Source organism: uncultured Campylobacter sp. (assembly GCF_937959485.1).
In the GTDB taxonomy this organism is placed as follows: Bacteria; Campylobacterota; Campylobacteria; order Campylobacterales; family Campylobacteraceae; genus Campylobacter_B.
In genome coordinates, this window is record NZ_CALGPY010000013.1 from 1 (window position 1) to 52,544 (window position 52,544).

Below are 52,544 nucleotides of genomic sequence, written 5' to 3' on the forward strand. Positions count from 1 at the left end.
CGATAAAGGGGGCCGAGCCTATAGTAAGCGGTACGATCGCCGCGGTAGTGCCGATACTCGTTCCAACAAGAAGCTTCGTAATTTGGCGATACGAAATTTCAGATTAAAATCTCTCTAGCATTCGAACTTGAAATTTTAAGAAGCCAAACAATTTAAAATTTAAATTTCTTAAATTTAATGTTATAAAATTTTAGCCTTTGCGGTTACGGATTTTATTTTGAGTTCGTAAATTTTCGTGCGCTTTAATGATGCTTTGGAGGCGAATTCTACGCGCGACATGTAGTTTGGGGTGTATTTTTCGCAAAGTATCCGCAAGGCGTAAATTTTACGCTCGTCATCTAACACTTCGTTTGCTTCGCAAACGGCGATCGCGCTGCGGTACTCCGTCGTATAAACTCTAGAGCCTAAAGCGGCAGCATCGTTTGCGATAGATCGGTATTCTTCGTCGCTTGGGGTAGGAACGCGGTTGTAGCTAACAAAAACCGCCGTTACCGCGCGTCCGTTTTGAAAGAGTTTCGCCTTTGTGCCGGCAGACGCGCCGTGGATATAAATAACGTCTGCATCGCGCACCGGCGAGATAGGCACGCTAAAAATTTCGCCGCTCTCGTCGATGCAGCTAAGCGTAGCGTATTCGCTCTCGTCGATGATTTTTAACGCCTCATCTTCGCTTAGCTGCCTATCTCGTCTGCGCATTTAGTCCATCTGGTTGCGTAGGAATGCGGGCTCGTCGAGCTCGTCGTAGGTTTCGTCTCCGTTAAAATCGCCGCTACTTACCTTTTGTCTAGAAAAGATAGAATTTCGACCCATGCTCTCTAAAAGCGCCTTCCTGCGATCCGCTACGTTATCGCTGGCGACCTGCTTTTTTTCCTCGATACTCCTTTCAAAGCCAGTGGCGATGAGAGTAACTTCGACGCGGTTATTTTCCATCTTAGGATCGGTGGTGGTACCCCAAGTAACGTCGGCATCCTTATCCACGGTATCTTCGATGATATTCATCGCGGATTCAATCTCAAGCAAGGAGCAATCAGGCGACATCTTAAAATGCACTAACACGCCCATAGCGCCGTGGATGGAGGTATTGTCCAAAAGCGGAGATTGGATCGCGCTTTTTAGCGCCTCTTCTGCCGCGCCATCACCTTCGCTAACGCCGATACCCATAAGCGCCAAACCGCGGTGCGTCATTACCTTTTTGACGTCGGCATAATCGACGTTGATATCGCTATCGCCTGATTCTAAGATCACGGAGATCATACCGTTTACGGCTTGAAATAGGACATTATCTACGATCTTAAAGGCATCTTTTAGGCCGGTTTTTTTATCGATGATCTTCAATAAATTTTGATTTGGGATAACGATTATGGAATCACACTCTTTTTTAAGTTCTTCAAGACCCTCTTGTGCCAGTCGCATGCGCTTTTTACCCTCAAAACCGAAAGGGGTGGTAACGACGCCGATGGTTAGCGCTTTTTTCTCTTTCGCAGCTTTAGCGACGATAGGTGCAGCGCCGGTGCCGGTACCGCCGCCTAGACCGGAGCCCACAAAAACGATGTCGGAGTAGTCCAAGCGGTCCTTAAGATCGTCGTAGTTCTCCTCTGCAGCCATCTTGGCAAGCGCTGGATCCATACCGCAGCCAAGGCCTTTAGTGGTGTTTTCGCCTAGTAAAATTCTAGTATTTGCGATCGATTTTTCTAACGCCTGCGCGTCGGTGTTAGCCACCATAAGCTCAACGTCGGTTTTGGTAAATCCTTCGCGGATCATATGATTTATCATGTTGCATCCGCCGCCACCGACGCCGATAACCTTCATCTTGGCACCGTAGATGCCCTTTCTTTCTTCCATGCTGTATCCTTTCACGAGTATCTCCTTAGCTTAAAATTTAAAACCAATTTTTCATAGACGACCAAATTTTACTGAAAAAATTCTGTCCGTCTTTTTTGGGAAGTTGGATATTTAGATCCTCCTTCTTAGCCGCACCGCTATCCGCTCTGACGCCCTCTTTTTCTATCGCCTTGCTGACCTCTTTTTCATAATATTCGTTCACATTTCGTTTCGGAGCCTTGTTTATAACTTCGTCTTTGTAGCGGAGTTTGCCGTTAGAGTCCATCTCGTAAGGGGTGAATTCGCCGAAACCATACATGCAAAGTCCTAGTGCGCAAGAATTTGAAATATCATCAGCGATCTCGTGCAAGCCGCCCACGCTTTTTGCTCTTGCAACCCTAACGGAAGTGTTATCAAAAACTATCGCTGCTAAATCGCGCACGTCATCCAGCTTCGCCATGCCGCCGGTAATAACTATACCTGCGCCTATGCGGTCTTTATAGCCGCTTCTTTCGATCTTATCGGCTATCATATCGAAGGTCTCTTTAACGCGAGCGAGTATGACTTGAGAGATGATCTCAAGGCTTATTATGTGGTTTTCTGACTCGCTATCTCCTAAAACAGGCAATTCAACTTCGCTATTGCCTTGATTAATTAGATCGTTATAGGTAATTTTAATGTTTTCCGCATACGGAAGCGGCGTGTGCAGAGCACGCGATAGATCGTTAGTAACGTTATTGGAGCCGAACATCACAACATCGTTATAACGTAAGGAATTTCCCAGATGGATGACTATATCGCATGTAGCACCGCCCATGTCAATCAGTACGACACCTAGCTCTTTTTCATCCTTGCTAAGCGTAGATATGGATGATGCGTAGCCTGAAAGGACGATGTTATCTACCTTTACTCCCGCCATCTCAACGGATTTTTTCAAATTTTTAATAGAGCTTTCCGGCGCGATGACGATATGTGTAGATACTTCTAGACGCGTGCCACTCATACCGAGCGGATCTTCAATATGCTCCTGCTCATCAACTCTGAAATCATACGGAAGCACATGCAAGATTACGCTATCGCTAGGCACATTTGCTTGCGCTTCGGCAACCTGCATAGCGCGCTTGATTTCATCCAGTCCAATCTCATTTTCCATAGTTATGACACCGCGAGATTTAACGCTTTTGGCGTATGAGCCCGAGATAGATATAATGGCTTTATCGTAGCTTCTGCCAGCTCCTTTTACAGCCGCTTTTACCGCCTGCTTTATTGAGCCCGCGGCTTGTTCTATGTTTGTTATGACGCCCTTTTTGATACCTAAAGTATCGGCTCCGCCAACGCCTAAGACCGTAAAAATGCCATCATTTTTAGCGATTATCGCGCGAATTTTAGTTGAGCCTATATCTAGACCTAAAATATACTCACTCACTGTCTTTACCTTTAAAATATCTTTCGGTTTTATAGCGCTTTTCTAGCATTTTGGTTAGATCGTCTTGCAGATTGGAATTTAATAACGCAGTTATCCTATCGGTGACGATCGCTTTTTCTTTATCTATCTCTTCGCTGCTGCCTAGGCTCTGCTGTAAAATTTTATACACTACGGCTTTATTATCAAACATCACTATCCCTTCTTTGGCAGGCTTATTAAACATATCGATAAGAAATTTATAAAATTCGTCATCGCTCAGCTTGGTATTATTTTTACTATTAAGAGATAGCGTGCCGAAATCTTCGCCTTTAAAATTTTTAAGCGCATCTTGAGCTCTTTTTTCAAGTAGCTCTTTGCGTTTCTTCGTTTCAAATTCTTTAGAAGCCAAAGACTTAGCCTCTTCAAAGCTCATCTGCCTAGGCTGCTCTACGCCGTTCAGTTTAGCAATCAGATATCCGCCTTTGTACTCGAAAGGCTTTATGACATCTCCTGGCTTTGCCACCTCAATCTCAGATATTGGAAAATTGCTAGCCGTAGCAACTATGGTTTCATTAGTATCGATTTTGCCTTTTTTAATATCTGGAAAATCTTTTTTTGCGATTTTTTTAGCCTGATCCATTCGGTAATCTTTTAAGACATTAGGTTTGGCTTCTGCAAAATCCAATAGTTTATCATCCAGGCTTCTATACTCGCCTCTGTGTTCTTCATAAAATTTACTTAGTTCGGTCTCATTCACATCGGTATTGCTAGGCGCCACAAAATATGCTCCTAGAGTATATTTTTTCTCGGTCATAAAGTGCGATTTCTCGCCTTCCCAAAATTTCTTTAGCTCGTCGTCATTAAAAGTGACGTTAGCGTCTGCGTAGATGATCTCTGCAGAAACCTTATCCTGCATCAGCTGCGATGCTGCAAATGCTTCTACGATCTTAGGGCTAGGTGTTATTTTTAGCGCTTTGCCGAGTTTTTCTAAAGTTAGGACCTTTTGTAGATTGCGCTCAAATTCTTTTTTAGTAAGTCCAGAATTTTTTACTACGTTGTTGTAAAGTTCCTTACTAAATGCGCCATTTTCTTGGAAATTCGGCGAGTTCAGTACAAATTCCGCCACATCTTTATCACTAGCCTGAATGCCTAAATCTTTAGCAAAATTTAGAAAATACGCTTCGCCGATTAGCTGATCTACTGCGATCTGATCTAGATGCATATTTTTGGCTTGTTCTTGAGTAAATTGCCCATCGCTCATAGCGTTTAATCTATTGTATAACTCGGTTGATTTTATCTTATATTCTTGATTCGTTATTGAAATCTGCCCTACTCTAGCGATTGAGCCTGCGCGGTTAACGTTCATATCATATGCGCCCCAGCTGACGAAGCCTGCGCCTATGAAAGCTATCGCGCTTATCCAAATCGTCGGTATAAGTGACTTCTTATGCTTTTGCATCCATTCTATCATCTAAATCCTTAAATAGCTAACTAAAGAAATTTTTTGTTAGTAATTATACAGATAAAACCTTATGTAAGGCTGAAAAATAGGCATTTTTGGCGAATTATAACGCGTTAGTAAATGATTTGGTATACATTAATCTTAGCTTAGCAAAAGTAGCTTCGAACTCATTTCTAAAATCGCTATTTTTTTCGCCATTTGCTGCGCGCTCCTTGCATGGGCAAAAACCCCATAGCCGCGAATCACCATTATATCGCTATTTTCATTTATCATATAGTTACAAATTTCATACGGCGCACGCTCGTGCCAGTCGTCGTAGTTCTTAGGATCGTAAATTTCAATGCGCTTAAATTTGCTCACCCCAAAGTAATCTCGCGGCAAAATAAAATCATGCTCCAGCGTATATGCGACGAGATATGGTGGTGTCGCGTAGGTTACGAATTTCGCCTCTTTTATATTTTTGTAAATATTTATATGTATATCGCTATCGATGCTAGCATCCTGCCAGCGGTAGTCTTTTTTTGAAAACAGCGTTATAAAATCATCTCTATCCAGGCTATCGAAAATCGCGTCTTTTTTGTTGATCAAAAATTGATTTTCTTTAATTTTTGCTGAAATCGAGCCGTGAAAGATCCCAAAAAGCCTATCTCTAAACATCGAAAGCGAAATTTTGCGTAAAATTTCATAATAATACTCGTCCATCTCTCGCCTTTGTAAAAAATTTCGCTATTATATAGAATTAGAAATTTCAAAAGGATAAATTCAGGTGCAAGCTCCACATATTCCGGTACTTTTTTCGCAAACGATCGCCGCATTTTCGCAGCTTGAGGACGGCTACGTTATCGACTGCACGCTAGGCTACGGAGGGCACAGCGAAGGCATTTTAACCGCTAATCCGCGTCTTAAGCTTATCGCTTGCGACAGAGATGCCGAAGCGATAGAATTTTCGCGCGAGCGGCTCAGTAAATTTAAAGGTCGCATAGAAATTCACAAAGCAAAATTTAGCGAAATTTTAGAAATTCTGCCCGAGCAAAAGCTCCGCGCAGTTCGCGGAATCCTAGCCGACATTGGCGTTTCATCTCTTCAGCTGGATAAAAACTGCCGCGGCTTTTCCACTAAAAGCGACGCGCTAGATATGCGAATGGATGAGAGCGCAGCTCTAGATGCGGCGTATGTCGTAAACCGCTACTCACAAGCGGATCTGGCGCACATTTTCCGCGAATACGGTGAGCTAACAAACGCTAACGCAATCGCTGCTAAAATAGCTACTGCACGGACTAACGCACCACTAACAAGCGCTAAAGCTTTGGCAAATTTAATCGGAACAAAGCCCGTTAAAGGGCGCAGCATCAGCACGGCTACGCTAGCATTTCAGGCGATCCGCATCGAGGTAAACGACGAGCTTGGCGAACTAAAGCGCCTGCTCGCGCTCATTGAGCAAAAATCGCGCGATTCAATTCTAACTAATGCAACTGTCGCTATAATCTCATTTCATTCGCTTGAAGACCGCATAGTAAAGGAGCGATTTAGGGCGTGGGAGCGCGATTGCGTCTGCCCTAGAGAGTTTATGCGCTGCGAATGCGGCGGCGGGCATTCGTTAGGTAAAATCCTAACCAAAAGCCCTATAATAGCAGACGCGCAAGAGCTTGCAAAAAACTCGCGAGCAGCGAGCGCGAAGCTAAGAATTTTTCGACTGAAATAACCGTCTTTGATTGCTATGAATTTTAAATTTTGACGAAATTTTGTAAAATTTACAGATTTGCAGGCATTAAATTTTAAAATTTTACGGAATTTTGAAATCCAGCTTTCAAAGATTGGCTTTAGAATTTATGATATTTTCAGCGTTATTTCGAACGCGCAATGTCTAAATCATAAAATTTAACGTTGAATTTTACGCTATATTTAACGTATAATTTTATGATATTTAGTTGCTGCATATTTTAAAAACTAAGTGGGAGCATAGATACAGAATAGAGTGAGAGTTAAAATTTGGCGCCTAAAACAAGTGGCGTAATGCCAAATCTAGTCCTTTACTTTAACGAAATTTAGCAAGCGAGCCGTTGATTTCATCGCCATTTTAGATGATAGGGCTTATCTTGCAAGTGATATCCTTCGTTTAGCGTTTTAAGGCACATCGAAGACGCAGTAAAATTTTAAGCGGTTTTTCAGACGATTTGACAAAATTTTATAAATAGTCAATCTCGGTAAAGTGAGCTCGATTTTTACCCACCAAAGCGAATTTTCCCAAGCAGGCGGTGCAAAAACGAGCAAAATTAACGCGATGCTTCTTTTGAAGCTTCTGCTGCTATACAGTATCGTGCAAAGAGCCAGATAAATAAACGCAATAGCCCGCTAAAGTAAAATTTTGCTTTTGCTGGCCAAGATAGAATTTGGCGAGTTAAGATAAAATTCCATTTACCGAGGTAAAATTGCAAAGAAAAATTTTGCTCGTAGCTTTGCTTTTAAATTTTACCTTAACGGCTATTTGCTGAGCGCACGCTAGCTGCTGGCTTCGAGCCGAATTTTATCTTGACGCAGGCGCTTTGGCAGCAAGTAAAGATAAGATCGTGGTTTTAAATTTATGGAGATTTTAAATGAACAAATATGAATATTTTGCCGACGACGATGACGGGCATGACTTCGCAGGGACATCCGATCTAGCGGGCATAGAGCTCGCAAAAAGACGAGCTATGGAGGATCTGACGGATGAGGAGCTAGAGGATAAGCTTGCCGCGGATCTCGCCGTAAAACGAAACTATGCGGGCGCAGCAGGAGGTTACGACGATTTTGCTGGCTTGGAATTCGAAAATTCAGGCTTTACAAGCATCCAAAACCATCTAAATTCCGAAAGCGGCGGAACAAAATTTAATAAAAGCAGCAAAGTAAAATTAAAAGGACGTGGCGGCGACGCAAATCTTTCAGCCGCTCGTGGCAGCGATAATTCCAGCGGAGCGAGCTACGGGGGTTTTGCAGGTGCCAATTTTGTCGGCAAGGCGGATTACGCGGCGTTTGCAGATGCAAGCTTTGCAAGCACGCAAAATCAAAATTACGCGGATCTGGGCGCGCAGGATTATTCAAGCCTTGCTGCAGGGCGCAGCTATGGCAGTTTTGCTGGCGCACAAGACGAGCTACTACGCAACTACGATGCCGAGAAAAAAAAGGAGAAAAATCTCACGCTTTATCAGCTTTTAGTCGTTTATCTGCTGATCGGATTTGCGTTTTTGCTGACGGTGCCAGCGATTTACATCCGCAACGAAATTTATTACATCAGCCGCGACATCGCCGCGCTTCGTACCAAGCACGAAGTTTTGCTTGAGGAAAATCGTGCGCTTAACAACGATATCGAATATCTGCGCTACAAAAATGAAATTTTAGATCCGCAAAGCGTGCAAGAAAATGGGCGCTGATGGGATTTTGCTCGCGGCGTTTGCGTTTTTTGCTGCGCTAGTGCTTGCCCTGCTGATCGCGCTCGTACTGCAAAACCGCCGCATAAGCGATGCAAACTCCGCGCTTAGCGAGCTTTTAAGCGAAAGACTCACAGCTCAAAGTGCGAGAGCGAGCGCCGAGCTTTTCAAGCTAAATCAAAGCCTAAACGACGGCTTTAACGATAAGCTCTATTATCTTAATAGATCCCTGGGCGAGGGGTTGCAGCGCCAAAATAGCGCGCTTAGCGAGAATTTAAGCTCGTTAGATCACGGCTTTAAGGACATAGCAGAAAATCTAGCGCGAATGAGCGAGCAAAATAAAACTTCACTTCAGGTGCGTGACGAAATCGTAAGGCTAAACTCGATTTTAGGTAATGTCAAACTACGCGGCAACTTCGGCGAGTACAGATTAGAGAGAATTTTATCGATGATTTATGGGCAAAACGCCTCGTTTTACGAGCTGCAAAAGCATCTACCAAACGGCAGAATCGCAGACTGCGCGCTGCATATCGCAAAAGAAAAAATTCTCTGCATCGATTCAAAATTTCCACTTCAAAGCTATGAAAAAATTATCGCCGCCTCCGCCTTAAACGACGCCGCAGCGCTTGCTAGTGCGGATAAGCAGCTAGCCGCAGATATGAAAAAACACGCCGCAGATATCGCGGGAAAATACATCATACCGCCTCTTAGCACGGAGTTTGCGGTGCTATTTGTACCCAGTGAGGCGGTTTTTGTATATGTCTGCGAGAAGCTGCCACAGGTGCTTGAATACTGCGCGCAAATCGGCATTTTTGCGGCATCACCCACGACGCTGTTGGCGCTTTTAGGCACGATCCGTACCTTCGTAAAAGACGAGGCGCTCGCGCAAAATATCAAATCGGTAAAAGATGAAATTTACGCGCTAAAATCGGACTTTGAGGCGCATGCTAAGTGTGCGACGGCGCTTCAAACATACGCGGATAAGCTCGCCGCGCAAGCGGAACTTTTAAACAAAAATGCAAAATCTCTAAAAGCCCGTTTCGAGCGTTTTAGCGAGCTATGAGGCGAGCAAACCGTCGTGCACAATGCGGCTTGGAGTACTTTAGCAAGCTTGTAATGAGGCAGAATTTCACAGGCGGGTGAGCGGTATTTAAATTAAATTTGCACCTCGCCTATTTTGCAAATAAAATTCCCATTTGGGGTAGATAGAATTTAAAACTCGGCTTAATAGATTTGTTACGCGAGCAAGCAGAATTCGAAGGCTGTCTGACGCGCATAAAATTTGATCGGCTAAATTTCATGGACGCACGAGCAAATTCAATCCGCTTAAGCATTAAACGCACGCCCTCGTCACGATGCAGCAAGATCAATCACTACGCTTTCCGCCCAAGGAATTCAGCGCTGCTATACCGAAACAAAATTTGACGCCATATTATTGCGTACGTAATTTGCAGTTGCAGGCAAAATTCTACATTTCAGAGGCGGAATCCATGATTCATGAGCGAAATTTCGTATTTTGGCGAAACTTTAAAAAGCGGCTTACAGGCACTATGAATTTCAAACAGCAGCGCTGCGAGCGGGATTATCCGTTTAGCGCTGAGAAATTTATGGGCGTTGCGCGGATATAATTTCAGATTTTGACAAAATTTCAAAAGCGATCTGCAAGCACGCAAAATTAATCTGCAATCCCAAAAGCTCGTAAATTTGCATTTTACGGCGACACAAAAACCTCGCGCATTAAAGCGTATCCAAGATAAATATCGCGCTTGCTTTGGGCGGTTTGGTGCGAGCGTAAAGCAAAAATCGCGGTTACTTGCGAGCTCAAACCTTCGCTACGTATAAACAAGCCAAATAAAATTCTACGCCGAATATTTTTTGTCGCCGTTCGTAAAATTTCAGCGCAATTTAGCTCGCGAAATTTTATCAGCCGCAGCAAGTGGCGTAAATTTTAATTTAACTCGCGAAATTTTAAAGTCGTAGCATTCTGAGCGGCTAAATTATCGACAAAGGCCTTAAACTCTGCCTCTCATAAAGCTTTGCTTTTGCATTGCAGGCTTGCACGGCTTTCTAAAATTATCGCCAGGCAGCTTATTTTGTGTATTCGGTGTTTATTCGAAGTAAAATTTCAAAAACGGACGCGAATCTCAAAACATACGTCGTATTTAAAAAACAGAAAGATTAGACGCGCAATCTTACGCGGCGGCAAGATGAAATTTTAAGTTTGACGCGGCGCCAAAACACACAAAATTTTCTTGCGAAATCGTAAAATTCTAAAATTTCTCGACAAAAATCAGAGCCATAGCACTGCAAATCCGCCAAATACTTTCGCGCTAAAAATCCAAAATCCCGCTGCTATGGTCTCAAAAAACCGCACATCTTAAAACTCCGCGAGTAAACTGAAATTACCAAGCGCCTTAAAACCGCATGCGCAAGCAAAAAAATCGCACTGCACCTTAAAGCTACCCTAACGATCTCGTTTTACCGCCTTTATATGCCGCAAAAATCGCGCAATAGGTCGAAACTGAGCGAGATAGGATTTTAAAGGCTTGATTTTGCGATTGGTCCAAGCGCCTAGGCGCCGATCAAATCTATGCGACGGAATTTTGAGGCTACAAGGCTTTAGTGGACGCATAAACAGGCACAGCAACCAACTCCATTTGACGGAATTTTTGGTGCGACTTTACGCCGATCCGATTAATAAATCGTTCGTCGTCCGATTCGCAGCTAAATTTTGGGATATTGCTTTGCCACTTTAAGTCACTAATTCAAATCCACGCGGCGGAATTTTTGAGCGCGACTTTGGGAGTTCGCGCCGATCCAATTAATAAATTGCATGCCCCTTAACCAATGCAGCGCGAGTATGTGGCGCGTTATACGATTACAGCAAATTTGGCGCGCTAAGCTAAATGCGGGCACAAATAAGCACCACGCTATGCTTCACACCGCGACTTCGTATCGCTAGAGCCAAGCGTACGCAATAAATTTTAGATGCTTTTTTGCTTCACGCAAAATTCTAAATAGTTCTTGCAATTTTCATAAAATTTTTGAGCGTTTTACGCTACTGCGCCGCAGTCATGTTTATACTAAATCACGCTCAATCCGCGCTGCCTACTTATCGGTCGCGCAATTTTTATTGTAGTAGGCGATGGTGCGCTCGTACTCATCGTAAGCCTGTATATAATCGTTCGCGACGCTTGGGTTTGCGTATCGATCCTCGACCGCTAAAAGCTCCGCTTCGAGCTGTTTGTAGCGCTCATAAACCTCTGCACAGACGCGATCGTGGGCGTCGCCTTGCAAGATTATAGATTTATCAGCGCCCGCACTCGCGCAGCCTCCGAGCCCTAAAACGACGGCGCAAAGCGCGCTGCATAAGATTAAGCTTTTCAAAATTCTTTCCTTATTCCAAGTAAATAAATTCAGCGTAAAAATAGGTGTGGTTATAAGCCGAGTTCCGTTACAGCGGTCATTTATCTAGACCGATTTTTGCAAATCGGTTCGAGCGAACGGTTCGAATATAAGACGAAACCACCCGTTCTTGCTGCAGGTTGGGTTTGCATTGCCGCCCGTGTCTCCACGCGCGCGGTGGGCTCTTACCCCGCCCTTTCACCCTTACCGCTTGCGCGGCGGTTTGCTTTCTGTTGTACTTTCCCTAGGGTTGCCCCCGGCGTCCGTTAGACGCAACCTTGTCTTATCGCAGCTCGGACTTTCCTCTCCTTGCGGAGCGACCGCACACCACACCCGAGCGCAATTATAGCTTTTTTGGCTTAAACTTCAGGGCTTGCGGAATTTAAGGGGCGGAATTTTTGGCGTGAGCAAGTATAAACTCCCGCCTCTGCACCATTGCCGCCGGAGGATGACGACGATAAAGAAGCTAATAAATTAAATCACATCTTTAACAAAAAATAGCATAAAATTAGATGATTTTTAAATAAATTTGAAAATAATCAACAACAAGCTTATAATGCTATAATTAAAGAACTTGAAAGAGATATGGCAAATGGTAAGTTGCTAAATAATTTTACTAATGGCTATAAAGCTAATATTAAAAGCTATGAAATTAATGTACGTGGAGTTATAAAAAATGGAAAACCAAAAATCGGAACGATGTTTATCCTTAGACAATTTTACAGATATTGCAAATATCGAAGCTGAAATTATTAAGCTAATAAGTGATGATTTAAGCGATTATGCGCTTTATGAGCAGTTTGAAAATTCAGAAATTACAAAAAGAGAGGTTTCGACAGCCGGATATTATTGCCATTTCGAGTGTAAAAAAATATTAGAAAAAAGCAAAAATAACGGCTTTGTCGGCAATGTAAATTTGATGCTTTCTGGTGAAAACATTGGAGGAGCAATGGTTCTTTTGGAAAACGGAATTTTAAAAATGTTAGAATGCTACTTTTGGGAAGAGAATAATTTTTTTGAAAATATTGTAAACGGGCAATAGTAGATAAAAAACTTAAGCGATTTTAAGCTTAATAATATTTTGCTGGTTATTGGCGAAAATGAATTTAGACAACTATAAAAAGGTAAAATTTAGCAAATTTTACCTACGGCCGAGCAGAATAAAATTTTGATTTGAAATTCTATGGCTTAGTCAAAACGGCGCGCTTACTGCGATGAAATCTCACAAAATTTTATAAAATTTTTCTGCCGCGCAAATTTAAATCCACGCATCTGGCTCTAAAATTCCGTAAAATTTCGCGCGATATGGCGTGGTTTGACGTGGAGCGTGGCGTGGCGTGAGCCCTATTCTGCAGCGCGGTGCGGTGCGCTACGACGTAGCCTAAATGTGGTGCGAACCTTACTCTACGGCGCGGTTTGACGTGGCATGACATGGGACGCGTGAGTCCTTATCCTACAGCGCGCGATGCGTCTCAATCCTCGTCTGTCACGGCGCCCTCGAATATATCTCGGTGCAAAATTTCTTCCAAAACGACCGTCGCGTAAGAGCCTTTCGGCAGGTAAAAACTGAAGCTAAAATGCGCATTTTGCGCATCATAGGTGTGCTGTACGCGCTCCATAAAGCTCCACGCAAACCTGCGCGAGCCGTTCATCTGCGCCTCAAACTCGCGCGAGGGCGCAAAAATTTCATCTTCAAATCTGCCGCCAAGCCCGCTAGCTCGCAACTTCGCTCGCCCCACGATAAGGCCTGCGCTCGTGATTTCTTGCCTCGCGAAGCGCTCGCACTCAGCGCCCAGATCGTCGCAGCTAAAAAACGCGCCACGGGGAAAATGCCCTAAAATCTCGCCCCTTAGCAGCTTAAAAAACTGCGGCTGAGCCGCGATCTCACGCGCCTCCTCTTTACTTAGCCCGTAAATTTTAGCAAACTCTCCAAGGCTAAATTCCGCCGCAAATTTTGAAATTTCGACCCGCTTGCTAAGCCAGCGGTTAAAAAGCTCGCTCTGATAGGCGCTGATTAGAAAGTCGCGCATTTTGGGGTTTTTAAGCCGCCTTTGTCCGCGTAGCACCTCCTCGCCCTGCGCCGCATTGTCGCCGAACTTGCCGAAGCGTTGATAGCCGAAGTAGTTCGCAAAGCCCTCGCGCCCTAGCGTATCTAGCGCGGCTGCGAGCTTGACGGCGTCGGGCGGCAGGACCTTTTTTAGGCGGATAAAAAAGTCGTTGCCCTTTAGATGCCCGATTTTAAGCTTGTTTTTGTGCCTTTGTACGCTTAAAATTTTAAGGCTTTCGTGCGAAAATGCGCCCAGCGCGGGCTCAAATTTAGCGGGCATGCTAACGCGCTGCGTTGTAAGACCCTGCTTGTCCTTAAGCCCCGCGTAGCCAAACTCGCGCATCTTAGCGCCCGTGCGTTCGCTTAAAATCCGCAGCGCCTCGTGCGTGCTGATGCCCTTTTTTTGCAGCAGCAAAATGCAATGCTCGCCCTCACCGCTAGGCTCGTAAAGCGGCACTTCGCGCACGACGAAATCGCTTGAGTTTTTACTAAAATGCGCATTTATCGGCGCATGATTTAGGGTGTATAAATTTTTCATAGCCGGCCTTTGCGTTAATCTAAGGCACAATTTTATAAAATTGAGCCTAAAAAACTCATTATTAAGGCAAATTCTAGTATCATTGCTCTAAAAAAAAGGATGAAAAATGCTTCAAATCAGGCTCTTTCGCTTCGATCCGCACTGCGATGTAGCAAGCTACTTCAAGCCCTATGTTTATGAAAGCGCACCCTTTGCCGATCTTGCGGCGCTGCTTGATCACATCTGCGCGCACGATCCCTATTTCAGCGCGCAGGGAGTGGAATTTGTAAAAATCGGCGGCACGACGGTGAGCGTAAAAGAGCCGCTAGATACGCTCATAGCACACTTTGGAAGCGAGCTAATCATCGCGCCTCTTAGCGAAAAAGAGGCGATTAAAGACCTACGCTGCGAGCCGAGGGCATTTTTGGATAAATTTCAAGCCTTTGAAAGCATCGCGGACGCCAATGATTTCGAGTTTTACAAAAGCCTCGTGCCCTATTTTTACTCGACGAAAATCCCCGCATGCTCGCAGGAGTTTTTGGGTAACAGCGCCTTTATCTTCGCGCACCGCCTGATGCAGACGCATCCGAGCGAGCGCATGAGGATTTTAGAGATCATCGAGCCGCAGATGGCGTATTTTACGAAGTGCGACGCCGTAGGGATGGAGTTTGACGACCGCGCGGCATACAGGGCGTTTTGCGACATTTTAAAATTTGAACCCGCGCGCAGCAATAAAATTTTAAGCGCGCAGAGCATGGCGGAATTTGACGCAGCGAGCGCGAAGCACGATTTTAGCGGCTTTAACGTCGCCGTGTGGTACGATGAGGCTGCGGAGGAGCTCGCTAGCAGGTTGGGCGCGCAGATCGTGCACTTTGAATGTGAAGGCGCGCCGCTTGGAGCGCAGATATATGAGCGGGAGCGGGAGTGCGCGCTGCGGCTGGGGGGCGAAATTTTACTTGACGCGTTTGACAGCGGAAGCGATTTTTTGCTAGTAAATTCCAAGCTCGCGCTTGATTTTTTAGACGGCAGAAGCGATGAAATCCAAAGGCTTTTCGGAAGAGGCCTCGCGGGCTTTTATCTAATTGCGACGGATGAGCTCATCGCTCTAGCTCGCGGCGAGAGACCCGACTTTTCGGCACGCAAACTAAAGCCGACGCTGATTTAAGCGAACGAGGGTTTAAAATTTCAAAATTTTACCTTTTGTCTATTTGGCTACTTTTGGAATTTCACTGCTTAGCCGCCTTACTATCCATAAATTATCCGCAAAATCGTGCTTACGATAAGCCCGAAAATGCCTAAATATACGCTAAGCCCCAAGCAAAATTCAAAGGCTATGTAAAGCCAAATAATTTTACGATCTAGAGGCTTTTGGTATCTCTCATCATTTAAAAGTTTCATATCTCTTTTCATAGCAGCAAATTTAAAAAACTCATCTACTTTTGAGTCTTTCCAAAAATCAAATGACGGAGTAGCTATGAAAGCCCATATCGGTGCGAAAAACATAATAAACGACGCCGTTTGGATTGTTTTTAAAATTTCATCCATCTTGCTCTCCTGTTTTTAAAACAAATTTCCGACCGAAATTCTAATACACGCAAGCATTCTCAATCGTGCAAAAATGTTACAATCTGGTGTCCTTTTGGTAGAAATTTTCTACCGCCAATTCCACGACTACCATATTCTTTTAAAGCCTCATTCAAGACGCCATAAAGTTCATCTAACAAAATTCCGTCAATACTAGAATTTATATTTTCTAGCTTATATTTGATAAAAAACGGATTATCGACTAGCATTTTACTTGTGGTTTCGTCATAGACCCGTCTAATGTCAAGCTCAATTTCTCTACCTTTATAATAAAGCAGCCAAATCATCTCTCCGGTATATCCGTCTCTTGGATCAGGCAGATGCGGGCTACAAACAAAGATAAGCCAAATATCTCTTTGCCTGTCAATAACCCAATTCAGCCACTTTATTTCATTGGGCTCCTGTGGATCATAATGATATTTTGCCAAGCACTGATCTACACGATTTATAATATCATATTTCTTAATATCCTCTTTAGAAATATATTCTGCTACAAATGCCACCTTATCCCCTTTGCTTTAAATTTTAGATCTGAAAATTACTTGAATATTCTCTTTGGGGATAAAATACGTTATAACGTCTCCTCCCTTAAACTCATTTAAAATTTCTTTTAAAATATCTACAATCTCCTGCTTTGTTATATCCCCAAGATCACTTCTTATAGATTCCAGTCCATATATTAGTATAAACGGATTATCCGTATCTTTTTTACCTGTATATTCATTATGTATATTCCTCAGATCGATTTCTATATCTTTACCCTTGTAGTGCAAGATCCATATATCTTCGCCGCTATAGTTCATATCTCTAGGATCTCCGATAGTGATACTGCGTACTACAAAAAGCCAAATGCCCCTATCTCGATCTATGCACCAATCTCTCGAATTTAAATCTACCAAATCAAGCTCACCCTGATAATACTTATTGCATATCTCATTGCACGGTTTTAGCAAATCGTATTTCTCGATATCCTCTTTTGAAATACGCTCTGTAACAAACGCCATTCTCTCCTCCTTAAGAATTTAAAATTTTAAGACTGCTTGCGGGTTGCCGCCGTCTTTTGCTCTTGCGACAGATCGTTTAGCCATTTGCGCAAATGGCTAAATATACGCCAAATTTCATCTTTCCGCGCCGCGTAAATTTTAAAATTTCGCTTTTATGTAAGCGCTGTTTTCTTGCGGGTCTCTCGCCGATAACTCGCCGCCTGCTGCTTAGATGAAATTTTAAAATTCCACTACCTGAGCGCACGGATAAAATTTTAAAATTTTGCCGTCCGCGCGCACGAACGAAATTTTAAAATTCCACGCCGCTTAACACGAGCGGGTGAAATTTATAAAAAAATTTCGCCGTCGCAAATCAAAGCGCAAATAAACGCGCCGCTGCGCACAGAAATCGAGCGAATTAACAAAAGTCGCGTTTGAATTTTATCGGTAAATTTATGAATTCCGCCTACGCTTCGGCGGTTTCGTTTTCGTCGATTACGGCTTGCATCGTATCTCTGGCGTGCTGCAGCCAATCTTTATCGCTCGTGTCGAGCAGGTCTAGGTAGATGATTTTGACGTGTCCGCTGTGGACGGTGAAATCGTGAGAGTTTGCGATGTGCTGCGTGCCGATGAGCACCACGGGCTGGACGCGCAGACCGAGCTTGCTAACGATCGCTTTGGCGCCGCTTTGGAATTGCAAAAGCTGCGTACCGCGATGTCTGGTGCCCTCGGGAAACATCGTAATGACGCGCCCCTCGCTCACGCGCTGCTGCACTTCATGCACGATCCGCACCAGATCGCGCGGATTTGAGCGATCGACCTGGATCATCTTCGGAAGCGTGATGATTTTGCCGATGATAGGGATGTCTGCGATCTCTTTTTTAGCGATCCAGCAGATATCGGCGGGATGAGTCTCTTCAAGCACGACGATATCCATTATGCTTTGGTGGTTGGCGATTACTAACTGCGCGCGCGGATCGGGAGTGCCTATGATCTCGATATCATATCCGACGCCATAGCGCTGAAAGCGCCCCCAAATGCGGCGGAAGCGGCGATGAGAGGAGTTTTTCACCGCCATGGCGATCACGACGCAAACGACGGTAAAAATAAACCAAATCGCGTAAAATAGCGCTCTAATCCTTGACAAGCTCATCCTTTTTTACCCAGCCGATCTTATTGCCGCCCAGCATAATTTTGTAAAAATCCTTATTCGTGCCCAAAATTTCGACCTTTTCGGCATTTTTAGTTACGTAAAATACAGTGGAGCTTTGCATAGGCAGAATTCTAACCGGGGAATTTTGCGCGATACTGCCCGTGCCGTAAGGCCTTTGTGCGTAGAAATTTACCGCCAAAATCAGCACCGCAAAGATAAGCGGCGTGATATTTTTACTAAGCAGAAACATCACCAAAAGTACGGCAGCTAGCGTGTAGATCGCGATCTGCTTGTAGGCTTCGAATTTGCTCTCTTTTGGATTCAGACCGATCTGCGTGCTAAGATCCTCGGCGCGCGGATTAAGCTCAAGCCCGAAATTTTCAAATTTTTTAGTATTAAGATTAAAATAGCTGAAGTCTAAATTTGTGATATTTTTATCCACGACGGCGAAATAATATCCGCTCTGACTTGCGTATGTGCCGCGTACGGAGTCCACGCCCTGTTTGATAATGGCTGGATTATCGATGCTAAAAGCGCCGATTGCGCCGTTTCGGATACCAAGATCGAGCGTGAGTAAATTCGATGCGTCGTCAAATTTTGTAGTTTTGTAGTTTTTAAGTTTCAGCTCGTCGGCTACGATATGCGAAAAATTAGGCTTCGTGTCAAGCTTCATAAATTCCGGATTATCAGGTTTGATAGAGCTTTTTTCAAAGAATTCTCCGTTGCGCTGCAAGGTCAAAACGAGCTCATTGATCTTGTCGCTCTTATCGCTTGCCGCAAACCACAGCGTCGTCTCAAACATCTCGTCACCCTCAATCCACGTAAGATTGTCGGCATTAAGCCACTTCATACCATTGGTGCGGCTGATCTCCAGCTTTGGCTTAACGGTGATTTTCTGCCCCAAATATACGGCGAAGTCAATCTTAAAAATTTGATTGCAATACACCTTCCTAGGCATTCCACTGGCTTTTAGCGTAAGCTCTTTGGGTTTGATGTCCTGATAAATTTTATCGTCGGATACATCCAGATCGACTTCGTTAGTAGGCGCCAGAGCCTTAAGATCGTCGATGCTTAGATTATCCATCGACATAACCTCTTTTTTATTATACTTCAGCATCACCTTGGAATTATCGCGCGTCTGCGGCTCGTCGGGCTTATCCTCAGCTTTTTTCGGCGCATATTTACTTAGATCGTCAAGCGAATCGATCTCAATCTCCGGCGCAGCAAACGCAAGCGTACAGACACCTAAAATAGTAAGAATTTTTTTTAGCAAATTAAGCCTTTTAGCATTTTCTCTCCGTCCGTGCCGCCCAAAATAGGCTCTATCGCGCGCTCAGGATGCGGCATCAGGCCGAAAATTTTTTTGTTTTTATCGCAAACCCCGGCGATTGCGTCCACTGAGCCGTTCGGATTTAGATCCGCGCCGTTTTCGTCGCAATATTTTAGCAGCACACAATCCTCGTCGTATAGCGACTTTAGCGTATCTGCAGGCGCATAGTAGTTGCCCTCGCCATGCGCAATCGGGATATTTAAAATTTCGCCCTTATCGCAACAGTGCAGAAATTTATTATCGTTTGAAACGACGCGCAGATGGTGAAATTTTGAGATAAAGCTTAAATTTATATTTTTATTCATCGCGCCTGCGAGCAAGCCTAGCTCCAAAAGCATCTGAAAGCCGTTGCAGATACCCAAAATATAGCCGCCCTTTCGCGCGTGATCAAGTATCGCTTGCATTACGGGGCTAAATTTAGCAATCGCCGCGGTTCGCAGATAATCTCCGTGGCTAAAGCCGCCGGGAAGCACGATCAGATCGGCGTTTATGTCGGTTTCTTTATGCCAGATTATCTGCGTTTCGCAACCAAGCTTATCAAAGGCGTATTTGCTGTCGCGCTCGCAGTTGGTGCCTGGGAAATTGACGATCGCTACCTTCATATCACGATCTCGTAGTCTTCGATGACGGTGTTTGCCAAAATTTCATCGCACATCTTGGCAACTTCGGCATAAATTTTATCCCTATCCTCGCCATCTAGCTCAAGGACAATCTGTTTAGCTACGCGCACATCTCGCACGCCGCTAAATCCAAGCGAAGCGAGGGCGTGTAAAACCGCCTTGCCCTGCGGATCGAGCACGCCCTGCTTAAGCCTTACGTTTACGATCACCTTCATCGCTTATCCTAGAATTCTACGCAAGACCTCTTCGTAGGCCACTTTTACGCTACCGAGATCCTGCCTGAATACGTCCTTATCGAGCTTTTTATCGGTCTGTTTGTCCCAAAAGCGGCAGCTATCGGGGCTGATCTCATCTGCAAGCAGGATATTGCCGTCCTTATCTCTGCCAAGCTCGATTTTGAAATCCACGAGCTTTAAATTTCGCTCATCAAAAAATTTAATCAAGATTTCATTGATCTTGCGCGCGATCTTTTTGAGCTCATCAAGCTCGCTTTGGCTCTTTACGGCGCCAAGCAGCAAGCAATGCTCGTCGTTTAGGATAGGATCGCCCAGCTCGTCGTCTTTGTAGCAAAACTCCACCAGCGTAAACGGGAGCTTCGTACCCTCTTTGATGCCCAGACGCTTTGTAAGCGAGCCAGTGGCGATATTACGAGCGATGATCTCAAGAGGGAAAATCTTGCATTTTTTTACGAGCTGCTCGGTCGGACTGATCGTCTCAACAAGCGCAGTAGCGATGCCGTGCTTTTTAAGCAGATCAAAAATCAGCGTCGAAATTTTACAATTCAGCGCGCCTTTGCCGCTCTCTTCGGCCTTTTTGACGCCGTTAAACGCCGTCAGCGAATCTTTAAATTCCGAGATCAAAAGGTCGTCACTTTCGTTAACCGACCACATCTTCTTGCCCTTGCCTTCGTAGATGAGCTCTTTTTTGGTAGCTTGCATCACACTCTCCTTACTTGATGTTTAGAATTTTTATCGCGTCTATTGCGGTTTTTAACTGGATATCGTTATTAATCTGCTCTACGGTGATGAAATTTTTCTCATCCTTTTTCTGAGCATCTTTTTTCTTGGTCTCGACCTTGGCTAACTCGCCTTGCAGGTGCTTTTTGAGATCGGCTTCTTTTAGCGAGAATTCATCCTCGTCGCGACTCGGCACCTTGCCCGGCGCCACTATGAGATCAGGCGTCACACCCACCGCTTGGATAGTGCGACCGCTTGATAGATAGTATCGCGCTATGGTAAGCCGCAGAGCCTCTTTATCCTCTATCGGCAGGATTACCTGCACGCTTCCCTTGCCAAAAGTTTTTTCACCAACTAACACGGCGCGCTTTAGATCTTGAAGCGATCCGCTTACAATCTCGCTCGCGCTTGCACTGCCGCCATTGACCAAAACCACAAGCGGTAGATCGGTGATCTTCTTTTTAGGATCGGCGTTATGCGCTTCGGTTTCGTTTTTCGCGCGTCCTTTTTGAGAGACGATAAGCCCTTTGCTGACGAATAAATTTACAAGCCCGATCGCTTGATCCAAAAGCCCGCCTGGGTTGTTTCGCAGATCCAAAATAATGCCCTTGGCGTCTTTATGCTCTTTTATAAATTTGCTTGCATCCGGAACTACGTGCTGGTCGAAATTCGTAACGCGCAGATATAAAATTTTATCATCCTCGATCATCTTAGCATAGACCGATTCTACTTTGATTATGTCGCGGACGATCTCGACGTCGAAAGGCTTGCTAACACCCTTGCGCACGATCGTTAGAGTGATTTTAGTTTTCGGCTTGCCGCGCATTTTTGAGACCGCATCGTCGATCGTGATGCCGAAGGTCGCGTTGCCGTCGATACGCAAGATCACGTCGTTAGCCTGAATGCCCTTTTTATCCGCCGGAGTGCCCTCGATAGGCGAGATGACGGTCAGAGCGCCGTCTTTCATACCCACCTGAATTCCAAGCCCGCCGAACTCGCCTTCGGTCTGGACTTTCGTGTCGTTAAACGCCTTTTCGTCCATGTAGCTTGAGTGCGCGTCGAGGTTATTCATAAGCCCCGAGATCGTCTTATCCACGAGCTCCGAGAAGGTCATCTCATCGACGTAATTGTTTTCGACGATCGCAAGCGTTTTGGTAAGCTTTGCTAGCGCCTCCAGACGCGTTTTTTCGCTGTCTGGTTTTTTAGTCGCATTGACCTCTCTGGCTTGTAAATTTCCGGTAAAAAAACTAACGCCTAAAAATAAAGAGAAAATAAATCCCAAGCCGAAGAAGAGGTGTTTTTGTCGCAAAGTTTATCCTTGAAAGTAAAATGGAGTGAATTTTATAGAAAATTGGCTAAAAATAAGGTAAATTTCATACGAAATTTGCGCGTTTACGGATAAATTTAAGCCAAAAATTTTAAAATCTCACTAAAAAACCTTGACATAAACACACTAAAGTTATATAATGCAATCAACTTCAACTTTAGGAGAAAATTTATGAACGAAACTATTGAAATTCTAACCGACAAAATGCGCTCTTTGCTCGAAAGCAGCGTTTCTTTAGCGATCCATTCCAAAAATAGCGAAGTGGGCGTATTGCATATGCTCTGGGCTTTGGTAACCGACAGCGGCTCGGTTCTAAATCAAATTTTTAATAAATTTAGCATCGAAAAGACTGCGGTCGAGCTTGAAATCAAAAGCGAAATTTCAAATTTGCCGACCAGCTCAAACGTCACGAAGGAAAACGTGCGTATCTCGCGCGAGCTGATGAACTCGCTAGAGGTCGCAAAGGGGCTGATGACGAGCTCGGGCGATAAATTTATCGCCGTAGATACCTGGCTGATCGCAAATTTAAACGCCGATCCGCTAAAGAAAATTCTGTCTAAATTTGCGGATCTTAGCGAGATCAAAAAAGAGCTTGAGGCGCTTCGCGGCGGTAAAAGTATCGATTCGCAAACCGCCGACGAGACGCTTGAGGCGCTTAGCAAATTCGGCGTCGATCTCACCGCTAAGGCAATCGCAGGCGAGCTCGATCCTGTCATCGGTCGCGACGAGGTGATCTCGCGAATGATGCAAATTTTAATTCGCAAGACGAAAAACAACCCTATCCTACTCGGCGAACCGGGCGTGGGAAAAACCGCAGTCGTCGAGGGTCTTGCGCAGCTGATCGCCAAAAAAGAGGTTCCGCTCAGCCTGCAAAACAAACGCGTCATCGCGCTTGATATGAGTGCGCTGATTGCGGGCGCGAAGTACCGCGGCGAATTTGAGGATAGGCTCAAAGCCGTCATAAACGAGGTCGTAAAAGCCGCAAACGTCGTGCTTTTCATCGATGAAATTCACACCATCGTAGGCGCAGGCGCAAGCGAAGGTTCGATGGATGCCGCAAACATCCTAAAGCCCGCCCTTGCGCGCGGCGAGCTGCACGCTATCGGCGCTACGACGCTGAAAGAGTACCGAAAGTATTTTGAAAAAGACGCCGCGCTTCAGCGCCGTTTCCAGCCCGTAACGGTCGCGGAGCCTAGCGTGAGCGAGGCTACGGCGATCCTGCGCGGCATAAAGGAGCGGCTGGAGGTGCATCACAACGTCACCATCACCGATAGCGCGCTTGTGGCGGCTGCAAGGCTAAGCGACCGCTACATCAGCGATAGATTTTTGCCGGATAAGGCGATCGATCTCATTGACGAAGCGGCGGCGGAGCTTAAAATGCAGATCGAAAGCGAGCCCAACGAGCTTGCCAAGGCTAAGCGCGACATCCTCACACTTCAGGTCGAAAAGGAAGCCCTTAAGATGGAGGATGACGGCAAAAACGACGAGCGGCTCGCGCAGATCGACAAAGAGATCGAAAATTTAACCGAGCAGAAAAACGCGCTTCAGGCTAAATTTGAAAACGAAAAGTCCGTATTCGGCGGCATAAGCGAGGCTAAAAAAGCAATCGATAGCCTCAAAAACGAAGCTAGCTTAGCAAGACGTAACGGCGATCTTAGCAAGGCCGCCGAGATCGAATACGGCAAGATCCCCGCCGCGCAGGCGAAGGTTAAGGAGCTTGAGGCGAAGTGGGACGCGATGAAAGAAAACGGCGTGCTTTTGCGAAACCGCGTGGACGAGGAGAGCGTGGCCGAAATTTTAAGCAAGTGGACGGGCATCTCGGTAAGCAAAATGCTCTCCTCCGAAAAGGAGAAATTCCTTCACATCGAGGAGCATCTAAAAGAGAGCGTCGTGGGGCAGGACGAGGCGCTACACGCCATCGCTCGCGCCGTCAAGCGCAACAAAGCGGGGCTCGTAAACGAAAACCGCCCAATCGGAAGCTTTTTGTTTTTGGGCCCTACCGGCGTCGGCAAGACCGAGAGCGCAAAGAGCTTAGCGAGGTTTTTATTCGATGATGAGCGAGCGATGATCCGCTTTGATATGAGCGAGTATATGGAAAAACACAGCGTTTCGCGCTTGCTCGGCGCGCCTCCTGGATACGTGGGCTACGATGAGGGCGGACAGCTTACCGAAGCGGTGCGAAGAAAGCCCTACTCGGTGCTACTTTTTGATGAGATCGAAAAGGCGCACAAGGACGTTTTTAACATCCTGCTTGGAATTTTAGACGACGGACGTGCAACCGATAACAAGGGCGTTACGGTCGATTTCAAAAACACGATCATCATCCTAACGAGCAATATCGGCTCGGCTAAGATTATGGAGCTTGACGCCAAAAATGCGGACAAGCCGCGCGAGGTTGCGCTTGCCGAACGCGAGGAGGCGGTAAAGAGCGAGCTGAAGAATTATTTCAAGCCCGAATTTATCAACCGTCTGGACGACATCGTGATCTTCAACGCCCTAAGCGAGGACGATCTCATCAAAATCGTGGGCATTATGTTTAAGAGTCTGCAAAAAACGCTCGCAAACCGCGGCATTAGCGCGAGCTTGAGCGAAAATGCCAAAAAGCTCATCGCCTCGGCGGGCTTTGATATCGAATACGGCGCAAGACCACTACGAAGGGCGCTTTACGACCTGGTGGAGGATAAGATCGCCGATATGATCCTAAGCGACGAGATCAAAACCGGCGATCGGATCGAAATAGGCGCGCGTGACGGCGAGATCGAGATAAAGAGGGTGAAGTAAAATCGGGCGGAATTTATCCTGCAGGGTAAATTCCTCGCTTTGGTGGAGTAAATTTGGCGAGGTAAATCTAAAATACTTTATTAATATAAATTGGGCGAATAATCTATCTCCTTGGGAATTGAAACTTGGTATTTTGCGCCATGATAGGATCGGCGCATAGTAGAATTCCATCCCGTTGGGAATTGAAACACGGATACCGACATTTCATTCCAGCTCTTTTCGGTAGAATTCCATCCCGTTGGGAATTGAAACAATCAAGCTGTTTTGATGGGGTAATAGCGAAAGTGTAGAATTCCATCTCGTTGGGAATTGAAACGCTCTATTTAAAATTTCATCTTTTCCTCTTTCGTAGTAGCATTCTGTAGAATTTACTGAGCCGAATTCTGCCCGATAAAATTTTTATCAAATTAAATTCTGGACTTGAAATTTTAAAATTTTATCGAGCAAGGCTCCGCATCTCAGAGCTTAGAATTTCAAATTTAAGAAGCAGCGACTTCAAGCTGCGTGGTTCGAAACACAAGGATTTTAGATTATAAAATTTAAAAAGGCGGGCAGGATTAGAATTTTAAAATTCGAAGTCAATGATCGAAATTTCGGACTTCGAAACTTAAAAATTTGAATCTGAAGCGGAGGCAAATTTTAAGATCATTTCAAAATTTACCCTTTTAAATTTACATATCTTGAGCTCTATTCATAAAATTTTGCATACAAATTTATGTAAAATTTAGCTAAATGGATAGGCGCTGAGATAGTTAAAGTAAAGTCTCGCAATGCTATGCCGCCAGTTTATAACACTGGCGGCGTTTTGTAAATAGTCATTAACAAAGCACGGCGTAGCATTAGAAGTACACAGTGCGTGAGGCTGGAGGATTAGTTCCCCCCAGCCGCTCGCAAACATCTGCATGATATCCGGATTATTTTTCATATCATCCATCGAGATATTGCTCATGCCGTTATTCGAAGCGTAAGCGTTGAGATCTTCGATGATCTTATTTATCTTACTAGCAGTGATATACTCTCCGCTAGCAAGCGCGATCTGCTCTATAGCACCGCCGCTGAATTGATTATTTATACGAACGGTATCGTTCTCGCCGTATTTTAATACAAGATCGTTGGCGACCCTTTGGAAGGTGATGTTTTCTTTCTTGATCCCCTCTTTAAATTTAATCGTATCGTTTCCGTAGATATCATAGATGGTATCGGCTCCGTTGCCTCTGCCGAATATGTAGGTATCATCACCATATCCGCCCTCTAATCTATCATTACCAGCTCCGCCTTCTAAGATATCGCTATCACCTTCTCCATAAAGGGTATCGTCGCCGTCTCCGCCGTAGAGGGTGTCGTTACCGTCCTCTCCGGATAGAATGTCACTACCTTCGCCGCCGTAGAGGGTATCGTTACCATCTTGACCGTAAAGTTTATCGTTGCCTTCGCCGCCGTAGATAGTGTCGTTACCGTCTTGTCCATTGATAACGTCGTTACCTTCAGACCCTACCATAATATCATTTGCATTAGTGCCGCTGGAATTGGAGGTTATCGTTGCTATATCTAGCTTATTTTGCGTCTCTTGTCCTATGGCGGCTATATACTCGCTTAGCACCCCTCGTTTATTCGCTCCGTATGCGAACTCTGCAAGTAGGCTAAGTCCTGCTGCGAACTCCTTTTTGCTCTGAAACAATGTAGCAAACTCTGCCAAATCCACGAAAGCCTTCTTCGGGTCGCTTAGGTTTATCTCTTTAAATTTATCGATTACTTTGGTGAAATTTAGTCTGAAATCATACTTCGGCTTAGCAGATGCGTTTGCACCGCCGCTTGCAGACCCCGAGGCACCGCCCGCAGCCGTATCGTTAGGCACGGAGATCATATCTAGACTTATCAGATCGGCATAGCCTTTTAGTCTCGTTTGAGCCAGTAGCGATGCATAGGAGTAGTTTAAAATTTTCTCATAAGTTTCGTTCGTGTTTTTGATGATGGCTTTTATATCGTCGTTGCTTATATAATAGAGTTCTGCAGTCTTTGAGCCGGTGAAAGCATCGATTACCTTGATCTTATATTTTATGCTCTCAAATTCCTTTAGTAGGTTTTCATCTATGGATTTAGAACTATCTAGAAGCGCTCTGTATTGAGACGGAGTGAGGCTTAGTCTTCTGGCGTTTGGATTACCAGAGTTTATCACATTACCGTCTGCATCTACATTGATGTTTGATCCTGCGCCTAAATTTACATTGCTTGGAAGCTTCACCCCTTTTAGGTTTACTTCGTAGCCCGCGGCATTAGAATTTCCGCCCGTGCTTCTTGCCGCAGTCTCGCTCCAGGCTTTTATAAGAGCAGGCAGAGCCTTGAGCTGCTCCTCTTTGGTACTTAAGCGAGAGTAGCTATCTAGTGCGGCAGCTAGCTCTTTATTTAATGCAGCGGCCGATCTTAGATCTCTTAGTAATCCAAATCCTTTAATATTTGCCCTAGCCATATCTTCTGAGTTTAACGGCGCCTCGTCTTTAAATTTAGAATTTATCGTATCTACGTTGAAATTTAGATCGCCCATACTATGAGCGGTGCCGTCTTTTTTAATATAGCTTCCCTTTAGGCTTAGGGTATTTCCGCCTCCTAGATCTTCGTTTACCTCATTGTGATTTAGGCTTAGGCTAGCGATGCCTAGCTCATCTAAGCTCTTTAGCTCGCCTTCGTCTGAGATCCCGTTAGAGTTCGCATCCTGCCAAATTTTAAGATCTTTAAATTTATCGTCTTTATTATCTATGAGCCCGTCGTTATTGCTATCGAATTCCTTTAAAGCTTCGTAGCCGTCCTTGGCTAGTCTTTGATTGCCATCTTTATCTTTTATCTGCGTGAAATTTCCAAATAGCTCGCTGCCGTCGTCTATCTTACCGTTGCCGTTACGATCGTAGGCTAAAATTCCATCCTCTTTGCTGATCCAAGAAGATCTGTGAGATACTCCGTCGCCGTTATGATCGAAGTAGGCTCCGCCGTTAGGTGCAGGACTTATGCCGATCTTGCCGTCTCCGTTAAGATCAAGGGCGAGAGGGTCGTAGATTAAGAAGTTAAAAATAGAACCGAGGAATTGACCTATGGAATTTATAGCATTTCGTAATGTATGGTTAAATTGTTCCACTAAATATGGTAATGTATCTTTTGCATTTTCCCACCTATTTGGATCTTGCCAAAAATTTTTAAATTCCTCCAGCCATTCCTGATCTCTACCTTTCCAGTTTTCGTCAAATGGATCAATAAAATATAAAAGAGCGTCTCTATTTTCATATAAATACGAAAACAACTTGCTACCGACCGCCATAGCTGCCATACCTATCAACAAACTTCCTACCGTTACCGTTCCGCCCATTAAAGCCATAGCTGCTGCTGCGGTCAAATAGCCGCCACCTAGAGAAACCGAATATTCGCCTATTAGATCGCTAGCCCGCTGCGCATCCCCCTCTTCCAGTGCTTTATATGCTTCGTACGAAACCCAACCTGCGCTTAATACGAGGCCTGCAGTTCCTATCTTATTTAATGTGCCGATAACTTTAGCTGGTGGCTCATTTTTTAGAACTTTAGTAATCTCTTTGATCTTATCGCTATATGACATTTTCTCATTATTAACAATCTCTCTTGTGATTTTATCAATGTTCTTTTCGTTGTCGCCTATCGCTATCGACGCATCTGTAGGCTTTTTATTTCCTGTCGTATGTTCGGCATTACCGTTCACCGTTTTATTTTGATGGGAGATCAAATCTTTTGTTTTGGTATGCAAGATCTCATTATATTTGATATTTTTTCTAGCGGTTTCGAAGTCTTTTTGATTTAGCTCGTATAGTTCGCTTTTACCGGTGATTTCTAACACTGTCTTTCTATCGCTTATTATAAAATTTAGTTTTTCTTTATCGGTAGCATAAGAATTTAGTTTAGAGGCAAATTCCGCCTTATCCATACCGTTGATTTTAGTAATGTTTTTATTCTTGAGAAGTTCGGGGAGTTCAGTTCTAAAAAATACCCTTTGCGTTTTAGCGTCGTCGCCTAAAGTTATAACCGTTTCCCCCTTGGCCGTCTGCACAAAATTTCTTGATACGATATCCCAAGCGCCTTCTGTTTTTGGCTTTACAAGCTTACCGCTTTTATCGTATTCTGAATCTATACCGCCTAATAAAATACCTTCTCTTGATGTGTAGTTTTTTAAATTAGGTTCATATCCATAAAAATTTTTCCAAATTCTTTTGAAAATAATATTATCATTGTTAATATTGGTTAGAAATTTATAAGCTTCCGTCTTATTTATAATTCTAATATTCGGACTTTTTGTTGCTATCTCTGCAGCTTTATTAGCGCTACTATATAGCACGGTTGTCTCGCCTTCACTTTTAGTACCTAGTTTTCTAACCATATCGTTTAGAAAAAATTTCTCAAAATTTTCAGCGGTTACCTTAGCGCCGCTACTAGTGCGCACATCTTTACCGTTTGCAATATCTGCTAAAATTTGATCAGCTTGTTTACTCGTCATTTTTTATCCTTTATATTTAATCGTGCAGAAAAGTTACGACTTCGTGTTCTTTTGGAACATATTCCCTATTTTCAATACCGCCACTACCATACTCAGACAAGGCTTCATTTAAAATTTTATAAAGCTCATCTATCGAAATACCCCCAATGTCAGAATTTACACTTCGGAATTTATATTTGATTTTAAATGGATTTTCCGTGAAATATTTACTCGTTGTATCATCATAAATTCGCCTTATATCAAGCTCAATATTTTTACCTTTATAATGAAGCAACCAAATATCCTCGCCCGTATAGCCATCTCGTGGATCCGGTAATTGAGGGCTACCGATAAAGATAAGATAAGTCTGTTTTTGTTTATCTATTACCCAATTTAACCATCTAATATCTTGATCGCTCAATAAAGGTTTTCTAAATTTTGTCCTAATTTTATTAACAGTGTCTATAACATTATATTTCTTCAAGTCCTCTTTCGAAATATATTCTGCTACAAATGCCATTCTCTCCTCCTTAAGAAATTTTTAATAATCTTAGATTTTACGATATGTTTATATTCGCCTATGCGCTCATAAATATATAGTAGGAAGTAGGGTTTGTTTTATTAGAGCTTGCTTAGCAGAGCGTTTATCCGTTTTAGCGCTTGCGTTATAAAGAGCTTTTTGCCGCTACCGGCTCTTTATCGCAATCTCTCATCAAATCCCCTACTCACATAAAAATTTTGCCGCATTTTACCTTTTTATTCTTACGGCATATTTAAAATTTAAAAGTGCTTTGCCATATCAAATTCCAAGGTTCTTTGCTGCTCTAAATTTTAAAATTTTACTTCTCAGCACTGCAAAATACAAAGCCTAAAGCCGAATGCAAGACGCGATGTAAAACAGATAGCTATTCACATAAGCTTGCCGAGCGCCCTACTCACACCTTCCGTATCTAGACATTAATTCCGCTTTTTTGATATTAAAGCTAGCTTTTTGCGTATGTTCTTTAAGAGCTAATTCCTTTTTTAAAGAAGCTATTAGAGAGTTTAAAACATCTATCTTTGAGCTTTCGTTGCCGGCATTTAATCTTTTTTGCATAGTTAGGATATCTTTTGAAATTTTAGAGGAATTAGATAGGATTTTATCGTATTCGTCCTTTTTAGATAGAAATAGTTTAAGATCTGCGATCTGCTTTTCGTATTCTAATTTAGCTTCTTCTTTTTTAGATAAAATCCTCTCTTTATTTATCTGCTTTTCTTTGATCTGTGCGGCGCGCTTGCCTCCGTCAAATAGACTCATATGCACTGTAAGCCCCGCTCTATATCCATGTCTTTTGACATCCTTTCCGGCGCGGCTAAAGTCGTCTCTGTCGCTACCGTAAAGATCATATCTGCCGTAGAGCGAAACGGTAGGATAATAAAGTCTCTCTTGCGATTTCATGCTCAGCTCATTTGCGGCTAATTCATGATCAAATCCTTTGGCAATTACGCTATCTTCAAAGGGTACGAAGTCTGAGCTGATACTATTAGCTCCGCCTAGATCCGAAAGATAAAACACGTTTGGAATTTTAACTCCAGAAAGCGAGTAAATTTTATTTAAAACATTATTTGCGTTTAGTTCTAATTGAGACAGTTCATAGCTCGTATCGGCTAGCGCTATAGCTTGATCTGCCAGGACAGTTTTGCTTAGCTCGCCTGCGCCCGATAGTCTTTTTTCGTAGATATAAAGCATCTCGTAGGCATCTTTTAACCGCTCATAGATTTCTATTCTGTTTTTATATCCGAGCGCCTCGTCGTAAAGCTCCAAAAGCTTAATGGAACTATCCATATACGAAGAGCATCTTTTAAGATCTGCTTGTTTGATATTCTCTTCGGCAGCTTCGATCGCTAACTCATCCGCGCCGAATTTAAATATATCTTGGCGCAGCACAAGCGAGACGGAGTTGCCGTAGCCGCTTTGCGAGACTAGACTATCGTCGCCGATTTGCACGGAATTATAGCGGGCGCCGTAGCGTTTGGCGTATTCGCTATTGGCATTAATTCCAAGCTCGGGATAGCGCGAGGCCTTTTGATACTCTAGCTCGTTGCGAGCGCTTTGCACATCCAGTCTGGCTAAATTTAAACTCGGTGAATTGGCTAAAGTATGCTCTAACAAGGCGTCGAAGGAGAAGGAGCTTGGAGCTGCCTTTGAATTTGAATCAAGCTGCCCGTCCAATCTTTTTTGATTTATATCCCGTATTTTTGATCTGTCGAGTCTATAAATTTTAGTAGGGGCTTCGGCTTTGGGATTTGAATCCTTTGAGGCGTCTTGCGAGCTATCTTGTTTGGGGCCAGTCTCGGGAGCGGAGAGATATTTTTCCAAAGCGCTCTGAGTGTTTGGCGGGGTTTGCTTGCTCGATACACTTTGTTTATCGGACGTTAGCTTTTGTAGGGATCTTTGAGTTTGAGTGGATTGTTGTGCCAATATTTTATTGGACGTGGATTTTTGCATTATTGATTGGTTTTGAATGGACGTTTTGTTGGGAGCGGATCCCTGCGCGATAGTTTTATCAAGAGAGGATTTTGGTATGTCAGTTTGATTTTGAGTATATGCTTTATTAGAGGTAGGTTTTTGCACACTCGTTTTATCGGAAGCGAATCTTTGCACATTTGCTCTATCTGGGATGGGTTTCGGTGCGGCGGAGTTAAATTGATCCGCTGCGTTTAACGTGCCCGCGCCCAAGATCAAAGCAAAAACGGTGAAAGCTATTTTAAATTTATCCGAATGAGGTTTAAATTTATCCAAATTAGGCTCTTTATAAATGAAATTTTAATGCATTTTATACGAAAGGGGATTAAAATTTTATAAAACGGCGGATGAAATTTTAAGTTTCGTCTTAAAAATTGAAAGACTAAAGCAAGCGCTTCAAGACATATCCGATCCGTAAAGCGTCGGCGTATATTAAATTCTAAAACGCTTAAAGAAAGAGTATTTAGGCGAGATCGCAAAAGAGAAGCTGCAAGAGCGTAATGGGGCAGCGGATCAAATGGAGCAGAATCCATAAAAGTCGTGTCTCATTTGCCTTCCCATTCGTCTCATTTTACGCTATGAAGTGTGCCGCGTATAAATTATAAATACCGATAGAATGGAGCTATCCGTCAAGAGGCGATAGGCTCTTGACGGATAATATGATATGTCGTTCCGCCATTTTTTGCTCCATTGGGTTTGTTTGAGACGTTTTAGCGCTTTTATGGGGGTTTTCTTTTTTCGACTATATTTTTTGTATATTACAGCTACACGTAAATTTAAAAACACACCCACGTATTTTTTAATCATCATAACTATAAAAGTTATAAGCTTAAAAGATATTGTTCTTTGTGATTGCAATGCTCTATGACTTCTTTTAATACTATGAGATGTTTTTCGCTGCAACTATTAAGCTTCAATGTTCGCTTTTGGTGTTATGAGTGCATGAGCTTTTAGAATATCTACTTTATCCTTTTATTCATTATTTGGTCTTTTCATCGCTCTTTTATATTCCTATATCATTTGTTTGCTCCATAATCTGATGGATGGCTGCTTTGGTGTTTATTGGTATGTGAATAGCTACCTATTTTATATCGTGTATTGCATTTACTTCTATGCTTTATAATTTTGCGATACTGCGAAGTAAAATTTTAAAATTTAAAGCAGCAAAAGACCTTTAAATTCGATATGGTAAAGCAGTTTAAATTTTAAATACTACATAAGAATAAAAGGGTAAAATGCGCCAAATTTTTATATGATTAGGGGATTTGATGATAGATTATGATAAAGGACTATAGCGGCAAAAACGATTACTTACTAAAAAATCTAGAAATTCTTGTATCTGTTCTAAAATTTCAAGTCATATTTGAACAAATAAAAAACGGTAAATAGCCGCCCACCTCTCTTCCTTCCCTACCTTACGCTAAGCCCTTCGTCCAGGTATTTGATGACGGGATAGATAAATAGCTCTATTACGCGCCTTTTGCCCACTTTTACTTCGGCAGTTACGCTCATACCGGGCTCGATCTCCTTTTTGATCCCATCTACGATTAAAAATGTAGAATCGGGTCTAATCTTTACTTCGTAAATTTCTCCTAGCTTCTCATCGTTTATCGCATCGTTTGCTATGTGGATGAGCTCGCCTTCAAGCTTGCCATATTTTTGAAAGTCGAAGGTTTGAACTTTAATCGCCACGCTTTGATTATTTTCCAGATAGCCTATGTCTTTATTAAGCACGTTTGCTTTGATGATTAAAGGCTTGTCGCTAGGCACTACTGAGATTAAATTTTCTTGATTAGTTATGGCGGTTCCTTGCGTATTTACGAGTAGCTTTCCCACAAAGCCGTCAACCGGAGAGGATATGATCTGCTGTCTGGTTTGAAACAAGATCGCGTTGATCTCTGCTTTTAGCGAGCTTGCTTCCTTCTGCTTGGCTAGCATCTCATCGAGCCACTTAGATATGCTTTGGCTTTTAAAGGCTTCCAGCTCTTTGGCTAGCTCATCTAAATTTGCCCTTTGTTCGGCGAGCTTCTCTTTTGAAATTTTAAGATTGGAGTTTAGCTCGATTACCTTGGATTTGAGTTCATATAGATCCTTGCGCGCTATTATATCTTTTACTTTATTTAGATTGCTTAGCCGTGCCTCATCTATCTTTAAAATACCACTTAGTCTCTCGACCTCTAAATTAGTAGAGTTTATCCCCATTTGCAAAGCTTGCATTTTTAGATTATAGACGTTTATGCTCTCTTCGTAGTTTGATTTTTGCGTATTGTATAAGCTCAGTTCATCTGCGCTGATATTGGCGTCTAAGCTTTTGCCCGAGCTTAGAGCGTCGAGCCTTTTTATCGAGTACTCAAGTAGCGCCAAGCTCTCTTGCTTGGTGGATAAATTTACCGTAGAGACGCTGGGATCGATTAAGATAAGATGATCGCCCTTTTTTACTCTATCGCCCTCTTTTACTAAAATCTTAGAGACGACGCCGCTTTCGAGTGATTTTAAAATTTTAATCTCGCCGTCGGGCACGACCTTGCCGTTAGCGCTTACTACGATATCCACTTTGGCAAATACCATCCACAGCACGGCAAATATCAAAGCCCCGCAAGCGATCCATAAGATAGATCTTCCTAAAGGGTTTTGCGGAGCATCCTCTATCTCGATCAATAAAGGCTTAAACTCGTTTGAATCATCCTCTATTCTTTTGAAAATTTTTAGCATTGTTTGCAACTTTAATCTAATAAATTATTTCATAGCATGGCTATTGCGTTTAAATATCGCTAGTATTTTTATGGCGTCTTTGCTTACGCGAAACGGCACCGTATAGCCTTTAAAAACCAGATCCCTAGTATCTTTACGGTTAAGTTTAGGATTTTTTCTAAAACTATACGGGCGATTTGGAATATCTGAAATTTTAACAATCAGATCATCCGCAAGCTTAGCCGCCCTTTGGGGACTATCCTGCGCGATAAACATAATAATTTTATCCAAATCATTAAGGAATTCTTCGCTGTAGACAAGCTTCATATCTTAGGCCATTTTTTTAAAAAGCTTATTTAGGTGCTCCAACAGCTCCTCGTGCGAGCGATATTTCAGCTCGCCTCTATCGTCTGCATCTGAAATTTCCATAAGCCTAGCTTCATCCTGCGGGCTTAAATAATCGGGCCCATTATAGCTAATAACGGCGGTAGGATCATTTGCGATTATATCCTCTATGGCTTTAAGCGTTTTAGCGTTTGACGTTTGAATATTTATCGATGCAAGCATAGTTTATCCTTGTAGAAATCTAATTGAATTATGCCATAAATTTATAATAAAGCTCTTAAAGGCGGCGACGCGCAATAAATGGGTTTAAATTTAAAAGCGCTCTTGCGTTAAAATTTTATCCCGCCCTGCCCTTCGGCTTATCCTAGCTGCTTATCATATAAGCTCTTGTAGTAGCCGCCTAATGCCATTAGCTCCTCGTGCTTTCCGCGCTCTACGATCTCGCCCTTATCCAGCACTAAAATTTCGTCGCAATTCTTAACGGAATTTAGCCTATGGGCTATAATAATGAAGGTTTTTCCTTTTTTGATCTCGCTTAAATTTTTATTGATGATGCTTTCGCTTTCGTAATCAAGCGCAGAGGTCGCCTCATCAAAGATCAAAATTTTAGGATTATTTATGAGCGCTCTAGCGATTGCGATGCGCTGTTTTTGTCCGCCGCTAAGGCTGGAGCCGCGCTCGCCTACGAAGGTATCGTAACCTCCTGCAAGCTCTGCAATAAAATCATGAGCGCCTGCGATCTTGCTAACTCTAATGATCTCCTCCATACTCGCTCCGCTTGCGGCAAAGGCGATGTTTTCTTTGATACTGCCGCTAAATAGATAGTTTTCCTGAAGGACTACGCCGATGTTTTGCCTCAAAAGATAGGGATTTAGATGTCTGATATCTATGCCGTCGATATAAACGGCGCCCGAGCTTTGCAGATAGAGCCGTTCGATCAGCTTCGTAATCGTGCTTTTACCGCTGCCGCTTCTGCCGACTATGCCTACGCTTTTGCCAGGAGAGACGTGAAAGCTGATATCTTTTAGCACTAAATTTAGATCCGGCCTGTATCTAAAATTTACGGCGTCAAATTTTATATCTCCTTCTATATTATTTAGCGCAATCGGCTTATCGGTGCTCTGCTCGGTTGGAGTATTTAATATATCTCCTAGCCTATCAACGCTAAGAAGGGCTTGCTGAAACTCATTCCAAAGACCCACGAGCCTCATTACAGGAGCGCTAAATTGCCCTGCAAACATCTGAAAGGCGATGAGCTGACCGACGCTTAGTTTGCCCTCTATTACGAGCCCTACGCCGAAATATAAGATGCAAAGCGTCATAAGCTTTTGCAGTGCGGAGGCAAAGCCGCTTGCGACGTTGCTTAAATTTGAAAGATTAAAAGATGAGCGGACGTATCTGCCTAGATTTTCCTCCCACATCTTTTGCATACTGCCCTCGATCGCTAGAGATTTCACCGTCTGCATTCCGGTTACCGCTTCTACGAGATAGGAGTTTGAAGCAGCTCCCATTTGAAATTTATCCTCCAGCCTCTTTCTAAGCACCGGCGTGATAAAAAAGTAGATCGCAGCAATTACGCTTATAAATGCGATTGCGATCAGCGTGAGTTTAATACTGTAAAGCAGCATCATAAAGACAAATACGAAGCTAAATAAAATATCAAGTAGCACGCTTACGCTTTTATTTGCGATAAACTCTCTTATGCTATCTAGTTCTCGCACTCTAGCAACGATGTTTCCAACTTTACGGTTCTCAAAGTAGGTCATCGGAAGCAGAGCCAAATGGCTAAAAAGCTCGCTTCCTAGCCTGGCGTCAATTTTAGTAGTAGTGTGCGCGAATATATAATTTCTACTTAGGCTTAAAAGCATCTCAAATATGATGGTCGCCAAAAATGCAAATGCAATGACGTTTAGCGTGCTAATGCTATGATGGGTTAGAACCTTATCGAGCACCACCTGCGTAAAAAGAGGCGTCACTAGGCCAAAAAGCTGCATGATAAATGAAGCCAAAAGCACTTCAAATACGACCTTTTTAAAACTTAACATCCGCTTGTAAAACCAGGCAAAGCCGAATTTTATCTGAGAGTTTAAAGTTTTATGGGCTAGCACTATAAACTCGCCGCTGCAAAGATCAAATAGCTCGCTCGCGCCTAGCTCTTTTACGGAATTTCCGCCGTCAAATGCGATAAATTTAACGGCTACTTCTCGTTCTTGCGAGGATTTGGATGAGCGGGAGGCTTTAGATTCTTTGGCGGAGGAATTGTATGAGTTTGCGGAGGATGGAGACGGCGCGCTAGAAGAGAACGATGCGGATGAAGATGAGTTTAAAGAATTTGTCGTGTCGCCGCCAGGGCTTAATATCTCCTTAGAGCCCGCCGCGTCTTTGGAATTTGCGCTATTTAGATCGGCTGCCGTCTTGCTAGCGTTTGCCGCTTTAATATCCGCTTCGCTTTGCTGCTCGATCTTTAGGACGTTAAAGTAGCTTCCATCCTTTTTCTGAAGGATAAAGGGAGGCTTATAGCGCATCAAATTTGAAAGATTTAGCTTTTTGATTTTAGCCTTAAACTCGCAATGCTTAGCCATACGCACCAGCTCTTCGATCTGCGGCTCCTCGCTGCTTAGCGCAAATTTATTTATAAGCGCCTTGGCATCGAATGGGATATGATTTACGGCGGCTATCAGACCTAGCGAGCCCAGGGCGGTTTGCATCGGATACCTTTGAGTAAAATTTGAAGGAATTCTATTAAGTATATTTGAAACGGGGCTTAAATTCGGAAGGAATTTTAAAGAAATTTAAGGGATTGGGGAAATTTGTGAAACCAATAATAGCACGGCGGGAATGAATAGCTAGGAAAGCGCTAAAAATTTAAGAAGCCGCTTTAAAACAAAGCTCGGGAATATTTTATAAGCTTAAGCATACTTTTATAAATACGGCTATATAATCCGCGCCAAGGGATAACAAGAAAAGGACTGATATGAAATTCTACAGGTCTATTAAATTTAAAGCCTTGGCAGGCACGCTGCTTCTTATAATAATACTTTGCGCCGCATTTATTCGTATAATTCCCGATTACTCCACTTCGCGAGGTTTTGCTGTCGTTTCTATCTTTGGCTATAACAAATATCAACAGGGGTATTGTTTAAAAGAGGATAGAATTTTACCCAAAGAGGAGCGATTTAAGCGCGGAATTTTAGATCTTTTAAATAGACGTATGCTGTTTCAAGCCGTCGTTACCGACAAATGCTACTATGTATACGGCAGCAAGACTTGCAACTACGGCAATGGAGAATTTGCCGTTAAGGTAGGCTTTTATGAGACGGATAAATTTAATAACGATGATTGGCTGGAAGTTCTATCCAAAGAGTATGAGATAGAAAAAAGTAAAAATCAAGCCGCTTGGCCATATAGAAATATCTTTGTCGAGAAATTTCAAATAAAGCCCGTAGATATCGCGGAGAAGCTAAAGATAAATTTAAATAATAGAATGGCTGGCTTCGAAGAGCCTATAGTAGAATACGGCGGTTTGCGCGAATATATTTTATATTTTGATAAAAGCTTTATATTGTATGATAATTTCGAATTTAGATATGCTACGATTACGATATACGAAGGAGATACCATAAAAGATTTGTCAGAAGGAAAACAATATTATGACAACACCATAGAAAATGAATCGCGCGAAAAGAATTATTATTTAAAAATCGATACATGCGGCAATAGCGATTTTAAAATTTATAAAAACAATGTCGAAGAAATAGCGGATCGTTTGGTAAGAGAAGATTTGTTTAAAGGCGGCTGAAAAGCCTGATCATTTGAAATTTACTAAGCAAATTTCAAATCAAAAAATAAAATTTCAACACAAAGGATAAACAATAGCGGCTAAACTAATTTTAAGAGGCAATGATAATTTTACTGCGGAAATTCTATCTTGGTATATATGGGGCCAGCCAATGGCTCCTTCAAAGGAGAAAATAGCCGATACTCAATGGATAGATAGGGAGGGAAATATAACACTAAAAGTCGAAGCGCAAGAATTTTTAGAAAAGGCCGGAGACTTTGTAAACGCAAAAGACTTTAAATTATTTGAAACATTTTTTAGCGGTAAAACCGTAAGCGGAAATAAGCTAAACAATGGAAATGCGACATTGAACGAAGGTCAATATGAGAGGTTTGAAAATGGATTATATTTTTTAACTCAGGAGCAATTTGCAAATCTATTTTATGGAGAATATAAAGGGAATAATGAATTAGGTGAGAATGGTAAGCCTAAATCATATACATACGATGTAGCCAAAGAACCAACACTCGATAAACACCCTGCTGGAATATCTCTTTACAACCGAAATATAGACAATCCAGACTTTGCCAAACTGGCTTTTACATTCGGAAGCATGGACGTGGGGCTTAATACCTCTAAAATTCGGTATGTTTTGGATGAAAATCTCAACCCTAGCCATGTGAGAGATGTAGAGTATCAATTTAAGGCAGGAGATTTTGATTTTAAAGGAGGTAAAGGTAGCGGACTAGTAAATTATATATTAAATAAAATAGCAGATCCTAGCAGCATAGGGAAAAAAGTCGAAATTAAATTTACGGGTGAAGCAAGTATAGACGCAGGGAGTATGAATAAAAGTAACTATGAGGCTATGAAAGAGTTAAAAGAATACAACTTAGATAGTTTAAAGGGTTATGGCAAAGTTTTCGACCCTGATTTTTATAAAGCCATGGGTCTATTTGAAGAAGAATACAATCGCATAAAATCTTCAGGCGTTATAAACTACCTAGACGAAAATGACAAACTTGTTATGTATGGAACTAACAAGGATGATCGGCTTGTCGAATTTCAGACTAAAAATATAAATTTTAGCGAACCTCTGCTCAGCGAATTATTTAATGTAAAAAATCACTATAAAGAATATGTAAAAAACGGCATAACCTATGTCGGCGGAAAAGGAAGTGATACTATAGTAGGCTCAGAATATGGCGATATACTGTATTCGAACGATAAAAATAATACCGATGATGAAGCGCAAGATGTATTAATAGGCAGCAAGGGTTTTGATACCTATTACGCAGGAAACAAAGACGTCATCTTTGATAGCGACGGTAAGGGTAGAGTCTTCTTCAATGGCACGATCTTAACGGGCGGAGCATATGATAAGGATAAAGGAGTATATATAAGTGAAGATGGGGAGACGGAGTATAAATTAGAAGATAGAAAATTGATCGTCAAAAAAGGCAGTAGTACAATCACGATCAATGGATATAGACAGGATTTTAAGGACGAGAGTGGGAATGCATGTCTTGGGATAACCCTTCTCGATATAGTTGAGATAGGTATAAGTATAAGTGACAACCAAACAAACGAAGGAGATAGCGGTAAAAAGTCGTTAGATTTTAATATTTCGCTACAAGGCTCTATCGAAAAGGGCGAATTTCTTATATTGGGGATAGGAGATAAAAAATATCTTTTCGGAAATCCAAGTAAAAAATATATCAAAAAATACAATCTAAATTTAGCGCAATATGAGCGGGGAAATACCTATACCTATACATGGGACGGCAATACGGACAAACAAGAGGATAGGGAATTTGATGTAACTCCTACAATCATCCAAACCTCAGATAAACTAAAAGCCAAGATATTAAAATCCGGTACCGGCAAAATCATCGATGACGACCGCGACCCGGATGATCCTGAAACTGACAGTTCCCCTATAGTAATAGATTTAAACAACGACGGCATAAATACTCTAAGCTTGGATTATACTAGAAACTTCGATCTGGATAATAACGGCTTTGCCGAAGCCACCGGATGGATACAAAAAGATGATGCACTATTGGCGTATGATAGAAACGGAAACGGCAAGATAGATAACGGAGGCGAGCTATTCGGAAACTATACTTTAAGCGATAATTACTATTCGCATACTAGCGGAAATACTAATGGCTTTAACGCCCTTAAAGAATTTGACACCAATAACGACGGCATAATCGATAAAAATGATAAAGACTTTGATAAGCTTCTATTATGGCAAGATAAAAACTCTAACGCCGTAACTGATGAAGGAGAATTAATCAAACTAAGCGATAAAGTGAAATCCATCGATCTGAACTATAAAGAAATTTTAACCGATAATAACGGAAATTCTATCAGGCAAACTTCTGATGCTACCTTAAATGATGGTACTAAGGTTAAGGCAGATGATATATGGTTTAAAGTGAATTTAAAAGATACCGAGGAAATAGCAGATCAAAACAAAATTCCGCTAGAAATCCAAGCCCTACCTCAAGTAGTGGCTAGTGGAAATTTAAACTCTCTAAGAGTGGCGGCAAGCAAGAACGAAAAACTGGCTACAATAATAAATTTATATCTGATGCTAAGCCCTGAAGATAGAAAGAAACATATTGATGAACTGATCTACGAATGGGCAGGAGTAGAAGCAATAGATAAAAATTCAATGAGGGGCGATGTAAAAGCAAGGGATATGGCCGTATATGAAAAGATCACTGGCAAACCTTTTAATCAAAGCTGGCGGGGTGCAAATCCAGGTCCAAATGCTTCTAATAGAGTTAATGATAAAATCAATACCTTTAAATATTATGTCTATGCCTCTATAGAGCTTCAAACTACATATTCCGATTTAAATTTAGATATGGAAAAGATGAGCTTAGAAAAAGGTGAAAAGCTAAGCTATAAATTTGATGCTTTGAATTCTAGACTTATGCGGCTATATAAAGACGGGAAATATGATGAAATTATCAAATTAATGGGTATCGTTCGAGATTCTAGCGCGTATAAACCTATATTCCAAAAGAATTTAAAAGAAAATCTCGTAAAGCTAGGCAGCAATGATGATAAATTATTATCTCTATGCCTTAATACGTATATAAGCGGAACAGATAGTAATGATTTTATACATGGAAATTCTGAGAATAATTTTATAAACGGAGGCAAAGGTAGCGATACGCTTTATGGTGGATACGGCAATGATATGTATGTATTTGACAGAGGCGATGGTGATGATACTATCTATGATATAGCAGGCGATGATAAAATACAATTCGGAGAAGGCATAGCCCCTAATGATATAAGCTTAAAAAGAGAATTGGATAAGCTTATACTATCTATCAAAAGCAAAGACGGGACAAGTAGCGATAGCATAACTATTCAAAATTTCTTTTCCGTAAATCCTGAAATCGGAAACAACACCGTAAGAACTATAGATTTTGCCGATGGAACCGTTTATGATTTAAATAAAATCCTTGAGCTTACTCCGCTAAGCTCTACCGATAAAGACGACAAGCTATATCTCACTGACGGCAACGATACTTTTGACGGAGGTCTTGGTAACGATGAAATTTGGGGCGGCAATGGAGATGATGTCATCGGCGGCAATGAAGGAAACGATGTACTTTATGGAAATAATGGCAACGACACCATAAATGGAAATGACGGAAATGACGAGCTGCATGGAGATGATGGCAATGACCAACTATTTGGAGGAGACGGTAACGATACCCTTTACGGAGAAAATGGAAATGATACTTTAATTGGTGGCATGGGCAGTGATAATTTGCAAGGTGGAGACGGTAACGATACACTAAATGGCGGTCTTGGCAACGACACCTTAAACGGCGGTTACGGAAATGACACCTATGTCTTTAATAAAGGCGACGGCAACGATATTATAACAGATTATGGTGGAATCAATACCCTGCAATTTGGTGAAGGAATTTCTAGAAGCGATTTAGAATTTAATGTGATTAATTCCGGTTCGGATTTAAAAATTTCATTTAAAAACAGCCCCGATGATAGTATTATCATCAATCAAGCTAATATTGAAAATATAAAATTCATAAATGGAGAGATTTTAAAACTTAGCGATATTTTTAATAGCATAAAAATTATAGGAACCGAAGGAGATGATGTTATTCATGCAGGCATAAATACTCCTCATATTATAGAAGGGGGCAACGGCAACGATAATATTAGAGGCAATAATTACACCAAATTGATCAACGGTGGCAAAGGAGATGATTGGCTTAATGGTGGGGAGGGCAACGATACCTATATATTTAATAAAGGAGATGGTACAGACACTATAATCGATCACGGAGGTAATAATATTCTCAAACTAGGTGTTGGATTAGATAAAAAGGATTTGATCATCTCGCAAGATTACAATAGATATATACTTTTATCTTTTAAAGATAATGTTAATGATAGTATTATTTTTACTTCTACTAATATTCAACTTGTTGAATTTGCTAACGGCGATAAAATGAGTATAGATGAGATTAAAAAGTTATCTCTTACCGGAGACGATACCGATAATACAATTTATGGATATTACAATGAAAATAATATCTTAATCGGCAACGGAGGTAATGATACGCTTTTCGGTGGAGACAAAAACAATATTCTAATAGGAGGAGCGGGTAACGATGCGCTCAGTGGTAGTTATGGCGATGATACCTATATATTTAATAAAGGTGATGGTAACGACATTATAGCGGATTACGGCGGAATTAATACTTTGCAATTTGGCGAAGGAATTTCTAAAAATGATTTAGAATTTAATGTGATCAATTCCGCTTCGGATTTAAAAATATCATTTAAAAATAGTCCTAACGATAGTATCGTCATCAATCAAGCCAATATTAAAGATATAAAATTTGCAAGCGGAGAGATTATAAAACTTAGTGATATTGATAGTATAAAAATTATAGGAACCGGAGGTGATGATATCATTCATGCAGATATAAATACTCCTCATATTATAGAAGGTGGTGATGGCAATGATATTATTAGTAGCAATGGTTACACCAAATTGATCAACGGTGGCAAAGGAGATGATAAACTTTATGGGTAAGGCGATGATGACATCTATATATTTAATAAAGGCGATGGGAACGATATCATTAACGATATCAGAGGATCTAGTACAATAAAATTTGGTGAAGGTATAAACAAAGAAGATATAAGCTTTGTAAGAAAACGAGATAAACTTATAATCTTAATAAAAGGCGATGAAGGAAAGATTAACGATAGTATAACTATTTTAAATTTCTTTTATGCAAACCCAGAAATAAGTATAAGCAACAACCCTATAAAAACTATCTCATTTGCGGATGGAAGCATTTATGATTTTAATAAAATACTTGAACTGGTTCCGTTAAGCTCTACCGATGAAGATGACGAAGTATATCTTACTAGGAAAAATGATATATTTGATGCAGGCCTCGGCAACGATAAAATTTGGGGTAATGACGGAGATGATATTATCGATGGCAACAAAGGAAATGATTCCCTATTTGGAGATAACGGCAACGATACATTAATTGGAGGTAAAGGAAACGACAAATTATTTGGAGGAGAAGGCAACGATATCTATATCTTCAATAAAGGCGATGGGCACGATACTATAATGGACGATATTGGGAATAATGTAATTAAATTTGGAGAAGGAATTAATAAAGAAGATTTGGTTATAAATAGAAGTCCATATAATGAAACCAGCATAAAATTTTTTTTCAAGAATAATACAAATGATAGCATCGATGTAAACTCTATAGATACATTATCAATTGAATTTGCCAACGGTGACAAACTAGGCTTTAAGGAGATGAAAAAATTACCTCTCTTCGGAAGTGATGCCAACGATACTATTCATGGTTTTCTTTCTAATCGAAATACTTTTATCGGTAATGGCGGTAATGATATACTTGAAGGAGAGTACGGGGACGATATCTATATATTTAATAAAGGTGATGGAAGAGATACTATAGTGGATTATGGCGGTGGTATAGATGTTATTAAATTGAATGACTTTAATTATAGTGATATAGAGATTAAAAGAGACGGAAATAATCTAGTAATTAATTCTAAAATTTCGGATGATAGTATTACGATTCGCAAATTTTACCTTTTGGAAGAGCAATATTATTTTAACTCTATAGAATATATAAAATTCAAAGATGGAAGTATATACAATTTATTAAATGAAAAATTTATAGTCGCCACCAACGAAAATGATAGAATATTTCTGACAAATTTAGATGATGAAATTAACGGGCTTGATGGAGACGACGTAATCAATGGGCAAGGCGGCAATGATATCTTGATTGGAGGCAAGGGCAATGATAGGCTTGATGGTGGAGACGACAACGACACTCTAATCGGCAGTGAAGGGAACGATACGCTTTACGGAGAAGAGGGCAATGACGTTTTAACCGGGGGGATTGGTGACGATATCCTAAAAGGTGGCAACGGAAACGATATTTATATCTTTAATAAGGGCGATGGTAATGATATCATAGACGACGAAAATGGCAAAGATACTATTAAATTTAATGATTTTAATGCCGATGATGTAATCTTAAAAAGAGAATTTAATAATTTAATCATAAGCTCTAAAATCTCCAATGATGTTATAACTATCAGCGGCTTTTTTCATGCGCATAGTGAATATGAGTATGCCATAGAAAATATCCTTTTTAAAGACGGCTCTATTTGGGACTATAAAACTATACTTGATAATTCGGCCATAAAAGGAACCCAAGGTGACGATAAAATCTGCCTTGGCAATGAAGATGATAATTTTAACGCCCTAGGTGGAGATGATGAAATTTATGGAGAAGGCGGCAATGATACTATAATCGGCGGGGATGGCAATGATAAACTTGATGGCGGCGCAGGAAATGACATCCTTTATGGAAATAAAGGAGATGATATTCTAAGTGGCAGCGAAGGAGATGATATTTTAAATGGCGGAGAAGATAATGATAAGCTTTATGGTATGATAGGAGACGATACCATCATTGGGGAAAGCGGCAACGATATACTTGGTGGAGGCAATGGTAACGATATCTTAAACGGCGGATCAGGTTACGATCTTCTTGACGGTGGCGAAGGTAATGATATCTTAATCGGCGATAAAAATGACGATACCCTCAATGGCGGATACGGCGATGATACTTATATCTTTAATAAAGGCGATGGCAACGACACTATAACTGACAATCAAGGAGCCGATACTATTAAATTCGGCGAAGGAATTGGCAAAGAGGATCTCATCGTCAAAAGAGTTGCAAGAATGGATGATCGTACTGGACGAAAGGAATATTCGGATATAGCCATATTCTTTAAAAATTCCCCAAATGATTCCATCACTATGCAAAACGTTATCGATAGCAACAAAAATAGAGATAACAACATAATAGAGAATTTTGAATTTGCTAATGGCGAGAAGCTGAGCTTCGAAGATATCAAAAAGCTATCTTTGATTGGTACCGACAATAACGAGAACATTGTAGGTTATGTTCATACACACAATATTATCAAAGGAGAAGGCGGAGACGATAAGCTTTACGGTCAAGGCTGGAATGATACTATGTATGGCGGAGACGGCAACGACCTAATCGAGGGCGGTAGCGGCAACGATACCTTAATAGGAGATAGGGGCAACGATACTCTAAATGGCGGTATAGGAGACGATACTTACATATTCAATAAAGGTGACGGCAATGATATAATAGAAGATAACGATGGGGTAGATACTCTTAAATTCGGTGAAGGCATACAAAAAGAGGATCTAATTGTTTCAACTAATATCAATCAGAAGTGGTCTTATTTAAATAATGCAACAGATATAATCATTAAATTTAAACATAATGAAGCCGATTCTATAACTTTAAAAAATGTTCTTACTGAAAATAAAACCAGAATTAATGGCGCCATAGAGAATTTTGAATTTGCTAATGGAGAAAAATTAAGCTTTGAAGATATCAAGCAATTATCTCTTGTGGGTACTAATGAAGGAGAAACAATAAAGGGCTTTGAAGATTCAAACAATACTCTTATAGGTAATGGTGGAAATGATTGGCTTTACGGAGATGAGAAGAATGATATTTTAATCGGTGGAGAAGGAGATGATCATTTAAGAGGCAACGAAGGAGACGATACCTATATCTATAATATCGGCGATGGCAACGATACAGTCCATGATTATGAAGGAGAAGATATCATAAAATTTGGTAAAGGTATAAACAAGGAAGATATCATTGTAACTAAAGGCGAAGTAAAATATGATAGTTATACAAGATCAAGGTATCAAGATTTAGTTATATCACTTAAAGGAGAGCAAGGAAGTATATCTATGGAGTATATTATATCCGAAGACGGCGGTATCTATGAAAAATACTCACATAAAACATTAGTATTTGAAAATGGAGACAAATTAAGCTTTGACGATATTTTAAACCTATCTTTAATCGGAAACGATGAGAACAATGATATATACGGGTATAGCCATCGCGATAATATTTTAGAAGGAAATGGCGGGGATGATACCCTTTGTGGAAATAGCGGCAATGATACCTTAATCGGAGGAGATGGTAATGATGGATTAAATGGAGAAAAAGGTAATGATATTCTAATCGGAGAAAGAGGAAACGATAATCTATACGGTGGCAGCGGAGATGATACCTATGTATATAATAAAGGCGATGGAGTAGATTATATTTACGACATTGAGGGTAACGATACTTTAAAATTTGGCAAGGGCATTAAGAAAGAAGATCTGGTAGTATCAGTATCAAAAAATAAAGAGAAGTTGAGCCAATATGATGATACTCATAGAGTAATGGATATTAAGATAGGGTTTAAAAATAATGATACCGACGCCGTTTTTCTTAGAGGAAATATTATAGATAAATGCAGCAATAAAGATTTGACTATAGAAAATTTCGAATTTGAAAACGGCGATAAGCTAAACTTTGAGGATATTAAAAAATTAGCATTGACGGGTGATGATACAAATAATCTTCTATACGGCTATGATGATATAAATAACGTTATGAACGGCTTGGGTGGAGATGACGAGATCCAAGGAGGAGAGCTAAACGATACTATCTATGGCGGAACCGGTAATGACACGATAAGCGGAGATGAAGGAGATGATACTATCTATGGTGGAGAAGGGAATGATACTATAAATGGCGGTAGTGGCGATGACATAATAGAAGGCGGCAAAGGAGATGATGTAATAAAGGGCGGCTGGGGAGATGATACTTATATATTTAATAAAGGCGATGGCAACGATACTATAGCTGATTATGGGGATACCGATACGCTTCAATTGGGCGAAGGTATCACAAAAGAGGATATCATAGTAAAACATATTCCAGAAGGTACGATCATTAAATTTAAAAACTCAAAGAATGATTCTATCTCATTTGGTCGCTTTGGAATAAAGAGGATAAAATTCTTTAACGGCGAAGAGCTTGACACTGAAGGTATCGAAAAATTGGCATTAATCGGCACGGATGAAGCAGATACTATTTTTGGCAACTCTGATCAGGATAATCTTATCATAGGTGGCAAAGGTTATGATATTTTGTACGGAAGCTATTCTGGCAATAACACTTTTATATATAATAAAGGCGATGGAGCCGATACTATATATGCTGGTACCCGCGAAAATAGGATTAAATTCGCTCAAGGAATCGGAAAAGAGGATTTGCTAGCAGGAAGATGTGTAAATACTGACGCTAGAGACTACGATGAGAACAATAAAACCTACGATAATTTAAAAATTTCATTTCGTAACTCAGCGGGCGATTCGATTATGCTGTCGGATATAATAAAGTATAATAGAAATGCACAGGAGATACAAACCTTTGAGTTCGCTAACGACGATAAACTAGGCTTTGATGATATTAAAAGGCTATCCTTGATCGGTACCGATAAAAACGAGGAATTGCATGGCTACAACGATATGGATAATGAGATCAAAGGTGGCAATAGAAATGATATCCTAATAGGAGGTAATGGAGTTAATAATATCCTTGAAGGTAGTGGCGGCAATGATACGCTAAGAGGATGCTACGATATCTACGGTAATCCCGGCATAAGTATGGATGACAAAAATACCTTCGTCTTTTCTAGGGGTGACGGAAATGATACGATAGAAAATTTTAAAGATAACGATCTAGTCAAATTTAAAGACATAGGAAGCAGCGAGGTTAAATTTAATCTAAATTTAATCGACCATTCGTTACTTATCTCGGATAAACTATCAAATAGTAGCATCTTGATCAAAGACCACAATGTAAAGATAAATTTAAAATTTCAATTCAAAGACGGCAAAATTCTAGGAAGTGATTTTATAGATAAGCAAGCAAAACCTATAGGCGATGCAAACACTATGGTAGGAGGCAGAGAAAATAATACCTTTGAATATGCAGGCGGCATAAAGAATATAGCTGATCTTGGAGGCTACGATAAAGTGATCTTTAAAAAGCCAGGCAATAGAATATATTACAGCTCGGATGAAGTAAATCTAAAAATAAGCACCACTCCGATCGATGCGAATAATAAAGACGTCTTGGAAGTAAAAGGCTTTTTCAGTAATAAGAATAGCATCGTAGAGGAATTTCAAATAAATAGCTACTGGAATATTAAGGCGCAAGATATCTATAAGGCATTCGGTAAAACCTATATTGCTAATGCCAAACCTACCGCATTGGCGATGGATGCCAATATGTCTATGAATAATAAAGATCAAATCTCGCCTCTTTCAAAAAGCTCCGGCGATAGTTCAAATTCCAAATCAGGCTGGGATATGATTTTAGGTAGCGGCGATAAGAATGAATTAAAAGCTATCGTTTCAAAATTTTACAACGATGTAGACTTAAACACATCCGAGTTTAATTCAGCTCTTAGTCCTAGCGGCATTGCAAATTTAGACTCCGTCTCAGGCATCAGCAAAGAAGAGGCTTTGAAAGGCAATGCTTTCTTGAGCCAAGATACCGTAAACAAGATCATAGAGCAGCTAAATATCTACGCCGATAACTCGGAAGCTTTGGAATTTAACCCAAGAGATATTCGCAAGGATGACATGCAAGTTTATATGAGTTAAGGGTTATTTAGGATTATACCTTTTAAGGGTTATGTCTTAGAATTATGCCGGCATTTCATTCCCTACCGGCATATCGCTTTAGGTTAGAAATTTTATATGAGGCGGCACATTTAAAACGCCGCCTCATAAGTTGACGTACATTTTAAAACCATAGCTAGTCAAATGATTAAATTTTGATACGTAAATTTAAAATGCTTGCATGAGTATAAACAAATTCTGCAAATATCTCCATCCTTACATGGGTTTTTATGCTTGTGACCTTCCCCTTTCATAAAGAGCTTAAAAGGAGCGAGGTTAAAATTCTGTAAGTTATGCATTTTTACCCTTTACGCTCCTAAAATCCCAACTCATATCCGCCCTTCAACAAAATATTTCATTTAAAACCAACCCCTGGAATCCTCCGCATAAAACCCAATCCGAAAAACAAATGCCTTATCCCTCATAATCCCCCCCCCTACCTCTCATACCCTTCAAAACATCCGCATATCAGATTTTACCATTCTTCTATCACCAAGCCTTTTTATAAGAAACAATGAGCTGTTAAAAAGCAATAAGGCCTCTGAAAACAACAAAGTACAATAAGACTTTTAAAAAACGATGAGCTTTCTAAAGACAACGGAGCCACCGAAAAGAACAACAAAGCTATTAAAAGGCAACAAAGCTGCATGAAAATAATGAATCCCAAGCTTTTTTATTTTCTACATTATAATAGACCGGTAATCTTTAAATTTACCACAAAATCTATCACAAAGGAGCAGATATGCATTACGAAAATCTTTTAAGAGTCAAGAAAGGCATAAGAGTCTTTAACGATAAAGCTCAAGAAACGGCTGATCAGAATGAACTTATATGGCTAGTAAATACCTTTATCTCATATATTAGTAGAGCAAGGCATGATAAAAAAAGAGCGGATAATGCACTTAATGGTATATTGCACTATTATAAAGATATGAAAGTAGATAAAAGAGCCTTAAGCGAAGTAGTAAATAAAGAGTATAAAAAGCTACTAGGCCCAAAGAAAAAACCGACCAAATCAAAAATAGCAGATTATAAGGATTGCTTAAAATCCCTACATAAAAGCGGCCATAGCTATCAAAAAATAGCAGATATTCTATGGAAACGCTACGGCATACAAACCAGTAAATCAAGCGTAGCAAGACTATTAAAAAGATAAAGGTATATAATCATGGCTCTGCACACTAGAATGAACGCTAAGGCTATTATCTCTCAGATTATGAGGCAAGCAAACGGTATCGGAATATCAAAAAGTAACGTAAGACGTAATAGTAAGCTTAAAGGACAAAATGGTCATACAAAGAGCGCATACGCCCATAGCATTAAAAGCATTCAAAATTTAAGAGCGGTAACTACTCAATATATAGAATTTCTTAAAGTTAGGCACGGTCAAAAAATAATGCAAAACATCAATGCCGGCAGTGCAAGAGAGTGGCTACTGCAAAAAGCAAATAAAATAAGCGGCGGAGCGCTTAATACCTATATATCGGCATTAGCTAAGAGCTTTGATAATTGCAGTAAGCTAGGTCTAAACGTATCGGGAAAGGATATTACGGATATCCGGAAAGAATTTAAGAAAAAGGGTATGAACCTTCGTAAAAGGCATTATAACAGAGCCTATGAAAACCCATATAAGATCATAAACAATATGCAACTAAGCTCATTATACTATATATCCGCCAAGCTTCAATTGGAGGCAGGACTAAGACTGGATGACGCTATCAACTCAAGCAAATGGGAAATCAACGATGATAATAGTATAACCATACTCGGCAGTAAGAACGGCTTATGCTACAGTACTAAAAAGCTAAGCGATAAGACTATAAGGCAGCTAAAGCTTGCTAAGGAATCTGGATACTATGCCCCAAAGAATGCGTACGTAAAGGATCTAAAAGCAGCAGGAGCGGACAAAAGAGGAACACATGGGCTTAGATATAACTTCGCTCAAGAAAGATATGAAGAGTTACGTGAAAAGGGTATGAGTCATATGCAAGCTTTAGCTCAAGTGTCTATAGATATGGGGCATTCAAGAGTAGAGATAACTAGGCATTATTTGGTTGGGCTATAGTATAGGTGGCTTGGTTTGATTAGAGGCATTACTTAGGTTTGATTAAAAGAGTGGATGGCCAGATAGATGCTTTCGACATTTAAAAGTCTTTTTTAATGCTTAATGATGCTTAGATGATTTAAATATCCTAAATATCTTTGATACCCCTGTCAATGCTCAAATTCCTATTAAAGTAAGGCTGCGTATACTTAAAGCGGGGTTTTACATAAAATATCTATAAAGAGATGGATGGAGGTCACTCTATCTGCTTGTAAGAGTAATGCTTTAGCAAAGAATGCTCCTAAAAGGAATAAAAGAGACGAGTTTAAAATTTAACTAAAAAGACTTTTATAAGAAAATATCCCTGCAATGGATAAAATGCTGATTTGGTTGAGAAATTTAAGCTACCTATATATGAAACTCATGGATTATGGAATTAATGGATTAAATGGGCTTACTAATAGCTTTAGAATATCTGAAATACGCAGTAAGCTCGTCCCGGTTATTTTCTAGAGACTTAGCTAGATTAGAAAAATCCTCTGTATGTTTATAGTATTTGTCCGTTTATGGCAAGAGCTTTGCTATATCTATGGTATTTGCCGTATATATTACTTTCTTAAGCTTGTCGGATGTATTCTGTTCAATCAACAACTGCGCAAACCTTCAAAGAAGCTATTCTTTAGCCCTCTCTCCCCTTAAAATTTAAACCCCAGCCCCTTTAAATAACCTAGCCACCAT

Annotated in this window: 35 protein-coding genes, 1 other RNA gene and 2 pseudogenes; 13 read left to right on the top strand and 25 right to left on the bottom strand. The window is 41.3% G+C overall.

All coding sequences use genetic code 11. The features are described 5' to 3' along the window. The 6 genes and pseudogenes from Q0380_RS08630 to Q0380_RS08655 form a co-directional block, all read right to left on the bottom strand. Positions 1–82, bottom strand: a pseudogene (locus Q0380_RS08630) (methionine ABC transporter permease); the annotation flags it as partial. Positions 83–180: 98 nt separating this feature from the next. Next, complete coding sequence (locus tag Q0380_RS08635) at positions 181–693, bottom strand: pyridoxamine 5'-phosphate oxidase family protein (protein WP_298962722.1); 513 nt, start codon at positions 691–693, stop codon at positions 181–183. Next, positions 694–1,854: a cell division protein FtsZ gene (ftsZ, locus tag Q0380_RS08640; RefSeq protein ID WP_040303139.1), complete on the bottom strand. Its 1,161-nt coding sequence runs from the start codon at positions 1,852–1,854 to the stop codon at positions 694–696. 22 nt (positions 1,855–1,876) lie between these two features. Next, complete coding sequence (gene ftsA, locus Q0380_RS08645) at positions 1,877–3,244, bottom strand: cell division protein FtsA (RefSeq protein ID WP_298962725.1); 1,368 nt, start codon at positions 3,242–3,244, stop codon at positions 1,877–1,879. After that, positions 3,237–4,694 carry a peptidylprolyl isomerase gene (locus tag Q0380_RS08650; RefSeq protein WP_298962728.1) on the bottom strand — a complete coding sequence of 486 codons (1,458 nt, stop codon included), beginning with the start codon at positions 4,692–4,694 and terminating at the stop codon, positions 3,237–3,239. The genes ftsA and Q0380_RS08650 overlap by 8 nt, the downstream gene beginning before the upstream one ends. A gap of 132 nt (positions 4,695–4,826) precedes the next feature. After that, complete coding sequence (locus tag Q0380_RS08655; protein WP_295152874.1) at positions 4,827–5,387, bottom strand: class II aldolase and adducin N-terminal domain-containing protein; 561 nt, start codon at positions 5,385–5,387, stop codon at positions 4,827–4,829. A 64-nt stretch (positions 5,388–5,451) separates the two neighbouring features. Here Q0380_RS08655 and rsmH point away from each other — a divergent pair, with 64 nt between their 5' ends. The 4 genes from rsmH (at position 5,452) to Q0380_RS08675 (ending at position 9,717) form a co-directional block, all read left to right on the top strand. Continuing rightward, positions 5,452–6,387 carry a 16S rRNA (cytosine(1402)-N(4))-methyltransferase RsmH gene (gene rsmH, locus Q0380_RS08660; RefSeq protein WP_298962731.1) on the top strand — a complete coding sequence of 312 codons (936 nt, stop codon included), beginning with the start codon at positions 5,452–5,454 and terminating at the stop codon, positions 6,385–6,387. A gap of 892 nt (positions 6,388–7,279) precedes the next feature. After that, positions 7,280–8,092, top strand: coding sequence for a hypothetical protein (locus tag Q0380_RS10515; RefSeq protein ID WP_366806678.1), 813 nt, complete (start codon positions 7,280–7,282; stop codon positions 8,090–8,092). Further along, the gene (locus tag Q0380_RS08670) at positions 8,082–9,152 is read left to right on the top strand and encodes a DNA recombination protein RmuC (protein WP_298962733.1); all 1,071 of its coding nucleotides are present in this window, start codon (positions 8,082–8,084) and stop codon (positions 9,150–9,152) included. Before Q0380_RS10515 ends, Q0380_RS08670 begins: the two co-directional genes overlap by 11 nt. 427 nt (positions 9,153–9,579) lie before the next feature. After that, positions 9,580–9,717: a hypothetical protein gene (locus Q0380_RS08675; protein WP_298962736.1), complete on the top strand. Its 138-nt coding sequence runs from the start codon at positions 9,580–9,582 to the stop codon at positions 9,715–9,717. A gap of 1,480 nt (positions 9,718–11,197) precedes the next feature. Here the strand turns inward: Q0380_RS08675 and Q0380_RS08680 are convergent. Together Q0380_RS08680 and rnpB are read right to left on the bottom strand one after the other, a co-directional pair. Next, positions 11,198–11,476: a hypothetical protein gene (locus tag Q0380_RS08680; RefSeq protein ID WP_298962739.1), complete on the bottom strand. Its 279-nt coding sequence runs from the start codon at positions 11,474–11,476 to the stop codon at positions 11,198–11,200. Positions 11,477–11,513: 37 nt separating this feature from the next. Next, positions 11,514–11,830: RNase P RNA component class A (gene rnpB, locus Q0380_RS08685), an RNA gene on the bottom strand. Positions 11,831–12,170: 340 nt separating this feature from the next. Here rnpB and Q0380_RS08690 point away from each other — a divergent pair. After that, positions 12,171–12,536 (top strand): hypothetical protein, encoded by a 366-nt coding sequence (locus Q0380_RS08690; protein ID WP_298962742.1) that lies wholly within the window; start codon positions 12,171–12,173, stop codon positions 12,534–12,536. 430 nt (positions 12,537–12,966) lie between these two features. Here Q0380_RS08690 and truD read toward each other — a convergent pair whose 3' ends face one another. Continuing rightward, positions 12,967–14,079, bottom strand: a complete 1,113-nt coding sequence (truD, locus tag Q0380_RS08695; protein ID WP_298962745.1) for a tRNA pseudouridine(13) synthase TruD — start codon at positions 14,077–14,079, stop codon at positions 12,967–12,969. Between the two features lie 106 nt (positions 14,080–14,185). On the opposite strand from truD, the gene Q0380_RS08700 reads away from it, so the two are divergent. Further along, positions 14,186–15,223 (top strand): hypothetical protein, encoded by a 1,038-nt coding sequence (locus tag Q0380_RS08700; protein ID WP_298962748.1) that lies wholly within the window; start codon positions 14,186–14,188, stop codon positions 15,221–15,223. An 80-nt stretch (positions 15,224–15,303) separates the two neighbouring features. Here the strand turns inward: Q0380_RS08700 and Q0380_RS08705 are convergent, their stop codons facing one another. The 9 genes from Q0380_RS08705 to Q0380_RS08745 all read right to left on the bottom strand — a co-directional run bounded on the left by Q0380_RS08705 (position 15,304) and on the right by Q0380_RS08745 (position 21,966). Then, complete coding sequence (locus tag Q0380_RS08705; RefSeq protein ID WP_298962752.1) at positions 15,304–15,603, bottom strand: hypothetical protein; 300 nt, start codon at positions 15,601–15,603, stop codon at positions 15,304–15,306. A gap of 59 nt (positions 15,604–15,662) precedes the next feature. Then, on the bottom strand, positions 15,663–16,145 hold the full coding sequence (locus Q0380_RS08710; RefSeq protein ID WP_298962754.1) for a hypothetical protein: 483 nt from the start codon (positions 16,143–16,145) through the stop codon (positions 15,663–15,665). A 15-nt stretch (positions 16,146–16,160) separates the two neighbouring features. Beyond that, on the bottom strand, positions 16,161–16,646 hold the full coding sequence (locus tag Q0380_RS08715; RefSeq protein ID WP_298962757.1) for a hypothetical protein: 486 nt from the start codon (positions 16,644–16,646) through the stop codon (positions 16,161–16,163). A 445-nt stretch (positions 16,647–17,091) separates the two neighbouring features. Then, a complete protein-coding gene (locus tag Q0380_RS08720) occupies positions 17,092–17,778 on the bottom strand; it encodes a lysophospholipid acyltransferase family protein (RefSeq protein ID WP_298962761.1) in 687 nt (228 codons plus the stop codon). After that, entirely contained in the window at positions 17,759–19,051 is a 1,293-nt protein-coding gene (locus Q0380_RS08725; protein ID WP_298962764.1) for an SH3 domain-containing protein, read from the bottom strand. Before Q0380_RS08725 ends, Q0380_RS08720 begins: the two co-directional genes overlap by 20 nt. Further along, the gene (gene purQ, locus Q0380_RS08730; RefSeq protein ID WP_298962767.1) at positions 19,045–19,710 is read right to left on the bottom strand and encodes a phosphoribosylformylglycinamidine synthase I; all 666 of its coding nucleotides are present in this window, start codon (positions 19,708–19,710) and stop codon (positions 19,045–19,047) included. The genes Q0380_RS08725 and purQ overlap by 7 nt, the downstream gene beginning before the upstream one ends. Next, positions 19,707–19,943 (bottom strand): phosphoribosylformylglycinamidine synthase subunit PurS, encoded by a 237-nt coding sequence (gene purS / locus Q0380_RS08735; protein WP_298962770.1) that lies wholly within the window; start codon positions 19,941–19,943, stop codon positions 19,707–19,709. The genes purQ and purS overlap by 4 nt, the downstream gene beginning before the upstream one ends. Positions 19,944–19,946: 3 nt before the next feature. After that, on the bottom strand, positions 19,947–20,666 hold the full coding sequence (gene purC / locus Q0380_RS08740) for a phosphoribosylaminoimidazolesuccinocarboxamide synthase (RefSeq protein WP_297882374.1): 720 nt from the start codon (positions 20,664–20,666) through the stop codon (positions 19,947–19,949). Positions 20,667–20,676: 10 nt separating this feature from the next. Then, positions 20,677–21,966: a S41 family peptidase gene (locus tag Q0380_RS08745; RefSeq protein ID WP_366806680.1), complete on the bottom strand. Its 1,290-nt coding sequence runs from the start codon at positions 21,964–21,966 to the stop codon at positions 20,677–20,679. 216 nt (positions 21,967–22,182) lie between these two features. Here Q0380_RS08745 and Q0380_RS08750 point away from each other — a divergent pair, with 216 nt between their 5' ends. Beyond that, positions 22,183–24,792 carry an AAA family ATPase gene (locus tag Q0380_RS08750; protein WP_298962773.1) on the top strand — a complete coding sequence of 870 codons (2,610 nt, stop codon included), beginning with the start codon at positions 22,183–22,185 and terminating at the stop codon, positions 24,790–24,792. 724 nt (positions 24,793–25,516) lie between these two features. Here Q0380_RS08750 and Q0380_RS08755 read toward each other — a convergent pair. From Q0380_RS08755 to Q0380_RS08785, 7 genes are all read right to left on the bottom strand, one after another. After that, positions 25,517–29,299 (bottom strand): calcium-binding protein, encoded by a 3,783-nt coding sequence (locus Q0380_RS08755; protein WP_298962775.1) that lies wholly within the window; start codon positions 29,297–29,299, stop codon positions 25,517–25,519. A 16-nt stretch (positions 29,300–29,315) separates the two neighbouring features. After that, complete coding sequence (locus Q0380_RS08760) at positions 29,316–29,798, bottom strand: hypothetical protein (RefSeq protein ID WP_298962777.1); 483 nt, start codon at positions 29,796–29,798, stop codon at positions 29,316–29,318. A 411-nt stretch (positions 29,799–30,209) separates the two neighbouring features. Then, positions 30,210–32,060, bottom strand: coding sequence for a TolC family protein (locus Q0380_RS08765; protein ID WP_298962780.1), 1,851 nt, complete (start codon positions 32,058–32,060; stop codon positions 30,210–30,212). 1,134 nt (positions 32,061–33,194) lie between these two features. Continuing rightward, positions 33,195–34,496, bottom strand: a complete 1,302-nt coding sequence (locus tag Q0380_RS08770) for an HlyD family type I secretion periplasmic adaptor subunit (protein WP_298962782.1) — start codon at positions 34,494–34,496, stop codon at positions 33,195–33,197. 24 nt (positions 34,497–34,520) lie between these two features. Continuing rightward, positions 34,521–34,802: a type II toxin-antitoxin system RelE/ParE family toxin gene (locus Q0380_RS08775; protein WP_298962785.1), complete on the bottom strand. Its 282-nt coding sequence runs from the start codon at positions 34,800–34,802 to the stop codon at positions 34,521–34,523. A 3-nt stretch (positions 34,803–34,805) separates the two neighbouring features. After that, a complete protein-coding gene (locus Q0380_RS08780; RefSeq protein WP_298962788.1) occupies positions 34,806–35,042 on the bottom strand; it encodes a hypothetical protein in 237 nt (78 codons plus the stop codon). A gap of 137 nt (positions 35,043–35,179) precedes the next feature. Next, positions 35,180–37,528 carry a type I secretion system permease/ATPase gene (locus tag Q0380_RS08785; protein WP_298962792.1) on the bottom strand — a complete coding sequence of 783 codons (2,349 nt, stop codon included), beginning with the start codon at positions 37,526–37,528 and terminating at the stop codon, positions 35,180–35,182. 266 nt (positions 37,529–37,794) lie between these two features. Here Q0380_RS08785 and Q0380_RS08790 point away from each other — a divergent pair, with 266 nt between their 5' ends. The 6 genes and pseudogenes from Q0380_RS08790 (at position 37,795) to Q0380_RS08810 (ending at position 51,827) form a co-directional block, all read left to right on the top strand. Beyond that, positions 37,795–38,619, top strand: coding sequence for a hypothetical protein (locus Q0380_RS08790; protein WP_298962795.1), 825 nt, complete (start codon positions 37,795–37,797; stop codon positions 38,617–38,619). Positions 38,620–38,770: 151 nt separating this feature from the next. Then, entirely contained in the window at positions 38,771–43,696 is a 4,926-nt protein-coding gene (locus Q0380_RS08795) for a calcium-binding protein (RefSeq protein WP_298962798.1), read from the top strand. Between the two features lie 147 nt (positions 43,697–43,843). Continuing rightward, a pseudogene (locus tag Q0380_RS10520) lies at positions 43,844–44,224 on the top strand (calcium-binding protein); the annotation flags it as partial. Positions 44,225–44,251: 27 nt separating this feature from the next. Then, positions 44,252–49,744 (top strand): calcium-binding protein, encoded by a 5,493-nt coding sequence (locus Q0380_RS08800; RefSeq protein ID WP_298962800.1) that lies wholly within the window; start codon positions 44,252–44,254, stop codon positions 49,742–49,744. Positions 49,745–50,504: 760 nt separating this feature from the next. Continuing rightward, entirely contained in the window at positions 50,505–50,918 is a 414-nt protein-coding gene (locus Q0380_RS08805) for a hypothetical protein (protein WP_298962803.1), read from the top strand. Between the two features lie 30 nt (positions 50,919–50,948). Continuing rightward, complete coding sequence (locus tag Q0380_RS08810; RefSeq protein ID WP_298962806.1) at positions 50,949–51,827, top strand: hypothetical protein; 879 nt, start codon at positions 50,949–50,951, stop codon at positions 51,825–51,827. Positions 51,828–52,544 lie beyond the last annotated feature (717 nt).

What these genes read in the sequence shown, in the direction of transcription:
- Q0380_RS08635 (WP_298962722.1), bottom strand. Translation starts at nt 693, where the DNA reads ATGCGCAGACGAGATAGGCAGCTAAGCGAAGATGAGGCGTTAAAAATC.
- Q0380_RS08650 (WP_298962728.1), bottom strand. Translation starts at nt 4,694, where the DNA reads ATGATAGAATGGATGCAAAAGCATAAGAAGTCACTTATACCGACGATT.
- Q0380_RS08655 (WP_295152874.1), bottom strand. Translation starts at nt 5,387, where the DNA reads ATGGACGAGTATTATTATGAAATTTTACGCAAAATTTCGCTTTCGATG.
- Q0380_RS10515 (WP_366806678.1), top strand. Translation starts at nt 7,280, where the DNA reads ATGAACAAATATGAATATTTTGCCGACGACGATGACGGGCATGACTTC.
- Q0380_RS08670 (WP_298962733.1), top strand. Translation starts at nt 8,082, where the DNA reads ATGGGCGCTGATGGGATTTTGCTCGCGGCGTTTGCGTTTTTTGCTGCG.
- Q0380_RS08675 (WP_298962736.1), top strand. Translation starts at nt 9,580, where the DNA reads ATGATTCATGAGCGAAATTTCGTATTTTGGCGAAACTTTAAAAAGCGG.
- Q0380_RS08690 (WP_298962742.1), top strand. Translation starts at nt 12,171, where the DNA reads ATGGAAAACCAAAAATCGGAACGATGTTTATCCTTAGACAATTTTACA.
- truD (WP_298962745.1), bottom strand. Translation starts at nt 14,079, where the DNA reads ATGAAAAATTTATACACCCTAAATCATGCGCCGATAAATGCGCATTTT.
- Q0380_RS08700 (WP_298962748.1), top strand. Translation starts at nt 14,186, where the DNA reads ATGCTTCAAATCAGGCTCTTTCGCTTCGATCCGCACTGCGATGTAGCA.
- Q0380_RS08705 (WP_298962752.1), bottom strand. Translation starts at nt 15,603, where the DNA reads ATGGATGAAATTTTAAAAACAATCCAAACGGCGTCGTTTATTATGTTT.
- Q0380_RS08715 (WP_298962757.1), bottom strand. Translation starts at nt 16,646, where the DNA reads ATGGCGTTTGTTACAGAGCGTATTTCAAAAGAGGATATCGAGAAATAC.
- Q0380_RS08720 (WP_298962761.1), bottom strand. Translation starts at nt 17,778, where the DNA reads ATGAGCTTGTCAAGGATTAGAGCGCTATTTTACGCGATTTGGTTTATT.
- purQ (WP_298962767.1), bottom strand. Translation starts at nt 19,710, where the DNA reads ATGAAGGTAGCGATCGTCAATTTCCCAGGCACCAACTGCGAGCGCGAC.
- purS (WP_298962770.1), bottom strand. Translation starts at nt 19,943, where the DNA reads ATGAAGGTGATCGTAAACGTAAGGCTTAAGCAGGGCGTGCTCGATCCG.
- purC (WP_297882374.1), bottom strand. Translation starts at nt 20,666, where the DNA reads ATGCAAGCTACCAAAAAAGAGCTCATCTACGAAGGCAAGGGCAAGAAG.
- Q0380_RS08750 (WP_298962773.1), top strand. Translation starts at nt 22,183, where the DNA reads ATGAACGAAACTATTGAAATTCTAACCGACAAAATGCGCTCTTTGCTC.
- Q0380_RS08755 (WP_298962775.1), bottom strand. Translation starts at nt 29,299, where the DNA reads ATGACGAGTAAACAAGCTGATCAAATTTTAGCAGATATTGCAAACGGT.
- Q0380_RS08760 (WP_298962777.1), bottom strand. Translation starts at nt 29,798, where the DNA reads ATGGCATTTGTAGCAGAATATATTTCGAAAGAGGACTTGAAGAAATAT.
- Q0380_RS08770 (WP_298962782.1), bottom strand. Translation starts at nt 34,496, where the DNA reads ATGCTAAAAATTTTCAAAAGAATAGAGGATGATTCAAACGAGTTTAAG.
- Q0380_RS08775 (WP_298962785.1), bottom strand. Translation starts at nt 34,802, where the DNA reads ATGAAGCTTGTCTACAGCGAAGAATTCCTTAATGATTTGGATAAAATT.
- Q0380_RS08780 (WP_298962788.1), bottom strand. Translation starts at nt 35,042, where the DNA reads ATGCTTGCATCGATAAATATTCAAACGTCAAACGCTAAAACGCTTAAA.
- Q0380_RS08785 (WP_298962792.1), bottom strand. Translation starts at nt 37,528, where the DNA reads ATGCAAACCGCCCTGGGCTCGCTAGGTCTGATAGCCGCCGTAAATCAT.
- Q0380_RS08790 (WP_298962795.1), top strand. Translation starts at nt 37,795, where the DNA reads ATGAAATTCTACAGGTCTATTAAATTTAAAGCCTTGGCAGGCACGCTG.
- Q0380_RS08795 (WP_298962798.1), top strand. Translation starts at nt 38,771, where the DNA reads ATGGCTCCTTCAAAGGAGAAAATAGCCGATACTCAATGGATAGATAGG.
- Q0380_RS08800 (WP_298962800.1), top strand. Translation starts at nt 44,252, where the DNA reads ATGGACGATATTGGGAATAATGTAATTAAATTTGGAGAAGGAATTAAT.
- Q0380_RS08805 (WP_298962803.1), top strand. Translation starts at nt 50,505, where the DNA reads ATGCATTACGAAAATCTTTTAAGAGTCAAGAAAGGCATAAGAGTCTTT.
- Q0380_RS08810 (WP_298962806.1), top strand. Translation starts at nt 50,949, where the DNA reads ATGAACGCTAAGGCTATTATCTCTCAGATTATGAGGCAAGCAAACGGT.